Origin of the sequence: Bradyrhizobium sp. SPXBL-04 (assembly GCF_051853035.1) — a bacterium.
Lineage (GTDB): Bacteria > Pseudomonadota > Alphaproteobacteria > Rhizobiales > Xanthobacteraceae > Bradyrhizobium > Bradyrhizobium zhanjiangense.
The window spans coordinates 3,633,490-3,686,828 of record NZ_CP182472.1 but is presented as its reverse complement, the minus strand read 5'-3'; the positions used below and the strand labels follow the sequence as shown (position 1 = coordinate 3,686,828).

General features: G+C 64.3%; 64 protein-coding genes and 1 pseudogene (2 of these 65 only partly in view). 11 read left to right on the top strand and 54 right to left on the bottom strand.

The genetic code is table 11. From position 1 onward, the window contains the following. The 6 genes from ACNJX8_RS17355 to ACNJX8_RS17330 all read right to left on the bottom strand — a co-directional run. Nucleotides 1–548: the 5' portion of a dihydrodipicolinate synthase family protein gene (locus ACNJX8_RS17355; RefSeq protein WP_128941202.1), read on the bottom strand. It extends 406 nt beyond the left edge of the window; 548 of the gene's 954 nt are visible here — the first part of the coding sequence; the start codon lies at nt 546–548; its stop codon lies off the left edge, out of view. 28 nt (nt 549–576) lie between these two features. Continuing rightward, nucleotides 577–1,455: an SDR family oxidoreductase gene (locus ACNJX8_RS17350; RefSeq protein ID WP_439361438.1), complete on the bottom strand. Its 879-nt coding sequence runs from the start codon at nt 1,453–1,455 to the stop codon at nt 577–579. 183 nt (nt 1,456–1,638) lie between these two features. Then, on the bottom strand, nt 1,639–2,499 hold the full coding sequence (locus ACNJX8_RS17345; protein ID WP_439361437.1) for a MaoC/PaaZ C-terminal domain-containing protein: 861 nt from the start codon (nt 2,497–2,499) through the stop codon (nt 1,639–1,641). Nucleotides 2,500–2,698: 199 nt separating this feature from the next. Beyond that, a complete protein-coding gene (locus ACNJX8_RS17340) occupies nt 2,699–3,088 on the bottom strand; it encodes a Zn-ribbon domain-containing OB-fold protein (RefSeq protein ID WP_128941200.1) in 390 nt (129 codons plus the stop codon). Next, the gene (locus tag ACNJX8_RS17335) at nt 3,088–4,245 is read right to left on the bottom strand and encodes a thiolase domain-containing protein (protein WP_128941199.1); all 1,158 of its coding nucleotides are present in this window, start codon (nt 4,243–4,245) and stop codon (nt 3,088–3,090) included. Before ACNJX8_RS17335 ends, ACNJX8_RS17340 begins: the two co-directional genes overlap by 1 nt. A gap of 941 nt (nt 4,246–5,186) precedes the next feature. Continuing rightward, nucleotides 5,187–8,678 carry an indolepyruvate ferredoxin oxidoreductase family protein gene (locus ACNJX8_RS17330; protein WP_439361436.1) on the bottom strand — a complete coding sequence of 1,164 codons (3,492 nt, stop codon included), beginning with the start codon at nt 8,676–8,678 and terminating at the stop codon, nt 5,187–5,189. 280 nt (nt 8,679–8,958) lie between these two features. Between ACNJX8_RS17330 and ACNJX8_RS17325 the strand changes: the two genes are divergently transcribed. Next, entirely contained in the window at nt 8,959–10,185 is a 1,227-nt protein-coding gene (locus ACNJX8_RS17325) for a cytochrome c (RefSeq protein ID WP_439361435.1), read from the top strand. Between the two features lie 253 nt (nt 10,186–10,438). On the opposite strand, the gene ACNJX8_RS17320 is transcribed toward ACNJX8_RS17325, so the two are convergent. Further along, complete coding sequence (locus ACNJX8_RS17320; protein WP_128941195.1) at nt 10,439–11,083, bottom strand: trimeric intracellular cation channel family protein; 645 nt, start codon at nt 11,081–11,083, stop codon at nt 10,439–10,441. A gap of 160 nt (nt 11,084–11,243) precedes the next feature. Between ACNJX8_RS17320 and ACNJX8_RS17315 the strand changes: the two genes are divergently transcribed. Next, on the top strand, nt 11,244–11,633 hold the full coding sequence (locus ACNJX8_RS17315; protein ID WP_128933161.1) for a hypothetical protein: 390 nt from the start codon (nt 11,244–11,246) through the stop codon (nt 11,631–11,633). A 53-nt stretch (nt 11,634–11,686) separates the two neighbouring features. Here ACNJX8_RS17315 and ACNJX8_RS17310 read toward each other — a convergent pair whose 3' ends face one another. The 4 genes from ACNJX8_RS17310 to ACNJX8_RS17295 form a co-directional block, all read right to left on the bottom strand. Beyond that, complete coding sequence (locus tag ACNJX8_RS17310) at nt 11,687–13,048, bottom strand: IS30 family transposase (protein WP_439361434.1); 1,362 nt, start codon at nt 13,046–13,048, stop codon at nt 11,687–11,689. Between the two features lie 189 nt (nt 13,049–13,237). After that, entirely contained in the window at nt 13,238–14,047 is an 810-nt protein-coding gene (locus tag ACNJX8_RS17305) for an isocitrate lyase/PEP mutase family protein (protein ID WP_439361433.1), read from the bottom strand. A gap of 93 nt (nt 14,048–14,140) precedes the next feature. After that, nucleotides 14,141–14,491, bottom strand: coding sequence for an antibiotic biosynthesis monooxygenase family protein (locus ACNJX8_RS17300; RefSeq protein ID WP_128941193.1), 351 nt, complete (start codon nt 14,489–14,491; stop codon nt 14,141–14,143). A 28-nt stretch (nt 14,492–14,519) separates the two neighbouring features. Continuing rightward, on the bottom strand, nt 14,520–14,828 hold the full coding sequence (locus ACNJX8_RS17295; RefSeq protein ID WP_128941192.1) for an NIPSNAP family protein: 309 nt from the start codon (nt 14,826–14,828) through the stop codon (nt 14,520–14,522). A 161-nt stretch (nt 14,829–14,989) separates the two neighbouring features. Between ACNJX8_RS17295 and ACNJX8_RS17290 the strand changes: the two genes are divergently transcribed. The 3 genes from ACNJX8_RS17290 to ACNJX8_RS17280 all read left to right on the top strand — a co-directional run bounded on the left by ACNJX8_RS17290 (nt 14,990) and on the right by ACNJX8_RS17280 (nt 17,365). After that, entirely contained in the window at nt 14,990–15,688 is a 699-nt protein-coding gene (locus ACNJX8_RS17290; RefSeq protein WP_164939827.1) for an ArsR family transcriptional regulator, read from the top strand. Nucleotides 15,689–15,855: 167 nt separating this feature from the next. Next, nucleotides 15,856–16,863, top strand: coding sequence for an alpha/beta fold hydrolase (locus ACNJX8_RS17285; protein ID WP_439361432.1), 1,008 nt, complete (start codon nt 15,856–15,858; stop codon nt 16,861–16,863). Nucleotides 16,864–17,113: 250 nt separating this feature from the next. After that, nucleotides 17,114–17,365: a GCG_CRPN prefix-to-repeats domain-containing protein gene (locus ACNJX8_RS17280; RefSeq protein WP_091894698.1), complete on the top strand. Its 252-nt coding sequence runs from the start codon at nt 17,114–17,116 to the stop codon at nt 17,363–17,365. Nucleotides 17,366–17,526: 161 nt separating this feature from the next. Here the strand turns inward: ACNJX8_RS17280 and ACNJX8_RS17275 are convergent, their stop codons facing one another. Together ACNJX8_RS17275 and ACNJX8_RS17270 are read right to left on the bottom strand one after the other, a co-directional pair. After that, on the bottom strand, nt 17,527–17,811 hold the full coding sequence (locus ACNJX8_RS17275; RefSeq protein WP_439361431.1) for a twin-arginine translocation signal domain-containing protein: 285 nt from the start codon (nt 17,809–17,811) through the stop codon (nt 17,527–17,529). 114 nt (nt 17,812–17,925) lie between these two features. Next, nucleotides 17,926–18,240, bottom strand: a complete 315-nt coding sequence (locus ACNJX8_RS17270) for a hypothetical protein (RefSeq protein ID WP_249756525.1) — start codon at nt 18,238–18,240, stop codon at nt 17,926–17,928. Between the two features lie 129 nt (nt 18,241–18,369). Here ACNJX8_RS17270 and ACNJX8_RS17265 point away from each other — a divergent pair. Further along, nucleotides 18,370–19,025: pseudogene (locus ACNJX8_RS17265) on the top strand (glutathione S-transferase family protein). A gap of 155 nt (nt 19,026–19,180) precedes the next feature. Here ACNJX8_RS17265 and ACNJX8_RS17260 read toward each other — a convergent pair. Together ACNJX8_RS17260 and ACNJX8_RS17255 are read right to left on the bottom strand one after the other, a co-directional pair. Continuing rightward, complete coding sequence (locus tag ACNJX8_RS17260; RefSeq protein WP_128933154.1) at nt 19,181–19,528, bottom strand: hypothetical protein; 348 nt, start codon at nt 19,526–19,528, stop codon at nt 19,181–19,183. Between the two features lie 111 nt (nt 19,529–19,639). After that, a complete protein-coding gene (locus ACNJX8_RS17255) occupies nt 19,640–21,172 on the bottom strand; it encodes an acyl-CoA carboxylase subunit beta (protein ID WP_128933153.1) in 1,533 nt (510 codons plus the stop codon). A gap of 138 nt (nt 21,173–21,310) precedes the next feature. Between ACNJX8_RS17255 and ACNJX8_RS17250 the strand changes: the two genes are divergently transcribed. Beyond that, the gene (locus ACNJX8_RS17250) at nt 21,311–21,715 is read left to right on the top strand and encodes a DUF4260 domain-containing protein (protein WP_439361430.1); all 405 of its coding nucleotides are present in this window, start codon (nt 21,311–21,313) and stop codon (nt 21,713–21,715) included. Nucleotides 21,716–21,877: 162 nt separating this feature from the next. Next, nucleotides 21,878–22,474 (top strand): hypothetical protein, encoded by a 597-nt coding sequence (locus ACNJX8_RS17245; protein ID WP_249756527.1) that lies wholly within the window; start codon nt 21,878–21,880, stop codon nt 22,472–22,474. A 133-nt stretch (nt 22,475–22,607) separates the two neighbouring features. Here ACNJX8_RS17245 and ACNJX8_RS17240 read toward each other — a convergent pair whose 3' ends face one another. The 8 genes from ACNJX8_RS17240 to ACNJX8_RS17205 all read right to left on the bottom strand — a co-directional run bounded on the left by ACNJX8_RS17240 (nt 22,608) and on the right by ACNJX8_RS17205 (nt 31,090). Continuing rightward, complete coding sequence (locus ACNJX8_RS17240) at nt 22,608–23,195, bottom strand: carboxymuconolactone decarboxylase family protein (protein ID WP_439361429.1); 588 nt, start codon at nt 23,193–23,195, stop codon at nt 22,608–22,610. Between the two features lie 132 nt (nt 23,196–23,327). After that, nucleotides 23,328–24,146 (bottom strand): class D beta-lactamase, encoded by an 819-nt coding sequence (gene blaOXA, locus ACNJX8_RS17235; RefSeq protein WP_439361428.1) that lies wholly within the window; start codon nt 24,144–24,146, stop codon nt 23,328–23,330. A 71-nt stretch (nt 24,147–24,217) separates the two neighbouring features. Further along, nucleotides 24,218–24,478: an EscU/YscU/HrcU family type III secretion system export apparatus switch protein gene (locus ACNJX8_RS17230; RefSeq protein ID WP_439361427.1), complete on the bottom strand. Its 261-nt coding sequence runs from the start codon at nt 24,476–24,478 to the stop codon at nt 24,218–24,220. Then, nucleotides 24,475–26,094, bottom strand: a complete 1,620-nt coding sequence (gene fliK / locus ACNJX8_RS17225; protein ID WP_439361426.1) for a flagellar hook-length control protein FliK — start codon at nt 26,092–26,094, stop codon at nt 24,475–24,477. The genes ACNJX8_RS17230 and fliK overlap by 4 nt, the downstream gene beginning before the upstream one ends. Before the next feature lie 31 nt (nt 26,095–26,125). Beyond that, the gene (locus tag ACNJX8_RS17220) at nt 26,126–26,944 is read right to left on the bottom strand and encodes an ATP12 family chaperone protein (RefSeq protein ID WP_439361425.1); all 819 of its coding nucleotides are present in this window, start codon (nt 26,942–26,944) and stop codon (nt 26,126–26,128) included. Nucleotides 26,945–27,084: 140 nt separating this feature from the next. After that, entirely contained in the window at nt 27,085–28,299 is a 1,215-nt protein-coding gene (locus ACNJX8_RS17215) for an RluA family pseudouridine synthase (protein ID WP_128933145.1), read from the bottom strand. Between the two features lie 56 nt (nt 28,300–28,355). Beyond that, nucleotides 28,356–29,687 carry a replication-associated recombination protein A gene (locus ACNJX8_RS17210; protein ID WP_439361424.1) on the bottom strand — a complete coding sequence of 444 codons (1,332 nt, stop codon included), beginning with the start codon at nt 29,685–29,687 and terminating at the stop codon, nt 28,356–28,358. After that, nucleotides 29,684–31,090: a DegQ family serine endoprotease gene (locus tag ACNJX8_RS17205; protein ID WP_439361423.1), complete on the bottom strand. Its 1,407-nt coding sequence runs from the start codon at nt 31,088–31,090 to the stop codon at nt 29,684–29,686. The genes ACNJX8_RS17210 and ACNJX8_RS17205 overlap by 4 nt, the downstream gene beginning before the upstream one ends. A gap of 312 nt (nt 31,091–31,402) precedes the next feature. On the opposite strand from ACNJX8_RS17205, the gene ACNJX8_RS17200 reads away from it, so the two are divergent. Continuing rightward, nucleotides 31,403–33,016, top strand: coding sequence for an OprO/OprP family phosphate-selective porin (locus ACNJX8_RS17200; protein ID WP_439361422.1), 1,614 nt, complete (start codon nt 31,403–31,405; stop codon nt 33,014–33,016). Between the two features lie 222 nt (nt 33,017–33,238). Here the strand turns inward: ACNJX8_RS17200 and ACNJX8_RS17195 are convergent, their stop codons facing one another. After that, on the bottom strand, nt 33,239–33,616 hold the full coding sequence (locus tag ACNJX8_RS17195) for a winged helix-turn-helix transcriptional regulator (RefSeq protein ID WP_439361421.1): 378 nt from the start codon (nt 33,614–33,616) through the stop codon (nt 33,239–33,241). Nucleotides 33,617–33,738: 122 nt separating this feature from the next. On the opposite strand from ACNJX8_RS17195, the gene ACNJX8_RS17190 reads away from it, so the two are divergent. Beyond that, nucleotides 33,739–34,752, top strand: a complete 1,014-nt coding sequence (locus tag ACNJX8_RS17190; protein WP_439361420.1) for a zinc-binding alcohol dehydrogenase family protein — start codon at nt 33,739–33,741, stop codon at nt 34,750–34,752. Nucleotides 34,753–34,882: 130 nt separating this feature from the next. Here the strand turns inward: ACNJX8_RS17190 and ACNJX8_RS17185 are convergent, their stop codons facing one another. Further along, nucleotides 34,883–35,179 carry a DUF1330 domain-containing protein gene (locus tag ACNJX8_RS17185; protein WP_249756534.1) on the bottom strand — a complete coding sequence of 99 codons (297 nt, stop codon included), beginning with the start codon at nt 35,177–35,179 and terminating at the stop codon, nt 34,883–34,885. 8 nt (nt 35,180–35,187) lie between these two features. After that, entirely contained in the window at nt 35,188–35,976 is a 789-nt protein-coding gene (locus tag ACNJX8_RS17180) for an SDR family NAD(P)-dependent oxidoreductase (RefSeq protein ID WP_439361419.1), read from the bottom strand. Nucleotides 35,977–36,171: 195 nt separating this feature from the next. Here ACNJX8_RS17180 and ACNJX8_RS17175 point away from each other — a divergent pair, with 195 nt between their 5' ends. Beyond that, nucleotides 36,172–37,149 (top strand): Bug family tripartite tricarboxylate transporter substrate binding protein, encoded by a 978-nt coding sequence (locus tag ACNJX8_RS17175; RefSeq protein WP_439361418.1) that lies wholly within the window; start codon nt 36,172–36,174, stop codon nt 37,147–37,149. Between the two features lie 81 nt (nt 37,150–37,230). On the opposite strand, the gene rplQ is transcribed toward ACNJX8_RS17175, so the two are convergent. The 28 genes from rplQ to tuf form a co-directional block, all read right to left on the bottom strand. Then, the gene (gene rplQ, locus ACNJX8_RS17170; protein ID WP_439361417.1) at nt 37,231–37,647 is read right to left on the bottom strand and encodes a 50S ribosomal protein L17; all 417 of its coding nucleotides are present in this window, start codon (nt 37,645–37,647) and stop codon (nt 37,231–37,233) included. 120 nt (nt 37,648–37,767) lie between these two features. After that, nucleotides 37,768–38,799, bottom strand: coding sequence for a DNA-directed RNA polymerase subunit alpha (locus ACNJX8_RS17165; protein WP_091894736.1), 1,032 nt, complete (start codon nt 38,797–38,799; stop codon nt 37,768–37,770). Between the two features lie 112 nt (nt 38,800–38,911). Next, entirely contained in the window at nt 38,912–39,301 is a 390-nt protein-coding gene (gene rpsK / locus ACNJX8_RS17160) for a 30S ribosomal protein S11 (protein WP_007603045.1), read from the bottom strand. Nucleotides 39,302–39,424: 123 nt separating this feature from the next. Next, on the bottom strand, nt 39,425–39,793 hold the full coding sequence (gene rpsM, locus ACNJX8_RS17155) for a 30S ribosomal protein S13 (RefSeq protein WP_027574068.1): 369 nt from the start codon (nt 39,791–39,793) through the stop codon (nt 39,425–39,427). Nucleotides 39,794–39,978: 185 nt separating this feature from the next. Beyond that, nucleotides 39,979–40,836, bottom strand: coding sequence for an adenylate kinase (locus tag ACNJX8_RS17150; protein WP_439361416.1), 858 nt, complete (start codon nt 40,834–40,836; stop codon nt 39,979–39,981). A 275-nt stretch (nt 40,837–41,111) separates the two neighbouring features. Beyond that, nucleotides 41,112–42,443 carry a preprotein translocase subunit SecY gene (gene secY / locus ACNJX8_RS17145; protein WP_439361415.1) on the bottom strand — a complete coding sequence of 444 codons (1,332 nt, stop codon included), beginning with the start codon at nt 42,441–42,443 and terminating at the stop codon, nt 41,112–41,114. A gap of 149 nt (nt 42,444–42,592) precedes the next feature. Beyond that, the gene (gene rplO, locus ACNJX8_RS17140; protein WP_008549236.1) at nt 42,593–43,078 is read right to left on the bottom strand and encodes a 50S ribosomal protein L15; all 486 of its coding nucleotides are present in this window, start codon (nt 43,076–43,078) and stop codon (nt 42,593–42,595) included. A 75-nt stretch (nt 43,079–43,153) separates the two neighbouring features. Next, entirely contained in the window at nt 43,154–43,348 is a 195-nt protein-coding gene (gene rpmD / locus ACNJX8_RS17135) for a 50S ribosomal protein L30 (RefSeq protein WP_011088137.1), read from the bottom strand. A 25-nt stretch (nt 43,349–43,373) separates the two neighbouring features. Then, the gene (rpsE, locus tag ACNJX8_RS17130; RefSeq protein WP_014494507.1) at nt 43,374–43,970 is read right to left on the bottom strand and encodes a 30S ribosomal protein S5; all 597 of its coding nucleotides are present in this window, start codon (nt 43,968–43,970) and stop codon (nt 43,374–43,376) included. 47 nt (nt 43,971–44,017) lie between these two features. Beyond that, nucleotides 44,018–44,380 carry a 50S ribosomal protein L18 gene (gene rplR, locus ACNJX8_RS17125; RefSeq protein ID WP_080137236.1) on the bottom strand — a complete coding sequence of 121 codons (363 nt, stop codon included), beginning with the start codon at nt 44,378–44,380 and terminating at the stop codon, nt 44,018–44,020. A gap of 11 nt (nt 44,381–44,391) precedes the next feature. Continuing rightward, nucleotides 44,392–44,925 (bottom strand): 50S ribosomal protein L6, encoded by a 534-nt coding sequence (gene rplF, locus ACNJX8_RS17120; protein ID WP_128933135.1) that lies wholly within the window; start codon nt 44,923–44,925, stop codon nt 44,392–44,394. Between the two features lie 16 nt (nt 44,926–44,941). Next, nucleotides 44,942–45,340 carry a 30S ribosomal protein S8 gene (gene rpsH, locus ACNJX8_RS17115; RefSeq protein ID WP_008549240.1) on the bottom strand — a complete coding sequence of 133 codons (399 nt, stop codon included), beginning with the start codon at nt 45,338–45,340 and terminating at the stop codon, nt 44,942–44,944. A gap of 14 nt (nt 45,341–45,354) precedes the next feature. Beyond that, nucleotides 45,355–45,660, bottom strand: a complete 306-nt coding sequence (gene rpsN / locus ACNJX8_RS17110; RefSeq protein ID WP_091894744.1) for a 30S ribosomal protein S14 — start codon at nt 45,658–45,660, stop codon at nt 45,355–45,357. Between the two features lie 46 nt (nt 45,661–45,706). Then, nucleotides 45,707–46,264 (bottom strand): 50S ribosomal protein L5, encoded by a 558-nt coding sequence (gene rplE / locus ACNJX8_RS17105; RefSeq protein WP_036017455.1) that lies wholly within the window; start codon nt 46,262–46,264, stop codon nt 45,707–45,709. Next, nucleotides 46,257–46,571, bottom strand: coding sequence for a 50S ribosomal protein L24 (gene rplX, locus ACNJX8_RS17100; RefSeq protein ID WP_024342453.1), 315 nt, complete (start codon nt 46,569–46,571; stop codon nt 46,257–46,259). Before rplX ends, rplE begins: the two co-directional genes overlap by 8 nt. Next, nucleotides 46,571–46,939: a 50S ribosomal protein L14 gene (gene rplN, locus ACNJX8_RS17095; protein WP_008549246.1), complete on the bottom strand. Its 369-nt coding sequence runs from the start codon at nt 46,937–46,939 to the stop codon at nt 46,571–46,573. Before rplN ends, rplX begins: the two co-directional genes overlap by 1 nt. A gap of 84 nt (nt 46,940–47,023) precedes the next feature. Next, a complete protein-coding gene (gene rpsQ, locus ACNJX8_RS17090; protein ID WP_008549247.1) occupies nt 47,024–47,272 on the bottom strand; it encodes a 30S ribosomal protein S17 in 249 nt (82 codons plus the stop codon). A 13-nt stretch (nt 47,273–47,285) separates the two neighbouring features. After that, nucleotides 47,286–47,492 (bottom strand): 50S ribosomal protein L29, encoded by a 207-nt coding sequence (rpmC, locus tag ACNJX8_RS17085; RefSeq protein WP_011088144.1) that lies wholly within the window; start codon nt 47,490–47,492, stop codon nt 47,286–47,288. Nucleotides 47,493–47,497: 5 nt separating this feature from the next. Beyond that, entirely contained in the window at nt 47,498–47,911 is a 414-nt protein-coding gene (gene rplP / locus ACNJX8_RS17080; protein ID WP_008136349.1) for a 50S ribosomal protein L16, read from the bottom strand. Nucleotides 47,912–47,941: 30 nt separating this feature from the next. Beyond that, nucleotides 47,942–48,667, bottom strand: coding sequence for a 30S ribosomal protein S3 (rpsC, locus tag ACNJX8_RS17075; RefSeq protein ID WP_014494500.1), 726 nt, complete (start codon nt 48,665–48,667; stop codon nt 47,942–47,944). Nucleotides 48,668–48,684: 17 nt separating this feature from the next. Beyond that, the gene (gene rplV / locus ACNJX8_RS17070; protein WP_008549264.1) at nt 48,685–49,071 is read right to left on the bottom strand and encodes a 50S ribosomal protein L22; all 387 of its coding nucleotides are present in this window, start codon (nt 49,069–49,071) and stop codon (nt 48,685–48,687) included. Nucleotides 49,072–49,081: 10 nt separating this feature from the next. Beyond that, complete coding sequence (gene rpsS / locus ACNJX8_RS17065; RefSeq protein ID WP_008136357.1) at nt 49,082–49,360, bottom strand: 30S ribosomal protein S19; 279 nt, start codon at nt 49,358–49,360, stop codon at nt 49,082–49,084. Nucleotides 49,361–49,372: 12 nt separating this feature from the next. Further along, nucleotides 49,373–50,206 carry a 50S ribosomal protein L2 gene (gene rplB / locus ACNJX8_RS17060; protein WP_439361414.1) on the bottom strand — a complete coding sequence of 278 codons (834 nt, stop codon included), beginning with the start codon at nt 50,204–50,206 and terminating at the stop codon, nt 49,373–49,375. A gap of 12 nt (nt 50,207–50,218) precedes the next feature. Further along, nucleotides 50,219–50,521, bottom strand: a complete 303-nt coding sequence (locus ACNJX8_RS17055; protein ID WP_018647244.1) for a 50S ribosomal protein L23 — start codon at nt 50,519–50,521, stop codon at nt 50,219–50,221. Beyond that, entirely contained in the window at nt 50,518–51,138 is a 621-nt protein-coding gene (gene rplD, locus ACNJX8_RS17050) for a 50S ribosomal protein L4 (protein ID WP_091894751.1), read from the bottom strand. Before rplD ends, ACNJX8_RS17055 begins: the two co-directional genes overlap by 4 nt. A gap of 1 nt (nt 51,139) precedes the next feature. Beyond that, nucleotides 51,140–51,853: a 50S ribosomal protein L3 gene (gene rplC, locus ACNJX8_RS17045; RefSeq protein WP_025036993.1), complete on the bottom strand. Its 714-nt coding sequence runs from the start codon at nt 51,851–51,853 to the stop codon at nt 51,140–51,142. 98 nt (nt 51,854–51,951) lie between these two features. After that, on the bottom strand, nt 51,952–52,260 hold the full coding sequence (rpsJ, locus tag ACNJX8_RS17040) for a 30S ribosomal protein S10 (RefSeq protein ID WP_002712302.1): 309 nt from the start codon (nt 52,258–52,260) through the stop codon (nt 51,952–51,954). A 79-nt stretch (nt 52,261–52,339) separates the two neighbouring features. Then, nucleotides 52,340–53,339: the 3' portion of an elongation factor Tu gene (tuf, locus tag ACNJX8_RS17035; protein ID WP_027574053.1), read on the bottom strand. 191 nt of this gene lie beyond the right edge of the window; the window shows 1,000 of its 1,191 coding nt (coding positions 192–1,191); its start codon lies beyond the right edge, outside the window; its stop codon occupies nt 52,340–52,342.

Below are 53,339 nucleotides of genomic sequence, written 5' to 3'. Positions count from 1 at the left end.
AAATTGCGCAGGGTCGAGATCTTCTCCAGCCCTGGCCAGTCCTCGTGCTTGAGCATCACGCAGTTCGCATTGTCCGTGACGATCTTGCGGATCACGGCGGGCGTGAACACCACCGAGAGTGTCAGCGGATAGTCCTGAAGCACCCAGGGCACATCCGGGCCGATCGCTTCGGCGGCCTGCTTGAAATAGCCGACGATCTGGTCGTCGGTGCGGAGCGAGGGCGGCGGCGCGATCATGACGCCGGCCGCGCCCGCATCCATCGAGGCCTTCGCCAGCGAGCGCATGGTGGCAAAGCCCGGCGCGGAGACGCCGACGATCACCTGCATCTTCTTGGCGCGCTTGACGAAGCGCACCGCCACCTGCTCGGCCTCGGCGGCATCGAGCTTCGGCGCCTCGCCGAGGATTCCCAGCACCGTGACGCCGTCGCAGCCGACCTCCTCGTAGAAATCTGTCAGGCGGTCGATCGAGCGCTCGTCGATCCGGCCGTCGTCGTGGAACGGCGTCGGCGCGATTGCGAAGGTGCCCTTGGCGTCGGCGGTGAGTTTCATCGTCTTCCTTGTTTCTCTCTGTCGATGGCTAAAACCGCCGCGCCCCCATCTTGATCTGCTCCTCGGAGAAGAAGATCTCCTTGGCGTGATCGACGATGTCCTGGGCCTTCCAGCCCGTGTGCGGCGGTTTCCAGCCTTCCATTTCCATCATCCGCATTTCGCGCACGCCGCGGGGCCCGGACACGCCCAGCACCTTGCCGGTCTGGTCGCCCGACAAATCGCTGACCATGTATAGCACGGCCGGTGCGATGCCGTCCGGCCCCAGCGCCGCCGAGGGGTTCTCCTTATAGCGGGGCAGGTCTGCGGTCATGCGGGTCAGCGCGCCCGGGGCCAGCGTCCAGATCCGGATGTTGTACTTCCGCCCTTCGATCGCCAGCACGTTGGACAGGCCCCAGATGCCACCCTTGGCCGCGCCGTAATTGGTCTGGCCGAAATTGCCGATCAGGCCCGAGGTCGAGGAGGTGTTGACGATGACCCCGCCGCCGTTTTCCCGCATCCAGCGAAACACCGGCATAGTGCAACAGAAAGTGCCCTTCAGATGCACCTTGATGACCTTGTCCCAGTCGGCTTCAGACGCCTTGTGAAAGGTCTGGTCGCGCAGGATGCCGGCGTTGTTGACGAGGATGTCGGCGCGGCCAAAGTGCTTGATGGCGTCGTCGAACACCGACTGACCGCCCTCCATGGTGGAGATGTCGGCGCCGTTGGCGACCGCCTTGCCGCCCTCCGCCTTGATCGCATCGACCACAAGCTGCGCCATGGACTTGTCAGCGCCGGAGCCGTCGCGGCGACCGCCGAGGTCGTTGACGACGACGGACGCCCCTTCCCGCGCGAACAGCTTTGCATAGGCCTCACCGAGCCCCCCGCCCGCGCCGGTGATCAGCGCAACCTTGCCGTCGAGTAGTCCCATGGTGGCTTCTCCCTGTTTGCTTATTCTTCCACCTCGCCCCGCTTGCGGGGAGAGGTCGGATCGCCCTTGCGATCCGGATGAGGGGGTACAGGTCTCAATACCGTCCCTTCTCGTGGTGAGAGCCCCTCACTCCGCCCTCTCCCCGCAGAGCGGGGCGAGGGAGACGGCGGCCGTACCGTGTTGCTAACCCAGCACCGTCTTGCCGTTCTTGATCACGGTGACGCCGCGCGACTTCACCTTGGCTTCGAACGAGATCGTGTTGCCGTCCTTCCAGAGGTCCATGGTCACGGTCTCGCCGGGATAGACCGGCGAAGAGAACCGCGCGACGTGCTGGCGGAAGGCGGAAGCGTCGTAATCGGCATAGGTCTGCAGCACGCCGCGGCAGGTGATGCCGTAGGTGCACATGCCGTGCAGGATCGGGCGCGGGAAGCCGGCCTTCTTGGCGAACTCGGGATCCGAGTGCAGCGGGTTGCGGTCGCCGCAGAGGCGATAGACCAGCGCCTGGTCGGGACGCGTCGTGATGTCGATGGTCTTGTCGGGGCTGCGCGACGGAATCTTGTGCGGATCTGGCTGGGTCAGGTTCGGCCCGCCAAAGCCGCCATCGCCGCGGGCGAAGCGCGAGGCCACCAGAGTAGCCAGCTTCTCGCCCTTCTCGTTCTTCAGCACGGTCTGGTGACTGATCACGACGCCCTTGTCCTTGCCCTTGTCGTAGACCTCGAGCACGGAGGAATCGGCGGTGATGTGCGCGGCGACTGGCAGCGGCTGGTGGAAGGTGATGTCGCGCTCGCCGTCGACCACCATCACGCGGTTGAGGTTCATCTCGCCGGGGCCGGAGCCCCATGCTGCGACGGAAGCAAAGGTAGGCACCACCTTCAGCGGCCGCGGCGTCAGCGTGCCCTCGTTGACGAAGGCGAGCTCCTTCTCGTCCATGGGATCGGCGCCGAGGCCGATGCCGTAGGCGTAGAGCATGACTTCGCGATCGGTGTAGACATATTTCTGGCCGAGGTTTTTGAGGGCTTTGAGTTCTTCGTATCTGGCGGACATGTTGTTTGTCTTCCTCCGGAATTTCACCGGCGCTCATCAATGTGGCCTCTCCCCTTGTGGGAGAGGGCCACGAGGTGCCGGCCACATACGCATTTGGGTGAGGGGTTGCTTCCGCGTTGAAATCTCTCTCCGCGGAGACAGACCCCTCATCCGGCGCTTCGCGCCGCCTTCTCCCACAAGGGGAGAAGGAAGAAAGTAATCAAGCCGGCGTGAAGAACGGCAGCGGTGCGCCGTCGGTCGGCTTGAACACCACCTTCACCTTCTGGCCGATCTTCAGCGTCTCGAGATCGCAGTCGACGAAATTGGTCTGCACCGACGGCCCCTCCTTCAGCGTGACATAGCCGATGGCGTAAGGACCGGTCGGCGACTTCCGCATCAGGCTGTAGGTGTAGATCGTGCCCTCGCCCGATGCTTCCTCCCACACGGTCTTGTCGGAGTAGCAGAACGGACAGATCGAGCGCGGAAAGTAATGCGCTTCGCCGCAAGCGGTGCAGCGCTTGATCATGAATTTGCCTTCCTTGGCTGCGTTCCAGAACGCCGCGGTCTCCGGGTTCGTCACCGGGGCCGGATATTTTTTTGCATCTACCATCACACGCGCTCCAGAATGGCGGTCGAGGCGGCGTGGCGAACGCCCAGAAGGCCGCCGGTGCCGTGGGCGATGGCGAGATCGCAATTCTTGACCTGCACCTTCGGATGCGCCTCGCCGCGCAACTGCCTGACGGCCTCGATGATCTTGGTCATGCCGCCGCGGTTGACGGGATGGTTGCTGCAGAGGCCGCCGCCGTCGGTGTTGAACGGCAGCTTGCCGACGCCCGAGATCAGATTGCCGTCGGCAACGAACTTGCCGCCCTCGCCCTTCTTGCAGAAGCCGAGGTCTTCGAGCTGCATCAGCACCGTGATGGTGAAACTGTCGTAGATCGAGGCGTATTTGATGTCCTTCGGCGTGATGCCGGCCTCCTCGAACGCGCGCGGGCCGGACCAGACGCCCGCGGAGTACGTGAGGTCGAGATCCTTGCCGCCGCGCGGGCCCTTCATGGCTTCGCCATGGCCGATCAGGCGCACAAGCGGCTTCTTCAGGCTCTTCGCAATCTCCGGCGTTGTCACGATCAGCGCGCCGCCGCCGTCGGAGACGACGCAGCAATCCATGCGATGCAGGGGATCCGAGATCATCGGCGAGTTCAGGACGTCCTCGACGGTGACGACGTCCTTGAGCATCGCATGCGGATTGTATTGTGCGTGGTGCGAGGCCGCGACCTTGATCCAGGCGAGCTGCTCGCTTGTGGTGCCATAGTCGTGCATGTGGCGCATGGCACACATGCCATAGGCATTGTGCGTGGTCGCGCCGTAAGCGGACTCGAAATCGACCTCGGCGCCGGCCGCACGCGGCGGCATCACGCCCGTGCGCGGCTTGCCGGCCAGCGTGATCAGCGCGATCGAGCACTTGCCCGCGGCGATCGCCTCGGCCGCATGGCCGAGATGGATGATGTAGGAACAGCCGCCGGTCTCGGTGGAATCGACGTGACGAAGCTTCTTGGTGTTCAGGCCGAGATAGTCGACCATCGGCCAGGCGCCGCCTGGCGCATCACCCGCGCAGAAATAGCCGTCGACATCGTCCTTGCTGATCCCGGCGTCCTCGATCGCACCCTTGGCGACCTCGGCGTGGAGCTGCGCGGTGGATTTGTCCGGCGCATGCCGGGTCGGGTGTTCAAAAATCCCGGCAATGTAGGCCTTGCCCTTGATGGTCAAACTTCAGGTCTCCGCTCGCGTTTCTTTTTGGCTCTTTTTTCTGAACCGCACCGGCCTGATTGGCAAGCGCGGAAATATTCCGTCGGGCGAGAGGGCAGCGGGTGGGCGCAACTGGAGTCCAGCCGAAATCCCGGCCGCGGATAGGAAGCTAACCTGCCTGCCGCGTCGTCATTGCGAGGAGCCCTTGCGACGAAGCAATCCAGAGTCCCTCCGTGGAAGGATTCTGGATTGCTTCGCTGCGCTCGCAATGACGGAGTTCGCGGATAGCGACGTCGCTCTTTCCATTCGCAACTAAATCGCAGACACACGCCCGCATCCTCGCGGCGGGTTCGCCCGAGTTTTGCTCCCATCTTGCTCCCCCTCCAAACAGAGGGCGCAGGGAAGACCGGGTGCCGGCTGGGCACCCACGGTCCGCTGTGCGCGAAATGCGCGAAGAACAGATGCACAGCGGCATACAGGTGAAGCCAAACATCCGGCCTTCCCTGCGCAGTGGCTTTACGGCTTATGTCGCGCTCTCCCCGGGGAGCGATGCACTATTGCCCCCGTCGCCTTGCGAGTGATCGCAAAACTTGACGCACAGACCCCGGGCGCCAGGACCACACGATTTTGCCGTACGCGAGACCGCGCCCGTCGTGCACGCGAGACAATCCCCGTGCGACGCAGCCCGCGTCCACCGCCGCTCACCCCGCGTTTCGTGACGATCGCGATACGCCCCTCTGACTGGGATGAGGTGATCGATAGCTACGATAATTCCGAATTTCGGTAAAGTGGAATATTTTTCCGCTAGCGGATTGACCCATGGCATGAGTGTTTGCGCGACGGGCAACGCAAGGGGTGGTGCCGTAGGGTGGGCAGAGGCGCAACGCGCCGTGCCCACCATCTCGCCGAGATCAATCCTGAAGACGTGGGCACGCTTCGCTTTGCCCACCCTACAGGACTGCCTACTCGGCTGCGATCTGCCGTGGCGCCGGCGGTGGGTTTGCCAGGTCGGCGGCGAGCTGGGCGTAGCGGGCCTTGGCGTCGTTCACCGCCTTCTCCTTCACCGGGCCGTAGCCGCGGATACGGTCGGGCAGCGAGAGCAGTTCGACGGCGGTGTCGTGGGTGACCGGCGACAAAAGGCCGAGCACGGTTGAGACGTCCTTCTCGTAGCCGGCGATCAAATCGCGCTCGAGCTTGCGGTCGGCGCTGCGGCCGAAGATGTCGAACGGGGTGCCGCGCAGGAATTTGAATTTTGCCAGCACGCGGAAGACGTTCAGCATCCACGGGCCGAAGGCGCGCTTCTTCGGACGGCCCAGCGCGTCGACGCCGCTGCTGAGGATCGGCGGTGCCAGATTGAAGGTGAACTTGAAGTCGCCCTCGAACTGATCGCGGAGCTGCTGCTCGAAGGCGCCATTGCTGTAGAGGCGTGCGACTTCGTATTCGTCCTTGTAGGCCAGGAGCTTGGCGTAGTTCACCGCGACCGCGCGCGGCAGCGCATCGCCATAGCCGCCCTTCACCGCGGCATCGCGAACCTGGTCGACCAGCTTGCGATAACGCTTGGCGAGACGGTTGTTCTGGTAAGCGGTGAGATGCTTGGCGCGATGCTCGATGACCTCGTCCAGCGTCATCGCCTCCAGGGTCTTGGGCGCGACGACCTCGTTCGTCCCCTTCAGCATGTCGTCGAGGCGCTTGGGGTCGGCGACCGCGAGACGTCCAAGGCGGAAGGCCTCCTTGTTCATCTTGATCGAGACGCCATTGACTTCGATGGCTTGCTCAATCGACTCCGCCGACAGCGGGAACAGCCCCTTCTGATAGGCGTAGCCCATCATCATCATGTTGGTGGCGATGGCATCGCCGAGCAGCTGCTCGGCCGGTCTGGTGAAATCGAAGAATACGGAGTCCTTGTGCAGCGCCGTCTCCAGCACCGCGTTCAGCTTGCGGGTCTGGAAGTTGAAATCGCGGTTGAGGATGAAGTCGGCGGTGGGGATGACGTGGCTGTTGATGATGCCGTGCGTGCGGCTGGAGTCACAGAGTGAGATCGTATCCTTGGCAACCGCGACCACCTCGTCGGCTGCGAGCACGAGATCGGCCGTGCCGGTGACGATGCGCGAGCAGGTCACCTCGGCCGGATGATCTGATAGCCGCACATGGCTGAGCACCGCCCCGCCCTTCTGCGCCAGGCCCGACATGTCGAGGATCATCGAGGCCTTGCCCTCGATATGAGCGGCCATGCCGAGCAGCGCGCCGATGGTGAGTACACCGGTGCCGCCGACACCGCCGACCGCGATGTTGTAGGGCTTGTCGAGGGCCGGACGCGAGGCCGGCTCCGGCAGCTCGCCGATCTCGCTGAGCTCCATCGACGCGCGGTGGCGCGGCGCACCGCCGTCGATCGTGACGAAGGACGGGCAGAAGCCCTTCAGGCAGGAATAGTCCTTGTTGCAGGACGACTGGTTGATGGCGCGCTTGCGTCCGAACTCGGTCTCCAGCGGCTCGACCGAGATGCAGTTCGACTGCACCGAGCAGTCGCCGCAGCCTTCGCACACCGCCGGGTTGATCATGACCCGGCGCGCCGGATCTTCCATCAGGCCGCGCTTGCGGCGGCGACGCTTCTCGGCCGCGCAGGTCTGCACGAACACGATCGCAGACGTGCCCTTGTATTCGCGGCACATCTTCATGACGTTGTCGAGCTCGTCGCGGTGATACTTCTTCACGCCGGGGGCGATGGTGTCGGCCGGGTAAGCGTCGGGGTTTTCCGAGACCAGATAGAGCTCGCGGATGCCTTCGGCGTAGAGCTGCTGGGTGATCTGCTGCGGCGAGAGATCGCCGTCATGGCGCTGACCGCCGGTCATGGCAACGGCGTCGTTGTAGAGGATCTTGTAGGTGATGTTGGCCTTGGAGGCGATCGCCTGGCGGATGGCGAGAATGCCCGAATGGAAATAGGTGCCGTCACCGAGATTCGCGAAGATGTGGTTCTCGTTGGTGAACGGCGCGATGCCGACCCACGGCACGCCCTCGCCGCCCATATGCGTGAAGGTCTCGGTCGAGCGATCCATCCACAGCGCCATGAAGTGGCAGCCAATGCCGGCAAGCGCGCGGCTGCCTTCGGGGACTTTCGTCGAGGTGTTGTGGGGACAGCCGGAGCAGAAATAGGGGGTACGGGAGACAGGCGCGACCGCCTGCATCTGCGTGGCCTGGCGGCCGTTGAACCAGTCGGCCTTGACGCGGAGCATTTCCGCAATTTCAGGGTTGAGATTAAGTCGAAGCAGCCGCTCTGTGAGCGAGGTCGCAAGCGAGGCGACGCTGAGCTCGGCGGCGAAGGTCAAAAAACGCTTGTCGTGCTCGTCCATCTTGCCGACGATGCGCGGACGGACGTCGTCACGCCAGTTGAACAGCTCCTGCTTGACCTGATTCTCGACGATCTCTCGGCGTTCCTCGACGATGAAGATCTCTTCGAGCCCGATGGCGAACTGCCGTACGCCTTCCGGCTCCAGCGGCCAGGGCATGCCGATCTTGTAGAGGCGCAGGCCGATCTTGGCGGCGACCTCCTCGGTAATGCCGAGCTCGCGCAGCGCCTGCCGTACGTCCTCATAGCTCTTGCCCGATGCCATGATGCCGAAGCGGGCGTTCGGCGAATCCATGGTGATGCGGTTGACCCTGTTGGCGCGCGCAAAGGCAATCGCGGCAAAGCCCTTGTAGTCCTGCAGGCGGCGATCCTGCTCGAAACGGTCGTCGGGCCAGCGCAGATTGAGGCCGCCGGGCGGCAGCTCGAAATCGGAGGGGATGATGAAGGGCTTCATCTCGTCGGTGAGGTCGATCTCGGCGGTGGTCTCCACCGTCTCCGTGATCACCTTCATGCCGACCCAGCAGCCCGAGTAGCGCGACATCGCGATGCCGAGCAGACCCATCTCGATCATCTCGTGAATGCTCGAGGGATAGAGATACGGCATCAGCGCCGAGATGAAGGCATGGTCGGACTGATGCGGGACGGTGGAGGATTTTGCGCCGTGGTCGTCGCCGGCAAGACACAAGACGCCGCCGTTCTTGGCCGAGCCGGCAGCATTGCCGTGGCGGAACACGTCACCGCAGCGGTCGACGCCGGGGCCCTTGCCGTACCAGATGCCGACGACGCCATCATATTTGGCGCCGGGCGAGAGGTTGAGTTGCTGCGAGCCCCACACGGCGGTCGCCGCGAGGTCCTCGTTCACGCCGGGCTGGAACTTGACGTTGTACTGTTCGAGATGCTTTCGCGCCGCGAAGAGCTGCTGGTCATAACCGCCGAGCGGCGAGCCGCGATAGCCCGAGATGAAGCCCGCGGTGTTGAGGCCATTGGCGCGATCGCGCCGAATCTGGGCCATGGGCAGGCGCACCAGCGCCTGAATGCCGGTGGTGAAGACGTGTCCAGTTTGCTGGGTATATTTCTGATCGAGACTGATCGGACCCTGGTTGATGCCCATGCTGTCCTCTTCCACCCTTCTTGGCGTTTGGCCACTTAAGCCGTTGCCTGCCCGTCGTTTTTAGCTAGGGCGCGCCGACCACCTCCGCCACTTTATGTCGGATATTTAACGCTCCGCATCACAAATCTCGGCCAAACGAAGCGCCGGGTAAAAATCGCAATTTCGTGGCCTGAAACACGCTAGGCATTTTCAATTTGTGTCACCATACCCCCGCCGTCGCGAAATGAATTGATGCCCCGTCATGCCAGATGCGGGCGATTGGTGGCAGGAGAGGCTTTCGATGCGGACGATTCTGGTTGGCTCGGCTCTCGTGGGTTTGGCGTTGTGCAGTGCAGTTGGAAGCGCGGCCCGCGCCGCCGAGCCCTCGCCGGAGCTGATCGCCTACGGCAAGACGCTGGTCGAGGCCGGTGGCTGCGCCGGCTGTCACACCGCCGATCCGGCCAAGCCGTTCGCGGGCGGAAAGCGCATCGACACGCCCTTCGGTGCGATCTATGCGCCGAACCTCACACCTGACCGCGACACCGGGATCGGCGCCTGGACCGATGCCGACTTCACGCGCGCCGTGCGCTATGGCGTCGCGCCTGATGGTTCGAACTACTATCCGGCGTTTCCCTATCCCTATTTCACACGGATGACGAAGGACGACACGCTGGCGATCCGGGCTTATCTGGGAACGCTGGCGCCCCTAGCTAACCGCAACAAGCCGCCGGAGCTGCGCTGGCCGTTCGGCTATCGCGGCCTGATGCGGGTCTGGAACTATCTGTACTTCAAGCCCGGCCTGTTCGAGCCGGACCAGAGCCAGAGCGCCGCGTGGAACAGAGGCGGCTATCTCGTTACCGGTCTTGGTCATTGCGGCGCCTGCCATACGCCGAAGAACTATTTTGGCGTGGACAAGCAGGCGCAGGCGCTATCCGGCAGCGAGATCGGCGGCTGGTATGCACCAAGGCTCGACGGCGCCGCGCGCACCGGGCTGAAGTCGTGGAGCGCCGACGATATCACCGAATATCTGCAAAGCGGCCGCAACGCCAAGAGCCATGCCGGCGGACCGATGGCGGAGGTGGTCGTCAACTCGACCTCGAAGATGAGCAAGGCCGATGTGCAAGCGATCGCGGTCTATCTGAAGAGCCTGCCGCCGGCGCGGCGCGAGACCATCGTGACGCCGCCCGATGATGCCGAGATGAAGGCCGGTCAGGCGGTCTACGCAAAGCTCTGCGTCGCCTGCCATGAGGCCGACGGTACAGGCAGCCCGCGGATCTATCCGCCGCTGCCCGGCAACGCGCTGCTGCAATCGATCAATCCGTCCTCCACCTTGCGCATCATCCTCGACGGCGCCCACACCGTGACGACGCCGCGCGCACCCAACACCGGCGAGATGCCGGCCTATGCCAAGCAATTGTCCGACGGCGAGATCGCCGCGGTGACGAACTACATGCGCAATTCCTGGGGCAATGCGGGCCCGCTGGTGACGCCGTCGCAGGTGGCGAAGGCGAGGAAGGCGGAGCCGTAGATTCGCGCTGTCGCCTCCCCTCCGTCATTGCGAGCGCAGCGAAGCAATCCAGAGTCTTTCCGCGGAGGTATTCTGGATTGCTTCGCGGAGCCTGTCATCGGGCCGCGCTTCGCGCGGACCCGTTGGCTCGCAATGACGAGGTGGATGGACCTGTCCGTATGCCGACCAGCTTGACTCGCGAAAACTCCCCCTCACCCGCCGCGCTTCGCGCGTCGGCCTCTCCCCGCAAGCGGGGCAAGGCGAAGAGAGCGCGCTATCTCTTTTCATCTCCCGTGAACACGAATTTCGGCATCTCCCAGCTGTAGCGCACCGCGAGCAGACGGAAGCTGAGGCCGAGCACGAAGGTCAAGATCGTCCAGAGCTCGGCATTGAGATTGAGACCGAAGGCGGTGGCGTAGAACAGCCCGGTCACGACCGAGACGCTGGCGTAGAGCTCGGATCGGAACAAGAGCGGCACGTCGTTGCAGAGCACGTCGCGCAACACGCCGCCGGCGCAGCCAGTCACCATGCCCGAGACGATCACGATCGGCAGCGAGGCATCCATCTGCCAGCCGACGTTGCAGCCGATCATGGTGAAGACGACGAGGCCGATGGCATCGAGCACGATGAAGGCGAGATGCAGCCGATGCACCAGCCGCGCGATCAGGATCGTCAGCAGCGCTGCCCCGCCCGGCAGCGCGAGGTAGATCGGGTTGGCGACCCACACCAGCGGATAGTGCCCGAGAAACAGGTCGCGCAGCGTGCCGCCGCCAAGCGCGGTTACGCAGGCGAGAAGACAAACGCCGACATAGTCCATGCTGCGCCGACCGGCGGCCAGTGCGGCCGTCATGCCCTCCGCCGTCAAGGCGACGAACGCCAGAAGATGCAGCACGCTGTCGGTCGGCGGCAGGCTCCACATGGATTTGTTCCCCGGTCCGCCATGGAACTTCGTCCACGGTTCCCTGGACAGGTTCCTGATTCCCTTGGCGGGAGCAACATGCGACGAAAGCATAAAGCGCCGGGAACAGAATCTCGCATCTACGGGTTGTCCCGCGGCAATAACCCGAGGAGACCTATCGATGGCTGACGACCGTTTTCCCAACGATCCGTACCGCCCGAACCTCGCCGACGATGAGTATCTTCGCGCGGCGCGCCGGGACGCCGACCTTCAGGCCGATCCCGAACTTGGCGAAGGCCCCGCCTCCAGTGGCAAAGTTGCGCTGTTTGCCGTTGCGATTGCGCTAGTGCTGGGTGCCGTGTTCTACGGCCTGAACAATACCAGCACGACCAACCAGGCCAGCAACACACCGGCCTCGCAAACCGCGCAGACGCAGCCGACCAATCCGGCCTCGCCTCCCGGTATGCGCGACGTAACGCCGCGCAACAACGCCGGGCCGGGCGTGACCACGGGTGCGGCACCGAGCAAGCCGGCCCCGGATACGCAGACGCCGTCTGACGGCGCGAAGTAAAAGTAACACGATAGCTGTCGTCGCCCGGCTTGACCGGGCGACCCAGGGCGGATTCAACCGCTCGTCGCAACACTCCGTGTATCGCTCACCCGTAACAATTGGTCGAGAGTTTCGGCGGGTGTTTTCCAGCCGAGCGTCTTTCTGGGCCTGGTATTGAGTGCGAGAGCCACGGCCTCGAGGTCCTCGGCATTGTGCATGCTGAGATCGGTCCCTTTTGGAAAGTACTGACGCAGCAACCCATTCGTGTTCTCGTTGGTGCCGCGCTGCCATGGGCTATGAGGGTCGCAGAAGTAGACCTGTACGCCTGCATCGATCCTCAGACGTGCATGCTGTGCCAGCTCGGCTCCTTGATCCCAAGTCAGTGACCGACGCAGTTGCTCTGGCATGGTGACGATTGCGCGGGTGATGGCATCGCGCACGGCCTCAGCGCCATGTCCGGCGAGTGCTTTCTTCACCCCAGCTTCCTGTTCCTGGCCCGTCATGCGCGGTAGATGCAGCAGAATGGTAAAACGGGTCGTGCGCTCCACCAGAGTGCCGATCGCGGAGCTTCCAAGGCCCATAATGAGGTCACCTTCCCAGTGGCCCGGCACAGCTCGATCGGCGGCCTCCGCCGGACGCTGACTGATCATGATCTCGGAAGGAATAAAGCTTCGGCCTTTACGCGCGCGCGCCCTTGGCATCCGCAACGCCCGCCCGGTGCGCAAGCAGGCCGTCAGTTCGCGACGCAAAGCCCCTCGTCCCTGCACATAAAGCGCCTGATAGATCGCCTCGTGACTGATGCGCATCGTCTCATCCTCGGGGAAGTCGAGCCGAAGTCGCCGCGAAATCTGTTCCGGGCTCCATGCCGTCGCCCAGCGCCGGTTTTGCCGATGTACAGCCCGGCGCCCCTTCCACACCACCTTCGGGCCAGGGAGGGGCTTCCCGTCCGGCTTGGCGATCATACCGGCAAGCCGGTCTTGCACATAATCCCGCAGGGCCGGATTGATTGCCAACTTCGCCAATTTGGGTCGTCGGGCGGATCGATCAGCGCGCCATTGTGCCGTGGTCGCGCGGTACTCTGCAGCGCCGTGGCGACGCGCCACATTGCGTCGGAGCTCACGAGAGATCGTGCATGGCGGCCGATCGAGCTGGCGAGCTATGGCTCGCACCCCATGCCCCTGCGCGCGCAAGATGGCGATCTCCTCACGCTCGGCGAACGAGAGGTAGCGCCCTGATGAGGGTTTTGACGACCGCGACAAATGTGTTGGCGGCATACCGCCCGCCCTCCGGAACCAGCGCACTCCGACCGCCGGCGACACCCCGGCCTCAATCGAAGCATCCTCGCTCGATCGCCCCGAGGCAATCGCGCCCCAGAACGGTCTGTAATGCTCTCGCAGGGCCTTCTGAGCACGACCCACCCGCACACAGCTCTCCATCGCAACCTCCTTGCTGGAGTGTTGCGACGAGCGGTTGAATCCGCCCAGTACTCCGAGATAGTCGTGGCTAAATCGAGAAGCCGCGGCGTACTGGATACCCCGCCCCCGGTGCGCAATTGCGCACGGGGGCATGACAGCGAGAGGATGCGAGAGCGGCGGGACCCCAGATCCCGCCGCTTTTCGTTTGGGTCAGCTGAACATCTTGTTGAGCTCGCCGCCAGAATAGCCGTTGCCGAGCTCGGTGAAGGTTCCCTGCTCCGCCATTTCCTTCGCCGCCCGCATGAAACCGCCCCAGGCGGCGCGGGCGAGCGAGCCACCGACGCTGATGCGGCGCACGCCGAGATCGGCGGCCTCCTGCAACGACAGGCCGGCGCCGCCGATCAGGAGATTGAACGGTTTTGGATGCACCGCCTTCACCACCGCCGCAATGTCCTCGCGGCTCTTCAGGCCCGGCGCATAGAGGCAATCGGCGCCGGCGTCCGCATAAGCGGTGAGCCGGTCGATGACCAGTTTGAGGTCGGTCACACCCCACAAATACGCCTCGCAGCGGCCGACCAGCAGCGTGCCGCTGTCGCCGATCGCCTTGCGCGAGGCCTTGATCCGCTCGACCGCGAGCGCGCGGTCGTAGAGCGGCTTGGCCTTGTCGCCGGTGGAATCCTCGATCGACAGGCCGGCAACGCCGGTGCGCACGCAGCGCTCGACATTGTCGGCGACCTTGTCGGGCTCGACGGCAAAGCCGCCCTCGAAATCCGCGTTGACGGGGATGTCGACGGCGGAGCTCAATGCTGCCAGATGCTGACAGACGTCCTCGACGCTGACGTGATTATCGGCCTTGCCGATGGTCCAGGCAAAGCCCGCGCTCGATGACGCAATCGCCTTGAAGCCGAGATGCTGCAATGCTTTGGCGCTGCCGACATCGACCGGATTGGGCAGGATGAAGCAGCCGCTCTCGTGCATCTTCCTGAAGGTTGCGCGCTTGTCAGCGGTTGTCACATGCATGTTTCTCTCCCTTATTGGCCGCGAAGACATAGGCGCGCATTCAAGGCAGCGCTAGTAGCGCGCCCGGGCAGCGCTAGTGCATGCCCTGCAGCGCTAGTGCGCGTCGTGCACCGCGCGGCTGTCCTTCGGCGCCTGCTCCCGATCGTTCATGCCATAGTCACGGATGACGCTGGCGATGCGCAAATGATAATCGGCGAATATCTTCGCCCTGCCTTTGGCCTGGGTGCGGCGATGCTCCATCGTGTTGCGCCAGGCCTCGACGGCTGCCTCATCCCGCCAGAACGACACCGACAGGATCTTGCCCTTCTCGGTCAGGCTCTCGAAACGCTCGACCGAGATGAAACCGTCGATGGTTTGCAGGAGCGGCTTCAGGTCGGCCGCGAGGTCGAAATAATCCTGGCGGTGTTCCGGCTTCGGCCAGACTTCGAAGATCACGGCGATCATGGGCTTCTCCTGCTAACGATGTCGTGGCCTACAATACCACTTTGCGCAGGAACGTGCGCTCCTCCGCGAGAATGAACTTGTTCTCCTCTGCGAAATGGAAGTTCGCCATGCCTTCGGCGTCCTGCCGCAGCCGCGCACGATAGGCCTCATAGGCGGCCAGGCTCTCGAAGGTGATCAGCGCGAAGGCGATGTTGTTGGTGCCCTCATGCGGCATGAAATAGCCGATCAGCTCGCCACCGCATTTCGGGATGATGGTGAGCCAGCGTTTCGAGTATTCCTCGAACTGCGCGCGCTTGAAGGGATCGAGCTGGTAGCGGATGAAGACGGTGACGGACATGATGGGCTCTCCTGTCGTTTCTCCGTCATTGCGAGCGCAGCGAAGCAATCCAGGAATCCCTCCGCGGAAACATCTCTGGATTGCTTCGCTGCGCTCGCAATGACGACGCGGTGAGAGACTACGCCCTTGCCCTACCGCAATGCTTCGGCTACCATCGAAGCATGAAATCAGGGCCTGACATCGCCATGGTCGCTTCGCTGGTCGGCGATCCCGCCCGCGCCAACATGCTGACCGCGCTGATGAACGGCCGCGCGCTCACTGCCAGCGAATTGGCGCAGGAGGCCGGCATCACGCCGCAGACTGCGAGCTCGCACCTGTCGAAGCTCGAGGCCGGCGGCCTCGTCGAACCGGAGAAGCAGGGCCGGCACCGCTACTACCGCCTCACCGACGACGACGTCGCCGGCGTGCTCGAAGGCCTGGCGGGGCTTGCCGCGCGGACCGGCCACATGCGCGTGCGCACCGGGCCGAAAGATCCGGCGCTGCGGCGTGCGCGGATCTGCTATGATCATCTCGCCGGCGATCTCGGCGTGCAGATGCTCGACACCATGCGCGCGCGACAGCTGATCAGGCAGAAGAAGCAGGAGATCGAGCTGACGGCCGAGGGCGAGCGCTTCCTCGCCAAGCATTTGCAGATCTCGCCCGACATGCTCACCCATCCGCGCCGCCCGGTGTGCAAGGCCTGTCTCGACTGGAGCGAGCGGCGGCATCATCTCGCCGGCACGCTGGGGGCCGCCATGATGCAGCGCTTCGCCGAACTCAAATGGGCCGCGCGCGACGCCACGCCCGGCAGCCGCGTCGTGAATTTCACCCGCACCGGCGAGAAACAATTCGCCGCGCTGTTCGGGAATGGGAAGGACTGATCACGCAAGCTGCGTGACGGCACACAATCCCGTGTGAACTCCCCCTCTCGTCATGGCCGGGCTTGACCCGGCAAGCCACGTCTTTATTGCGGCTGGCACGTGGATGCGCCGGGACAAGTTCGCGAAGACGCGCTTCGCGCTTTTGCCCGGGCACACCGGAGACCTCAATGAACCGCATCTTCGCGGCCGCACTCGCTGCAGCCCTCTTCAGCATCCCGTTTGCATCCCGCGCCGCCGACACCGCGCCGCGCGAGCCCTATGGCATCGCGCTCGAAGGCTTTGCCTATCCCTATGCCGTGCACCTCTTGCCGCTCGTCAATGACAGCGAGCAGCTCAGCATGGCCTATATGGACGTGTCCCCCGCACGGCCGAACGGCCGCACCGTCGTGCTGCTGCACGGGCGCAATTTCCCGTCGAGCTACTGGGGCCCCGTAATCAAGATGCTGAGCGAGGCGGGTTATCGCGTCGTCGTGCCGGACCAGATCGGCTTCGGCAAATCATCCAAGCCGGACGGCGAGCTTCACTTCGACACGCTGGCGCGCAACACGATTGCGCTGCTCGATCAGCTCAAGATCGACAAGACCGAGATCATCGCCCACTCCCTCGGCGGCATGCTGGGCGTGCGCATCGCCCGCGCCTATCCGGATCGTATCGCCCATCTGGTGCTCACCGCGCCGATCGGACTGGAGGACTACCGCCTCTACGTGCCGCCGACGCCAACCGAGAAGATGATCGAGACTGAGGACAAGCTCACGGCGGACGGCTATCGCAAGCAACTCCAGACCAATTACGCAATCAAGCTGCCGCCGGAGGCGATCACGCCGTTCATCGATGCCCGTTTCAACATCAAGGGCAGCCCCGACTATCCGCGGTGGCTGCGCGCCTTCGTCAGCTCCGGCCAGATGATCTATCGCGAACCGGTGGCGCACGAGATCCCGCTCATCACGCTGCCCACGCTGTTCGTGATGGGTGCCGACGATCACAACGCGCCGGGTCGGCTGAGCGCGCCGGAGGCGTTGCGCGCCAAGATGGGACAGAACGCCGAACTCGCCAAAGCGCTTGCCGCGAAGATGCCGAATGCGCGGGCCGAGGTGATCCCGGACACCGGCCATCTCGTCTTCCTGGAGGCGCCGGAGAAGTATCGGGAGCTGGTGCTGGGCTTTCTTGGCCAGTAAAGCGTTTTCGAGCGAAGTGGACACCGGTTCGCGTAAAGAAAACGCGTCAAGCAAAGAGTCTAGCGCCATCGCTGTCGCCTGAAGCCGTATGCGAAGGAGCGTTCATGCCGCATTCAGGTCATGATTGGCAGGTTTGGATCGCGACGTGTCGGCACGCATAGGTTTAGCGTGTCGAATCGTGTCTTTTGATTCATTGTGCGCGCAAGCGCCGTCCCCCTAAGCCTGCCCCAAGGACCAGAAGGAAGATCAAATGAAATATCTGTTCGCCGCCGTCATGCTCGCCAGCGCGGTCGTCGGCTTCAGCGAGGCGGCCAGCGCCGCCGGCGGCTGCGGCCCCGGCTGGTATCGCGGCCCCTATGGCGGCTGCCGTCCGATGCGCGGCCCGGTCGTGGTGCGCCCCGGCCCCGTGGTGGTCGCCCCGGCGCCGGTCGTCGTGGTGCCCCGCGCGCGCGTGTGCCCCTACGGCTTCCGCTGGTACGCCGGCCGCTGCCGTCCGTTCTGATCCTTTCGCCTTGCAAAATGGCCGCGCGGGACAACCTGCGCGGCCATTTTCGTTTGGATCGCCGCTGCCGACTTTCGTCCGCCGTGGAATCGGAGCGGCTCCAGAATCGAAACGGGGGCCGCCAGCGGCGATCCCCGTCCAATTCGCGAATTGTCGCGAGCTTACCAGTAATGACGGCGATGCCAGCGCCGGCGACGCCAACCCCAGTGCCGGCGGCGCCAGCCCCAATGCCGGCCGCGCCCACGCCAGTGCACCTGCTCAGGCTTCGCCTGCGCGGCTTCCTCGCTGGTGGTGACTGCGGGATGAGCATCGGAACTGCCCTGCGGCATGCGGGTGGGATCAGCGGCCCGTTGCGGTGACAGCGGCGCGGCCTGCGCGGTCGCAGCGAAGGCGGCGGCTCCCGCCGTCACCCCCAATGCAAGTTTCAAAAAGTTCCGGCGCTCCATGGCTTCTTCCTCTTGATCATCGTGCCTGTGATGCAGAAGAAGTGTCGTGGTCACGACATGAACCAAAGCTGAATCAGGTGATCAGATTAATTGGAGAATTCGTAGCCCTCCGCCCTACGTCGCGAACTCCTGCGCCAGCACCAACGTCTCGCGCGTGCGCGTCACATCGGGCCAGTCGCGGTTGAAGTCGGCGGTCAGGCGCTTGAGCGCATCACCCTTCAGCATCGCGGCGAGCTTCGTCTCGTCATCGAACTGATACATGGCCTGGTGCAGCGAGGGATTGTCCAGGCTCCAGTACCGCCAGGCCTTGGCTACGCCAAACGCCTTCACCGCGTCGGGCAGATGTTCCGTCTCGTACCATCTGTCGAAGGCGGCGCGCTTGCTCGCGTCGGCGACGATGGCGCGGACGACGAAGAAGGCTGATGGCATCGGGTTTCCTCCCATTGTTTGGGGCAAGACTAGCCGCTTCATGGGCCGGCGACAAAAACAGTTGGCACCGGTGTCGGAACGTGCGCCCTTCGCGCGTCCTTGATCTGAACCAGGACACGGAGACACCAAATGGCCGACCTCACCCTGACCACCTTCGATTGGGTTCCCGAGATGCCCAGAGGTTTCGTGCGCGACCTCCGTGTGCGCTGGGCGCTCGAAGAAGCCGCCTTGCCCTATCGCGTCGCAAGCGTGCCATTCGACGACCGCGGCCCCGCGCATCTCGCGCACCAGCCCTTCGGCCAGGTGCCGTGGCTGACCGACGGCGACCTCTCGATCTTCGAGAGCGGCGCGATCCTGCTGCATCTCGGCGAGCGCAGCGACAAGCTGATGCCGTCAGATCCGCGCGGCCGCGTCGAGGCGCGAAATGGGTGTTCGCCGCGCTCAATTCGGTGGAGATGGCGAGTCTGCCCTGGGCGATGCTGAAGTTCATGGGCAATGCGGACGACACGCCGGCATGGAAATTCCTGGACGGGTTCCTTGAGGTTCGCCTCAAGCATCTCGAACTGGTGCTGGCCCGCCGCGAATGGCTGGCGGGGTCCTTCTCCGTCGCCGACATCCTGATGTCGGACGTGCTGCGCCCCGTCGACCGCTTCGAGGGACTGGCGAACCACCCGGCCTGCCGTGCTTACCTCGCCCGGGCCACGGCCCGCCCAGCCTTTGCGAAGGCCCGTGCGGACCAGATGGCGCATTTTGCTTCGGCGGATAAGGCGCGCGGGATCTCGTAGGGCGGGTTAGCCTTGCGGCTGCGCGAAGCGCAGTCCGCTGGGCGTAACCCACCAATTCTGTCGCCGCGGAGAGAAAAGAGGTGGGTTACGCCGCGCAGATGCGCTTTGCGCATCTGCAGGGCTAACCCACCCTTACGCACCGTGGATGCGGCGCGTCACACCAGCTTCATCGGCGCATCCGCGACGACGCGCAGGTCGATGCTGCCAATCAGCGCCGAACGACGCGCCTCCGCGGCACTGATGGCCTCGTCCGTCTGCCGCAACGTGCTGACATTCGAGCCCAGCGACACGATCCCGCCCAGCACCAGCGCGATCGACCCAAGCGCGGCGGTCTGGCCGGTCCCGAACAGGCCGAGGATCGTGATCAAGAGCAGCGTCGCACCGCCGCCGATCGCGATCTTGGATGCCAGGATGTACTTCCGGCAGCGCTCGGCGATCTCGGCGAGCGCTTCGATCCGATCCTCGATATCTGAGATTTCGTCGCTCGGATCGTCTTCGATCATTGGATCAAGGATACCAAATCAGAAGAAACCAGTTGCCCACATGAGCGAAGCGACATGCGGGACCTGAGGAAGAACCCGGATGTCGCTACGCTCATCCGGGCGACACCTTTCTCACAACGGCAAATTGTCGTGCTTCTTCGCCGGCATTTCCGTCTTCTTGTCCTTCAGCATCGCCAGTGCCCTCGCGATGCGCTTCCGCGTCGAGTGCGGCATGATGACGTCGTCGATGTAGCCGCGCTCGGCGGCGATGAAGGGGGACAGGAAGCGGTCTTCGTATTCCTTCGTTCGCGCCGCGATCTTGTCGGGGTCGCCGATGTCGGAGCGGAAGATGATCTCGACCGCGCCCTTGGCGCCCATCACCGCGATCTGGGCGGTCGGCCAGGCATAGTTCATGTCGGCGCCGATCTCCTTGGAGGCCATGACGTCGAAGGCGCCGCCATAGGCCTTGCGGGTGATGATGGTCACCAGCGGCACCGTGCATTGCGAGTACGCGAACAAGAGCTTCGCGCCATGCTTGATCAGGCCGCCGTATTCCTGCGCGGTGCCCGGCAGGAAGCCCGGCACGTCGACGAAGGTGACGATCGGGATGTTGAAGGCGTCGCAGAAGCGGACGAAGCGCGCCGCCTTGCGCGAGGCGTCGCTGTCGAGCACGCCGGCCAGCACCATCGGCTGGTTGGCGACGAAGCCGACGGTGCGCCCCGCGATGCGGCCAAAGCCGGTGACGATGTTCTTGGCGAAGGCCTCCGCGATCTCGAAGAAATCGCCCTCGTCCACGACCTTCAGGATCAATTCCTTCATGTCGTAGGGCTTGTTCGGATTGTCGGGGACCAGCGTGTCCAACGACATGTCGACCCGGCCGATGTCGTCGAAGCTCGGCCATTCCGGCACGCCGTCGGTGTTGTTGGACGGCAGGAAGTCGATCAGACGGCGCATCTGCAGCAGCGTCTCGACGTCGTTCTCGAACGCACCGTCGGCGATCGAGGAGCGCGTGGCGTGCACCGAGGCGCCGCCGAGCTCTTCGGCGGTGACGACCTCGTTGGTGACGGTCTTCACCACGTCGGGGCCGGTGACGAACATGTAGCTGGTGTTCTTCACCATGAAGATGAAGTCGGTCATCGCCGGCGAATAGACGTCGCCGCCGGCGCAGGGGCCCATGATGACTGATATCTGCGGGATCACGCCCGAGGCGAGCACGTTGCGGCGGAACACGTAGGAATAGCCGGCGAGCGCGGCGACGCCCTCCTGGATGCGGGCGCCGCCGGCATCGTAGAGACCGATGATGGGCGCCCGCGCCTTCATCGCCATGTCCTGGAGCTTTGTAATTTTTAGCGCGTGCGTTTCCGAGAGAGAACCGCCGAACACGGTGAAATCCTTGGCGAAGACGAAGGTCTTGCGGCCGTTGACGGTGCCCCAGCCGGTGACGACGCCATCGCCCGGCACCTTGGTCTTCTCCATGCCGAACTCGGTGGAGCGATGCTCGACGAACATGTCGAATTCCTCGAACGATCCCTTGTCGAGCAAGAGCTCGATGCGCTCGCGCGCCGTCAGCTTGCCGCGGGCGTGCTGCGCCTCGATGCGCTTCTCCCCGCCGCCGAGCTTGGCACCGGCACGACGATCTTCAAGGGCGTCCAGGATGTGTTTCATTTGCTCCCGCCAGTTCTTAAGTGATGCGGGGTTCTAACACGGCATTTTGCGGGCCGGAAAGCGCCTTTCGACCTCGCAGGGCTGCCCTGTCCGGGCTGAAAGCGTGAGGGATTACAAAGTTTTGCCTGGGAGGCGAGCATGGACGAAGGAACGGCCGAGACTGGTGCGGCGACGGGCGGTGTCAACATCCTGCTGCGGCTGGAGGGCCTCACCCTGTTCGCTGGCATGGTGATGCTCTACTGGGCGTGGGACGGCTCTTGGCTAGTGTTTGCCCTGCTGTTCTTCGTGCCCGATCTGAGCTTCCTGGCATACCTGTCCGACGCCAAATTCGGCGCGATGGTCTACAACGCCGCCCACAGCTACATGGCGCCGGTGGCGCTGCTGACGCTGGGCTTCGGCCTCGCCTCGCCCCTCACTTTGTCCATCGCCTTGATCTGGCTCGCCCATATCGGCATCGACCGGGCGCTCGGCTATGGCCTGAAATATTCCGCGGGGTTCGGCTTCACCCATCTGGGGCGGATCGGGCAGCAGAAGAACGCCTGACCCGCGCGCGTCCTGCAAATTTGGTGGTCCGGCCCAGTTGACCAGGCCAGCCGATTCAGGCTTGCTTCAAGCTCACGATCAGGCGCCGAATGTTGCGTGAGCCCAGTCGGTACGGCGGCGGTCATTACGCCTCGGCTCGAGCATCACGCAAGCATCACTGAGATGTCCGCGACGGTCGTCCCCCTGCCGCCGAACTCATCGTCGGAAACCATCGACTTCCTGCGGCGCATGGCCAGCATGGTGTCGGGACGGAACGGCGAGATGCTGCTGCGTGCCGCAAGCCTGATCGTATCTCTGGCACAGCGGGCGATGTCGGCCGAGCGGCTCTATCACGAGCAGCAGGTCGAAAGCACGCGCAACACCGAGCTGCGCGAGGCCGCGGAGCTTGCTCGCGATGCCATGGTGAGCCAGATCGCAGCGCTGCGGGCACAGCTCGCCGAGGTCACCGCAGCGAGCGCGGCCCAGCGAGCCGCATTCGATGCCGAGCGCGGCAAGCTGCTTGGCCTTATGCAAGATGCCGAGAGTCATATCGGCAAGCTCAGCACGGAGCTCGACACGCTGCGCGCCTCTGTCGACAGTTTCAACGAGACCGTGGTCTCCGTGCCGATCGAGGTGCTGCGGCTGGCGCGGACGCAGTTCGAGTATCTCTCGAACGGCTTTGCTAGACGCGGCGACGTGATCTCGCAGGCGATGAGCGAGATCGGCGGCTTTGCGATCGACCAGGCGCTGACGGGGAAGAAAACGGCCGATCCCGCCTGAGAGCTGCCCACCCTACGCCCCCGTCATTGCGAGCGCAGCGAAGCAATCCAGAATCTTCCCGCTGAGGGACTCTGGATTGCTTCGCTACGCTCGCAATGACGCGTGGAGAGAGCTGCGCTCGCAATAACGAGCCCTACGGCTCACCCGGCCTAAACGGTTCCTGCTTGTCCGGCGGCACGGTCTCCTCCGCCATGGCAAGCAGCATCGCCACCATCACGTAATTGCCGGCGACTGCGGTGAGGTCGACGATCTGCTGGTCGTTGAACACCTTCTTCGCGCGCACGTAAGTCTCGTCGGTGACCTTCTTGGTGGTGGTGAGCTCGGTGACGAAATCGTAGACCACCGCCTCGTCATCGGCCATCTTCGAGGGCCGCTTGTTGGCCTTCAGCTCTGCGATGATGTCGGCCGACAGGCCCGCCTTCGCCGCCAGCGGCGCGTGTGCGTACCATTCCACCTGCGAGCGCCACTGCCGCCCGATGATCAGGATCGCGAACTCGTTGAGCTTGACCGGGACCGAGGTCTCCCAGCGCAGGTAGTGGAACAGGTCGAACAGGCGCTGGCCGAGCACGGGACTGCGGATCATCGGATTGTAGGGCCCGCCGATGCCGACGCTCGACACCTTCATGATCTGTTCGCCGAGCGGCTTCTGCCTGGCGTCCAGCTGATCCATGGTGAGCTGCGGAAAGCGTGGCTCCTTGCTGGTGGCGGGGCCGGCATACATCGTGGCGCCGAGCTAGCCGGCAGCTGCCGCAAGCGTGAGCGACGACAGCCAGAGCGGCGTTGAGTTCATTGTTATCCTCCCGGTTTTTCCTTGGCGGGAGGATGCTAGTTGAGCGGCGCCAGCGCGGTAGCGCTAGATCGCGCCAATCTCGGCAAGGCAGGCTTGCGTCAGCGGCATGCGCTCACTGATGAGACGCGGTTCGCGGCAATCCATGTTGAGCGCGAACACAGTGTGCGCCTCGCCCTTCTCGACCCAGCCGACCATCCAGCCCAGCGACGGCTCGCCGCGTTCGGCGCCCAAGAGGCCCGACTTGGCGCGGATGATGCTATCGCCGACCTTGGTCACCGGCAGGATGTCGCAGACGAGATCCTGGCTGCGCTTGCTGATCGGCAGCGCACGGCGCCGCAGCCGGTCGGCGAAGTCGACCTGCTCGACCGGATCGATGCGCAAATTGCCGGTGAGCCAGAATTGATCGATGCCGCCACCGATGTCGCGGTTGCCGTAGTCGAACTCGTCGACATATTTCTGCATGCGCTCCTGGCCGATGCGGCGCGCGATCTCCTGATAGACCGGCACCGCGCTGACTGCGATCGCACTGCGTAGTGTGTGATCCTTGTTCCAAGCCTCGATCGGCCGCTTCACGCCGTCCCAGGGAAACACGTCCTTGTCGGGGTCAGCGACAACGCCGGTCTCGAGCGCAATCAACGAGTTCGGAATTTTGAAGGTCGAGGCCGGCAGCTTCCCCTCGCCCGAGCGCTCCTTGTCGCTAGCGACGATCAGATAGTCCTCTACCTTGTAGCCGACGAAGGTGCCTGATGTGCCGAGATCGGTGAAGCGTTTGGCCAAGCTGTCGCGGATTTCGTTGCGCGGCGGGGCGACATGAGCGAGCGCGCGTGACGGCAGGGTGGCGGCTGCGGCGAGCAGGCCGAGGGTGGAACGACGGGTGATCAAGGGTGGTATCCGCTAATCGATGAAAGTGGCCGCAACCATGCAGCCCCCACGTGGTGAAACGATGACAGCGGTCAGCGCTCCCGCGACAGCCGCAGCACGAACACCAGCACTTCGGCGACGGCCTTGTAGAGGTCCGGCGGGATCTCCTCGCCGAGCTCGACCTTGGAGAGTGCGCCGGCCAAAACCTCGCTCTCCTCGATCGGAATGTCATGGGCCTTGGCGATCTCGACGATCTTTTCGCCGATCGTGCCCTTGCCCTTGGCGACGACAACCGGGGCGTTGGTGCCCTTCTCATAATGCAGGGCAATCGCGAGCTTGGATGGGTCGCTCATGTGGCGCGATCCAGGAAATGGCCGGCGCGAGCCGGCGCGGCCTGCGGCGGGGTGCCGTCGCGCACGATGATATCACCAGGCTTGAGCTCGGCTCTGGACAATGCCTGGCTGAGCTCACCGACGCCGGCGCGGAGCTGCTGTGCCGTCGCCGGCCGCTCCGCCCACATCCGCACGAAGGTCTTGTCGCCACTCAGCGTGATCAGCGCGTGCACCGGGCCGGCCGGCTCGACATTGAGCGAGAAGCGCGCGCGCCAGGCACGCGTGGCGGGATCGGCGGATTCATTGCTGCCATCGCGCGAGATCTCGAACTGCGCCATCGCGGTGCCCTGCGGGGTTGCGAAGGGAATCTCGAAATTCCATTGCGGCACGGCCGGGTCGATGCGGTGGCCGCTGGCGTCGGTGCGATCGGGGAGCGAGGCAACTTGCAACAGCGTCTGCCGCGCGATCGCGGCATCGGTATCGTCGAGCAGGCGATGCACCGTGGTGGCCAGCGGCGTATCGGGCGCGAGCGATGGCGAAGCGATGGATTGGGGCGCTGGCAGCGCGCCACGGAACGGCGGTGGCGTGGTCGCGTGGGTGGCCGCCTCGAAGATGTGGCCATCCGGCACGGCCTTGTTGGAGCCGGGCATGTTGCCGATCATTCGCGGCAGGTTTTGCGTCATCTCCTGCAAGAGGCTGGCAGTAAGGCCTGGGGACATGGTCCTGGGCATCGCCGCCTGTGCAGCGCCGCCAGCGATGTCGGCGAGCCCCGCAGCCGTGGGATTGGCGCTGCGTGGCGGTTGCAGCGGTTGGGCGATTTCGGGTTCGGTTGACGGCAATGCGGCCTGCGTGGCCTCGCCTGCTGCCTGGGCCGGGGCGGCAACGACCTGCGGTGTCGCCGTGGCGCCAGTCGGAATCATGGCGCCCTGGGTCGGCGGCGCGGCCGTCTCAATCGTGGTCAGCGTCTGTCGCAACACCAGCAGCGCCGCTTTCAAATCCGGCACTGCACCGGATGACGGGGGCGCGCCGGCGGCCAGCGAAGCCTCGAGGAACAGCCCCGATTTCTGGAAGGCGGATTCAATATCGCCGCCATCGAGCCCGGCGTTGAGCGGCGTCTGCTGCGCCAGCACGTCCAGCACGGCCTGCTTCAGCCCCGCCGGCAAATCGCTGCTGGTGACGACCGCTGCGAGATTGGCAAACAGCGGCGCCTGGCTGCCTTGCCTGGTCACGGCCTCGGCGGACGCCACGGTGACGGCGACTTGCTCCAGCGGAGTCAACGTATTGCGCGCCGCGCTCGCGGACGGCGCGAGCGGCGGGCTCTCCACCAGCGAGGCCGCAGCTGGCGTCAGCGTAATCTGATCGGACGCCGCCCCGCCTGTCCCGCCGACGACCGCGAGCCGGGTGGTGCCGTCGTTTTGCGACACCGCGAGCTGGAGATTCTGCCCCGGTGTCAGCGCCACTTCCGACATCACGTCCATCGAGAGGTTCGCGATCGCGATCCGCACCAGATTGTCGGCGAGCACGCTGACCACTTTGGCGTCGACGACGCTGCCGGCCTGCACGAGATCGGGCGTCGTCGCATCAGCCACAGAGCTGGCGGCACTGACAGGAACGATCGAGCTTATCGGCGTCGGCATCTTGAGGCAGCCCAGGGAATGCCATCCCACCCTAAGGCGCCGTCGTAAACCTCTCGTTAAGACCTTCGGCCGCTTGCGGCTTCACCGCGGCCAAGACCGCCACGGCGGCCTCGAAATCCCGCAGGCGCGTGGCCCGGCGAGCGGCCGCTTCCTCGTCCACGCCCCATTGGTCGATGTTCCAGTCCTCATCGACATGGGCGGCGGCCCAGACCTGGCCAGCATCACGCACGCCATGGGCCAGCGCCAGCGCGAGCAGCGCCGAGCCGGTCAGGGTGGTCACCACATGGAGCGCGGCGACCGACCAGGCATCTCTTGGCAGCGCGGCGCGGGCTGCCTTCAGCGCCTCGTCCGGCTGCTTCACATGCATGATGCCCTCGGACAGGATGAAATGCGCGCCCAGCGACTCCGCGGCCCAGAACAGCACGGGGTCCCAATGCGCGGCCTCGCGGGCGACCAGCCCTTCGGGGTGGCCGGCGCGATAGAACAACAGGTCGGTCTCGAAGTATTTTGCGAGATCGTCGCTGACGAGATCAACCCGGTCGATCACACCCTCGACCACGCTGTTGGCGATCCGCGTCAGCGGCATGGTCACGGGATCGATCGTCTCGCCCTGCGCAGCCCATTCGGCAGCAACCGCATCGGCGAGGTCGCGCGAGGGGATCACCACCTGACGCCCGGTGGGCGTGCGGATCGGCTTGCCGTCGAGGGTGATGGCGAAGCCGCCCTCGGCCTCGCCCGCGCCGGCCTCCTTGTAGAAGCGCTTGCGCGGGGACGTGCGCGCGGAGGCGCGCGCCGATTCCCGCGGATCCGGCGGGGGTTGCCCTGCAGCCTCTTCGAACAATTCGCGCATGTTGAGTCTTCGGTCCCGGTCGCTGAATGCTAAGCTTTCAAGATAAGAGCGGCGGCCGATAAAGCGAGCGGCTGGCATAAGGGAACTTGCGGGCATTGCAACCCTGCTCGCCGGGCTTTGGCTGGCCGCGGCGCCTAGCCCTACTCCTCCGGCGCGTTCTCGATCGGATCAAACCGGCTTGCATCCAGCCCGAGCAGATTCCACGATTGCTGCATATGTGGCGGCAGCGGCGCGGTGGCGTCGATCACGCCGCCGCGTGGATGCGGGATGACGATCCGGCGTGCCAGGAGATGCAGCCGGTTTTGCAAGCCGCCCGGCAGCTCCCAGTTCTCGATGTTGAAATATTTGGGATCGCCAATGATGGGATGGCCGATATGGGCCATATGGGCACGGAGTTGATGGGTGCGGCCCGTCACGGGCTTCAGCGACACCCAGGTCAGCTTGTTGCCGGCGGTCTCGACCATCGCATAGTACGTCACCGCGTGGCTGGCGCCCTCGTCGCCATGCTGGGCGATGCGCATGATGGTATCGTCCTCGCCCTCCTCCTTCGCGAGGAAGGTCGAGATGCGGCCCTGCTTCGGTTTCGGCAGGCCCGGCACCAGCGCCCAATAGACCTTTCGCGCCGAGCGCGACCGGAACGCGCCGGTCAAATGCGAGGCGGCAAAGCGCGTCTTGGCGATCAGGAGACAGCCCGACGTCTCCCTGTCGATACGGTGCACGAGGCGCGGCTTCTGGCCCTTGGAATCGCGCATCACCTCCAGCATCTGGTCGATGTGCCGCGTCATGCCCGAGCCGCCCTGCACGGCAAGGCCGGCGGGCTTGTTGAGGACGAGCACGTCGTCGTCCTCCCAAATCGTCATCTCCTTCAGCGCGGCAAGCGTCTTCTGCGCGGCTTCCGACAGAGGGCCGGCCGTCTTCGGCGTGTCGAGCTTGAGCGGCGGAATGCGGACGCTCTGCCCCTCCTCCAGGCGATCCTTGCTGTCGACGCGCTTGCCGTCGACACGCAGCTCGCCTTTGCGCACGACACGCTGGATGTGGGAGAACGACAGACCGGGAAAGCGCGCTTCGAGAAAACGGTCGACGCGCATGTTGTTCTCGTCGGCCGTCACGGTGACGGTCTGCACCTTGGTCGGCAGCAATGCCTCGACGGGCTTTGCTGGCGTGGGCTTTTCTATTGCGGCCTTGGGCGCACGCCGCTCGGCGCGCTCGCCCGCAAAGCGCGGCGGCTTGGCACCGGGCTTACCGCCAGGACGCGGTCCGGCCTTCTTCGCGCTGCGCGCCTTGAACGGGCGCGCCTCCTTGCGCTGATCACGCGAACGGGGCTCTTGGTTGGTTCTCTTGATGCGGCGGCTCATGGCTGCCTGCCTAGCCCAAAAGTGCCGTTTCGTCACGACGAAATGGCGATTTGGCCTCAGCCGCCCCGCTCCTTGCGCAGCTTGGCCCAGTAATCCAGCCGCTTCCTGATCTCGCGCTCGAAACCGCGCTCGGGCGGGTCGTAAAAGGTCTGGCGGCCGAGGGCTTCCGGGAAATAGTCCTGGCCTGAAAAGGCATCCGGCGCGTCGTGGTCGTATTCGTAGCCGGAGCCGTAGCCTTCGGACTTCATCAGCTTGGTCGGGGAATTGAGGATGTGCTTGGGCGGCAGCAGCGAGCCGGCCTGCTTTGCCACCTGCATCGCCGTGCCGAAGGCGGTATAGACCGCGTTCGATTTCGGCGCGGTGGCGAGATAGACCACGGCCTGCGCGATGGCGAGCTCGCCCTCTGGGTGACCCAGAAAGTCGAAAGCATCCTTGGCGGCGTTGGCGATGACCAGGGCCTGCGGATCGGCAAGACCGATGTCCTCGACCGCCATACGCACGACGCGGCGGGCCAGGAACAACGGATCCTCGCCGGCATCGAGCATGCGCGCGAGGTAATACAGCGCGGCATCGGGATCGGAGCCGCGCACCGACTTATGCAGCGCCGAGATCAGGTTGTAATGGCCGTCGGCCGACTTGTCGTAGATCGGGGCGCGGCGTTGCAAAATCTCCTGCAACTGCGCGGCGTTGAAGATCTCGTCCTTGCGCGCGGCGCGCCAGACTTCCTCGGCGAGCGTCAACGAGGCGCGGCCGTCGCCATCGGCCATGCGCACCAGCACCGCGCGCGCCTCGGCATCGAGCGGCAGCTTGCGGCCTTCGACCTCCTCGGCATGCGCGAACAGCTTTTCGATCGCGGCCGCGTCGAGCGAGCGAAACACCAGCACACGCGCGCGCGACAGAAGCGCCGCGTTGAGCTCGAACGACGGATTCTCGGTGGTGGCGCCGACCATGACCACCGTGCCGTCTTCCATCACGGGCAGAAACGAATCCTGCTGGGCGCGATTGAAGCGATGCACCTCATCGACGAACAGCAGCGTGCCCTTACCCATCTCCCGGCGGGCCCGCGCGGCATCGAACGCCTTCTTCAAATCGGCGACGCCGGAGAACACCGCGGAAATCTGCTCGAAATGCAGATCGGTCGCATCCGCCAACAGCCGCGCCACCGTGGTCTTGCCGGTGCCGGGCGGCCCCCAGAAGATGAGTGAGCCGAGCGTGCGCGTTTCCAGCATGCGCGTCAGCGCACCGTCGGAACCGAGGATGTGGTCCTGGCCGACGACCTCCGACAAGGCGCGCGGACGCAGCCGATCCGGCAGCGGATGCGGAGCATCATGATCGAGCCCCGCCGCGGCGAAGAGGGTTGGCGTCTCCTGTGGTCGCTTCGGACTCATCCGCCCAGCGTGACGTTGATCTGCTGGCCGCCGCGCACCAGCGTGATGCGCCAGATTCGGGGCCGTTCACCCGCGGCCTTCTCGAGGTCGCCGGTCTTGCTGATCTTCTGGTTGTTGACCGCCAGGATGATGTCGCCCTTCTGGAAGCCGACACTTGCGGCCGCGGTATCGCCGCCGATATCGGTGATCACGACGCCGTCGGTGTCGGCATCCAGATGCAGCTCGTCGGCGACGGCCGGCGTGATGGTCGAGACCTTCGCGCCCTGGAACGGCGAGCGCGCGGTGACGACGAGCTCGTTGCGGCCGGTGTCCGGCGCGGTCTCCAGTGCCACCGTCAACTTGACCGGCTTGCTGCCGCGCTGCACGTCGATCTGCGCGGTGCCGCCGAGCGGACGGGTCGCGAAGCGGTAATCGAAGGCGTTGGGATCATCCACGGTCTGGCCGTCGATCCCGGTGATGAGGTCGGAGGATTTCAGGCCGGCCTTCGCCGCGGGGCCATTCGGCACCACGCTTGCGACCAGCGCACCGGTCGGCGAGCGCAGGCCGAGACTCTCGGCGATCTCGGGCGTCACCGCCTGCAACCTCGCCCCCAGCCACGGCCGCTTCACCGCCTTGCCGCCGCTCTTGGCGGAAGCGACTACGACGCGCACCATGTTGGCGGGAATGGCAAAGCCGATTCCTTGCGAGCCGCCGGAGCGCGAATAGATCGCGGTGTTGATGCCGGCGAGCCTGCCGCTCATGTCGACCAGGGCGCCGCCGGAATTGCCGGGATTGATCGCCGCATCGGTCTGGATGAAGAACTGGTAGTCGGTGATGCCGACCTGCGTCCGCGCCAGCGCCGAGATGATGCCGTGGGTCACGGTCTGGCCGACGCCGAAGGGATTGCCGATGGCGAGCACGACGTCGCCGACCAGCAATTCGTCGGAATTGGTGAAGTCGAGGGTCGGGAATTTCTCCTTGGTGTCCTTCAGGCGAAGCACGGCGAGATCGGTGCGGGAATCCTTCAGCAGGATCTCGGCCTCGAACTCGCGCTTGTCCGACAATGACACTTTCACCTGGTCCGCGCCCTCGATGACATGGACGTTGGTGACGACGAGGCCGGAGGCATCGACGATGACGCCGGAGCCGAGCGAACGCTGCATCTGCTCGGGCTGCTGGCCCGGCACGCCGAAGAAGCGACGGAAGATCGGATCGTCGAGCAGTGGATTGCCGTTCTGCACCACCTTGGCGGCATAGACGTTGACGACGGCCGGCTGCACACGCTGCACGATCGGTGCATAGGACAGCCGCAACTCGGCCGGCGACGACGGGACCCGGCGGTCCTGCGCAGCAGTCGGATTGAAATGGGCTGAAAACGCTATGCACAAGGCCGTGGCGACGGCGGTCCAGGTCGATCGAAACATTCCTACCTCTTGGAAAAGACGCCGGAATATAGGCGCGTTCGCCCGCCAATAGAAGGGCGCCAGGCGGCAATATTCAGCCCCTTTCCAGTGTGTCCGAGATGCAAGCACAGCGTGCGAATCGGCAATTTGCCAGAGCGGTGGATTGGCATGATGCTCGTCATCCAGCATTGTGGTGTCGAGCGGATTCGGTTGCGGCGAATTGGCATCAGTGGGAACCGCGCAACCGGGCGCAGCGTCGCGGGGCAGTCATCGATCATACCTAGGCTCTCCCGTTGCGACTTGGGGAAGTTCGTCAAACGATGGAGTCATGACGTGAGCAGGACAAGAATTGCAGCCACGGCGATTGGACTCGCCGGCGCGCTGGCGGCCTCGCAGGCCCAGGCCCAATCGGCAAGCAGCAGCGAGCAGGAGATCGCGCTGCTGAAACAGCAATTGAAGATGCTGGAGCAGAAGCTCGACAAGCTCCAGAGTCAGACCGCAGCGAACACGGCGGCCACGGCGAAAGCCAGAGCCGAAGCGAAGGCTGAAGCCAAGGCCGAGGCGCGCTCGGAGGCAAAGGCCGCGGTTGCCAACGCCAATGCGGCGATCCCGGTCAAGGGACCGGCGCCGGCCTCCAGCGTCGTCGTGACGATGCCGAACAACCGGCCAACCATCTGCACCGCCGACCAGGCGAACTGCGTCGCCATCACCAGCCGCCTGCATTGGGATGTCGGCGGCTATGACTATCGTCCCGACACCGCGGCGACCGTGCCGCAGAAGCTCGACAGCGGCCAGAACGTTCGCCGCGCGCGCATCGGCGTCACCGGCAAGTTCTTCAACGACTGGAACTTCGCGCTGGTCTACGACTTCGGCGGCTCATCCGACGGATTTGGCGGCGCCGCGCCGGGATCCCTTCCGGGCGGTGGCGTCTCCGGCGTCGAGAATGCCTATCTCAGCTATACCGGCCTAAAGCCGTTCGGCGGACGAATGGCGATCGAGGCCGGCATCATGGACCTGCCCTACACCATGGACGAAGCCACGAGCTCCAACGACATCATGTTCATGGAGCGCGCCTCGCCCGGCGTGATTGCAACCAATATCGCCGCCGGTGACTTCCGCTCGGCAGCCGGTGCGCGCTGGTTCAACGACCAGCTCTGGATCGGCGGCTATGTCACGGGACCGTCGACCGGTGCGATCCACTCCGCCTCGAGCGCGGCGCCAGCCGGCACCAGCGAGCAATATGGCGCCGTGGCGCGCGTGGCCGGCAATCCGATCAGCGGCAAGGACTACTCGGTGCATATCGGCGCCGACGCGCAATGGCTGATCCAGCCGCCGCGCAACCTGATCGCCAACACGCAGACGGTCACGCTCAGCGATCGCCCGGAATTGCGTCTCGACCCGACCACGCTGATCTCCACCGGCGCCATCGCCAATGCCTCGGGCGCGCAGGTCTACAGCGTCGAGGCGGCGGCGACCTACGGACCCTTCATCGTCCAGGGCGAGTACTTCTGGTACAATGTCGATCGCACGGCCAACACCGGCGTGCCGCTGGTTGGTGCACCGAGCCTGAAATTCCAGGGCGGCTACGCCCAGGCCGGCTACGTGCTGACGGGCGAAGGCCGGACCTACAATGCTGCGAACGCCGCCTATAGCGGTGTCAAGCCGGCGCATCCGTTCTCGCTCGACGGTGGCGGCTGGGGCGCGTGGGAGATCGCGGGACGCTTCTCGACGATCGATCTCAACAATCAGTTGGGAGCAGCGACCGGCATCGCCGGCGGCCGGCAGACCGTCTATACGCTCGCGCTGAACTGGTACGTCAACGGCAACGTCCGCTTCATGCTCGACTATCTGCACGGAACGGTGTCGCGGCAGGCCTCGCCGATCTCGACCGCCGATGTCGGGTCGAAGTTCGACGCAGTGGCGATGCGCACGCAGTTTGCATTCTAGGCTCTACACCTCTCCCATTGGGCCCCATTGGGAGAGGTCGCGCCCAACGGATCGCGCCAAAGGCGCGCCCGATGACAGGCTCCGGCGCAGGTAAGGCGTTACGCTCGATCGAGGATGCGGCGCCCCTCACCCGAATTGCACTGGACGATGCTTGCGCATCGCCAGATGCAATTCGAACTCTCCCCGCTGGGGAGAGAAAAAAGGCCGGCGTCTTTCATCCCATCACGCCGCGCGCTTGGGCTTCTTCGCGGCCACCGGCGCGGGCGCGCAGGACAGCCGCTGTTGGTGGTTCTCGCCCCAGGCCTTCAGGATATCGATTACGGGCCTGAGGCTCTCGCCGAGCTCGGAGAGGCAATACTCAACGCGCGGCGGCACCTCGGCATAGACCTTGCGGATGACGAGCTTGTCCTCCTCCAGCGCGCGCAGCTGTTTGGTCAGCATGCGCTGGGTGATGCCCGGCATCCGGCGGCGCAATTCGCCGAAGCGCTGGGTGCCGCTCTGGAGGTGGTAGAGGATCACGCCCTTCCATTTGCCGTCGATCAGATCCAGCGTCGCCTCGACCGAGCAGCCGGGGCGCTGGGCAAAATTGCGCCGTTTCATGCGTGTTTTTCCAATAGTATCCAAACAGGGACTATATCCCCGAATTTACAGTACTTGCCAAATCGGGGCCAGAGCGACAGTTAGGATGGCGGGCGAACAAAGCCATCTGATGGAGACAAGCCATGAAGGCCGTCGGCTACAAGAAATCGCTTCCGATCGAGGACGCGGATTCACTGATCGATTTCGAGACCGCAAAACCCGAGCCCGGAGGGCGCGACATCCGCGTCGCGGTGAAAGCGATCTCGGCCAATCCGGTCGATTACAAGGTGCGCAAGCGTGCCGCCCCGCCCGAGGGCGAGATGAAGATCCTCGGCTATGACGCGGCCGGCGTGGTCGATGCCGTCGGCCCCGACGTCACGCTGTTCAAGCCGGGCGACGAGGTGTTTTACGCAGGCTCGATCCTGCGCCAGGGCACCAACTCGGAATACCACCTGGTCGACGAGCGCATCGTCGGCAGCAAGCCGAAGAGCCTCTCGTTCGCGCAAGCGGCCGCCCTTCCCCTCACCTCCATCACCGCCTGGGAGCTGCTGTTCGACCGGCTGGGCGCGGTCCCCGGCAAGAGCGTCGATCCGCGCACGCTGCTGATCATCGGCGGCGCCGGCGGCGTCGGCTCGATCCTGATCCAGCTCGCGCGTCGTCTCACCGGGCTGACCGTGCTCGCGACCGCGACGCGGCCGGAGTCGCAAAAATGGTGCCTCGATCTCGGCGCGCATGCGGTGATCGACCACGGTAAGCCGATGAAGGAGCAGATCGAGAAGCTCAAGTTGCCCCCGGTCGCGCTGGTCGCGAGCCTCACCTTCACCGACCAGCACTACAAGGCGATCGCGGAGGTCATGGCACCGCAGGGCAAGTTCGGCCTGATCGACGATCCGCCGGAATTCGCCATGAGCACATTCAAGGGCAAGGCGATCTCGGTGCACTGGGAATCGATGTTCACGCGCTCGTCATTCCAGACGCCTGATATGATCGCGCAGCATCGCCTGCTCAATGACGTCGCCGACCTCATCGACAAGGGCGTGTTGCGCACCACTCTCGACCAGACCTTTGGCACGATCAATGCGGCCAACCTCAAGCGCGCCCACGCGCTGCTCGAGAGCGGCAAGTCGCGCGACAAGATCGTGCTGGAGGGGTGGTAGCAGCTACAATGTCGGTGCGTAGGGTGGGTTAGCCCTGCGACTGCGCGAAGCGCGGTTCGCAGGGCGTAACCCACCTCTTCTATCTCTGCGGAAACACACAGCGGTGGGTTACGCCTTCGGCTAACCCACCCTACGTTTCCCTCGCCCCCTCGACGAACAGCAGCCGCCGCTCCAGCGCCGTCTGCCGCAGCTTCAGCGCCTCGGCATATTCCGGCGAGGCGTACCATTCCTTCAGCCTCGCCATCGACGGGAATTCGACGATGATGATGGCCTTCGGCGGAAGATTGCCTTCGGCGAGTTCGGCCTTGCCGCCGCGGACGAGATAACGCCCGCCGTATTGCGCGATCGTTTTCGCGGCGAGCGTACGATAGGCTTCAAATCCATCGGGATCGCGCATCTCGACTTCGGAAATCACATAGGCTGTCATGCACGGCCTCAAGCGATGGTGTTGACGATACCACCTTCCGCGCGCAGCGCCGCACCGTTGGTCGCGGACGCCTCTTTCGACGCAATGTAGACCACCATGTTGGCGATCTCCTCCACGCTGGCGAAGCGCTGGATCAGCGAGCTCGGACGATGCTGCTTGACGAAATTGGCAGCGGCTTCGTCCACCGATTGGCCGTTCTGCTTCGCCAGATCCTTCACGAACGTCTCGACGCCCTCCGACATGGTCGGGCCCGGCAGCACGGAATTGACGGTGACGCCGGTGCCGCGGGTGAGCTGCGCGAGCCCGCGCGCAACCGAGAGCTGGGCCGTCTTGGTCATGCCGTAATGAATCATCTCGACGGGAATGTTGAGTCCGGACTCCGAGGAGATGAAGACGATGCGGCCCCAGTTGCGCTTCAGCATGCCCTTCATGTACGCGCGCGACAGCCGCACGCCGCTCATTACGTTGACCTCGAAGAAGCGCGTCCAGTCCTCGTCGGGAATCTCGAAAAACTCCTTCGGTTCGAAGATGCCGGCATTGTTGATGAGGATGTCGATTTCGGGAAGCGCCGCCACGAGCGCCTTGCAGCCTTCCGCCGTCGAGACGTCGGCGGCGATGCCGCGGGCCTTGGCGGCGGTCCCTTCCAGCTTGCGGACGGCCGCATCGACCTTGTCCCGGCCGCGACCGTTGATCACGACGCTGGCGCCCGAAGCGGCGAGGCCCTTGGCGATGGCGTGGCCGATGCCGGCGGTCGAGCCGGTCACCAGTGCAGTTTTTCCCGAAAGGTCGATGTTCATGTAGTATCTCCATCAGAACGATGACGGGGATATCGGACGTGGCGGATTGGGCCGCAATTGGCGCTCACCAATCAGTGACGATCACGAGCTGTTCCGGCAGCGACATGGCGCCTCGTATGCCCCTGTCGCGGCTGGAACGATTATTGCTAGCCTGACCAAGCTCTTTTGCTCATGTGGACACGGAAGGACCTTGCGATGAAAATAACGGCCCTCATTGTTGCGCTCGGGTTGCTGGGTCTGATCAGCGGCAATTCGCTCGCGCAGGCCCAAGCGGTCTATCCGGAAAAACCGTTGCAATTGATCGTGCCCTTCCCGCCCGGCGGCGCCTCCGACGTGGTCGCGCGCATCATCGGCGGCGAACTGGAGACGCGGCTCGGCAAGCCCGTGATCATCATGAACCGTCCCGGCGGCGGCACCACGATCGCGGCCAAGGAAGTCGCGCGCTCGGCGCCTGACGGATACACCCTGTTCTTCAGCTCGAATTCGAGCTTCACGCTGCCCGCGGCCGTCAAGGAAAGCGTGCCTTACGACGCAGCCAAGGATTTCGAGCCGCTCGGCCAGGTCGGCAAGATCACGCTGGCGCTGGTCACTTACAAGGACAACCCGATCAAAGACGTGGCTGCGCTCGTCACCGAGGCGAAGGCCAATCCCGACAAGCTGTCGCTGGCGTCGTTCGGCGTTGCGACCGTCTCGCATTTCGCCGGCGAGCTGTTCAAATCGGCCGCCGGAATCAAGATGGTCCACCTGCCCTACAAGGGCAGTGCGCCGGCGATGAACGACCTTATCGGCAAGCACATTCAGTACCACGTCGACACAGTGATCGCCGTGAAGCCGCAGATCGAGGCAGGCACCGTCAAAGTGCTCGCCGTGTTCTCGGCCAAGCGGACGCCGTTCCTGCCTGACGTGCCGACGCTCGCCGAGCTCGGCTATGGCAACATCGACTTCGCCTCATGGGGCGCGGTGGTCGCACCCAAGGGGCTGCCGCCGGCCGTTCGTGACAAGCTGACGGCAACGCTGGAGGATACGATCAACAGCCCATCCGTGGCCGAACGCTTCGCCAAGGTCGGGTTCGAGCCCGGCTTTGCGCGCTACAGCGATTGGGCGGGAGCCATCGGCAAGGAGACCGCTGAAATGAAGGACATCGCGCAAAAGGCGGGGATCAAGGAGGAATAGTCCTTCCGACGCGCCCCATTCCTCGAAACAAAAACGGCGCCCAGGAGGGCGCCGTTTTCAATCCGTATCTGCCGATCCGGCTTACGCCGCCTCGGCTTCCTTCTCCTGCACCGTACCCGAATCCTGGCCCTTGGCGTCGACGTCGCGATCAACGAACTCGATCACGGCCATCGCGGCGTTGTCGCCGTAGCGGAAGCCGGCCTTGATGATGCGGGTGTAGCCGCCCTGGCGGTCCTTGTAGCGGGTCGCGAGCGTGTCGAACAGCTTCTTGACCATGTCGACGTCGCGCAGCTCCGCGATCGCCTGGCGGCGCAGCGACAGGCCGCCCTTCTTGCCGAGGGTGACGAGCTTCTCGACGATCGGGCGAAGCTCCTTGGCCTTGGGCAGCGTGGTGACGATCTGCTCGTGCTTGATCAGTGCGGCCGCCATGTTGGCGAACATCGCCTTGCGGTGCTCGGCGGTGCGGTTGAGCTTCCGATGAACCTTGCCGTGACGCATGTGTGTAGTCCTTACTTTAAAACTGCCGCGACGGTTCGTCGGACATGTTGCTCAGGTGGGCTGCCTGCGTTCGCCCATGAAAATAACGGCCGGAGAGCCCGGCCGTCACGGTGAAGTCGATCAGTAGTGATCTTCGAAGCGCTTGGCGAGCTCGTCGATGTTCTCCGGCGGCCAGCCCGGCACTTCCATGCCGAGGTGCAGACCCATCTGGGCCAGCACTTCCTTGATCTCGTTCAGCGACTTGCGGCCGAAGTTCGGGGTGCGGAGCATTTCGGCTTCCGACTTCTGCACGAGGTCGCCGATATAGACGATGTTGTCGTTCTTCAAGCAGTTGGCCGAACGCACCGACAGCTCGAGCTCGTCCACCTTCTTGAGGAAGGCCGGGTTGAAGGCGAGGTCCGGGATGATCTCCTGGGCGACTTCCTTGCGCGGCTCTTCGAAATTGACGAACACGTTGAGCTGATCCTGCAGGATGCGCGCGGCGTAGGCCACCGAGTCATCCGGCGAGATCGCGCCGTTGGTCTCGATCGTCATGGTCAGCTTGTCGTAGTCGAGGATCTGGCCCTCGCGGGTGTTCTCGACCTTGTAGGAGACCTTGCGGACCGGCGAGTAGAGGCTGTCGACCGGGATCAGACCGATCGGCGCATCCTCGGGGCGGTTGCGCTCGGCGGGCACGTAGCCCTTGCCGGTCGAGACCGTGAACTCCATGCGGATCTCCGCACCCTCGTCGAGGGTGCAGATCTGCAGGTCCGGGTTGAGCACGGTGACGTCGCCGACGGTCTGGATGTCGCCGGCGGTGACGACGCCCGGGCCCTGCTTCTTCACGACCATGCGCTTGGGGCCTTCGCCCTGCATCTTGATCGAGATGTCCTTGATGTTGAGCACGATGTCGGTGACGTCCTCACGGACGCCCGCGATCGAGGAGAACTCGTGCAGCACGCCGTCGATATGCACCGACTGCACTGCCGCGCCCTGAAGCGAGGAGAGCAGGATGCGGCGCAGGGCGTTGCCGAGGGTCTGGCCGAAGCCGCGCTCGAGCGGCTCGGCGACGATGGTCGCGAAACGCGAGGGATCGCTGCCGGGGGACACCTGGAGCTTGTTCGGCCGAATCAGTTCTTGCCAATTTTTCTGGATCGTCACTGTTTCACCCATACAGGCCAGCCAATTTGACAGTTCAAATACTGGCGTTGGAGAAAGGCCGCAGAGCATTCCCGCGGCTTCTTAGAAAAGTCATCGCGGGCGCCGATGCGCCCGCAACCTCGTATCAAACGCGCCGACGCTTGCGGGGACGGCAACCGTTGTGCGGGATCGTGGTCACGTCGCGGATCGAGGTGACGGTGAAGCCCGCGGCCTGAAGTGCGCGGAGCGCCGACTCACGGCCCGAGCCGGGGCCGGCGACTTCGACTTCCAGCGTGCGCATGCCGTGCTCTTGCGCCTTCTTCGAGACGTCTTCCGCGGCAACCTGCGCGGCGTACGGGGTCGACTTGCGCGAGCCCTTGAAGCCCATCGTGCCGGCGGAGGACCAGGCAATGGTGTTGCCCTGTGCGTCGGTGATGGTGATGGTCGTGTTGTTGAACGACGAGTTCACGTGCGCGACGCCGGAGGCGATGTTCTTGCGCTCACGACGACGAACGCGGGTGGCTTCCTTGCCCATTGAGTACCTTTCCTGGAGATCTCAAACGCCGCCGTAATGCCAGCGGCTACACCTGTGGAACGAAAGGCGCGCGGCGAACGGGTCATCCCCTGTTCGCCGCACGCCGCGACTGAGTTCGAAAACTTACTTCTTCTTGCCGGCGATGGCCTTGGCCGGGCCCTTGCGCGTGCGCGCGTTGGTGTGGGTGCGCTGACCGCGCACCGGCAGACCGCGACGATGACGCAGGCCGCGATAGCAGCCGAGGTCCATCAGACGCTTGATGTTGATACCGACCTCACGACGCAGATCGCCCTCGACGAGATAGTCGCGGTCGATCACTTCGCGGATCTGGAGCACTTCGGCGTCGCTGAGCTGATTGACGCGACGATCCTCGGGGATCTTCACCTTCTCCATGATGTCACCGGCGATCTTCGGGCCGATGCCATGGATGTACTGGAGCGCGATCAGCACGCGCTTGTTGGTGGGAATGTTCACGCCGGCAATACGGGCCACGGCCTTCTCTCCTGTCGCCGATCCTCGTCAGGATCGGGCTTTAAGTGCTTGCTTTCTCGGGCAGGTGTTCACAAACGCGAACACGACGCCCACCCCCGGTCTTCCTGGGGCCCGGCATCGTCTGAAACTATCCGACTTGGATGCGGGGCTTATTAAGGGATTCCAGGGGCTTTCGTCAACCGCTGCTAGCGTTTGGCTCGCTTTTTCGTGACCTTTTTTGCGGCCTTTTTGGCACCCTTTTTGAGAGCCTTCTTGACGGTCTTTTTGGCTGCCTTCTTTGCCGTCTTCTTGGTTGCCTTCCCTGTGCCCTTCACGGCTTTCTTGACGGCCTTTTTGGGGGATTTGGCGGCCTTTTTGGTCGTTTTCGCCGGTTTTACGGCCGCCTTCCTCCCCGCCTTGGCCTTCTTGGCCGGAGCCGCCTTGGCCGCACTTCTGGCATGGGTCTTGGGCTCGACCGCCCCGAGCGCTAGGAGCAGGCGGTGGATGGCACGGGTGACCTCGTCGATGGCCATCATGCCGTCGATGGTCGAGAGCTTCCGCCGCTCGGAATAGTAGTGAATCAGCGGTTCCGTCTGGCTGCGGTAGCTGGCGAGGCGCTTGGTCAGGACCTCCGGGGTGTCGTCGACCCGGACCTCCTCCCCGCGCTCGCGCATCTGGGCGACGCGGGTCTCGACGCGGTTCAAGAGCGCGCTTTCATTGACACGCAGCTCGATCACCGCATCAAGCTTGAGATGCTTGTGCTTGAGCAGTTCGTCCAGCGCCACGGCCTGCGGCACTGTGCGCGGGAAACCGTCGAGGATGAAACCGTTCTTGGCGTCCGGCTGATCGATTCGGTCGGAGATGATTCCGACCACGATCTCGTCGGGCACGAGGTCGCCGCCGGCCATGATCTCCTTGGCCTTCAGCCCGACCGGCGTTCCGGCCGCTACGGCCGCGCGCAGCATCTCGCCGGTCGAGAGCTGGACGATGCCATAGCGCTGCACCAAGAGCTGCGCCTGGGTCCCCTTGCCCGACCCCGGCGGTCCCAGAAGTATAATTCTCATCGGCGTACGCCCCCCGGATTGGTGAGCGATACGTCGCGCACCTGTGTTTGAAGATATCAAGGACAGTGCAAACCATAATCGGCGCCGCACCGCCACCCATATCATAGGGGAGCGGATGGGCTGACGCCAAGAAGGGCTTTGAAATCTGTGATTGAGCCGCAGTGAGAGCAGCTCTGCCGATGCGGCCGATGGCTGGCTGGTGCCGTGCAGGCGCCGCGCGTTGCTGGCACGGCGAATCGGCGGCGCAATCGCGCCGCCTTCAGGGGACGCCGCGCTTAGCGGCGGCGGCCGCGCAGTTTCGACTTGCGGATCAGGCCTTCGTACTGATGCGCCAGCAGATAGCCCTGCACCTGCGCCACCGTGTCCATGGTGACGCTGACGACGATCAGCAGCGAGGTGCCGCCGAAGTAGAACGGCACCGAGGCGTAGGAGATCAGGATCTCCGGGATCAAGCAGACGATCGCCAGATAAATCGCACCTAACACGGTGATACGCGACAGCACGTAGTCGATGTATTCGGCGGTGCGCTCGCCGGGGCGAATGCCCGGAATGAAGCCGCCATGCTTCTTCAGATTGTCCGCGGTCTCGGTCGGGTTGAACACGATCGCGGTGTAGAAGAACGCGAAGAACACGATCAGCGCCAGATACATGATCAGGAACAGCGGACGGCCGTGGCCGAGCTGGGTGGTGATCCACTGGAACCATTCCGGCCCGCTGCCGGCGTTGAAGTTCGCAACGGTGGTCGGCAGCAGCAGCAGCGAGGATGCGAAGATCGGCGGGATCACGCCCGAGGTGTTGAGCTTGAGCGGCAGATGCGAGGACTGGCCCTCGAACATCTTGTTGCCGACCTGGCGCTTCGGATACTGGATCAGCAGGCGGCGCTGCGCGCGCTCCATGAACACGATGAAGGCAATCACGGCGACTGCCATGATGATGACGACCAGGATCAGACCGGTCGACATCGCACCCTGACGGCCGAGTTCGAGCATGTTGGCGAGCGCGGCGGGCAGCTCGGCGACGATGCCGGCGAGAATGATCAGCGAGATGCCGTTGCCGATGCCGCGCGAGGTGATCTGCTCGCCCAGCCACATCAGGAACATGGTGCCGCCGGTCAGCGTGATCGCCGTCGACAGGCGGAAGAACATGCCGGGATCACTGACGACGTTGCCGGCGCCCTCGAGGCCCACCGCGATACCGTAGGACTGGAACGCGGCCAGGATGACGGTGAGATAACGCGTGTACTGGTTCAGCGTCTTGCGGCCAGCCTCGCCTTCCTTCTTCAGCGCCTCGAGCTGCGGCGAGACGGTGGTCAGGAGCTGGATGATGATCGAAGCCGAGATGTACGGCATGATGTTCAGCGCGAAGATCGCCATGCGGTGGATGCCGCCGCCGGCGAACATGTTGAACATGCCGAGGATGCCGCCCGCCTGGGACCGGAACACCTGTTCCCAGATGTTGGGATCGATGCCGGGCAGCGGGATGTAGGTGCCGAGCCGATAAACGAGTAGCGCACCCAGGGTGAACCAGATGCGCTTCTTCAGTTCGAAGGCCTTGGCAAACGCGCCGAAATTGAGATTGGCTGCCAGTTGTTCCGCTGCAGAGACCATCTTGGACTTTCTCCCGCCGCCTGTTGCGCCGTCATGCCCGCGGCCGGGCTACTTTAGCGGACGCCGGACATTATCTGGGGCTCGGCTTCGATAAGTCCATCGTCCCGCATGCGTAAAGGCCCGCGAGGCGCGGGCCGATGACGCAGTTGTTACGCCGCCTCGCCTTCTTCCTTCGCAGGGGCGAGGATCTTCACCGAACCGCCGGCCTTCTCGACCGCCGCGATCGCGGTCTTGGAGGCGCCGTGCACTTCAATGTTGAGCTTGGACTTGAGCTCGCCGCGGCCGAGCAGCCGCAGACCGGCCTTGGCGCGGCGCAGCACGCCGCCCTTCACCAGGGCCTCGACGTTCACGACGCTGCCGGCGTCGATCTTCTTGGCATCGACCGCTTCCTGGAGCCGGTCGAGATTGATCTCGGCGAACTCGACGCGGAAGATGTTGTTGAAGCCGCGCTTGGGCAGACGGCGATGCATCGGCATCTGGCCGCCTTCGAAACCCTTGATGCGCACGCCCGAACGCGCGGTCTGGCCCTTGCCGCCGCGGCCGGACTGCTTGCCCTTGCCCGAACCGATGCCGCGGCCGACGCGCATACGCTTCTTGCGCGAGCCGGCGTTGTCGGCGATATCGCTGAGCTTCATCGCCCTTCTCCTTGTGTCTTGCGCACGATCTTCACCGAAACCGGGTGCCCGCTTTTCGGAATCCTGCGCCGCTTCTTACTTCTCGTCGACGATGCGGACGAGATGGTGAACCTTCTCGATCATGCCGCGGACCGCCGGGGTATCCGGCAGTTCGCTGGTGCGGCCGATCTTGTTGAGCTTGAGCCCGATCAGCGTCGAGCGCTGCGAGTGATGGCGGCGGATCGCGCTGCCAGTCTGCTCGAGCTTGATCGTCTTTGCGGCCTTGGCCATGGGAGTCTACTCCGAAAAGCTTCCGTTAGTCGGCAGCCGCCTCGGCGTCACCGCCGATACGACGGGACTGGAGGGTGGACACCTTGATGTTGCGGCGGGCAGCGACCGAGCGCGGCGAATCCTGATGCTTCAGCGCGTCGAAGGTCGCGCGAACCATGTTGTACGGGTTCGACGAGCCGATCGACTTCGCCACCACGTCCTGGACGCCGAGCGTCTCGAACACGGCGCGCATCGGGCCGCCGGCGATGATGCCGGTACCGGCCGGGGCGGCACGCAGGTAGACACGGCCCGCGCCATGACGGCCGGCGATGTCGTGATGGAGCGTGCGGCCCTCGCGCAGCGACACGCGGGTCAGGTTGCGCTTGGCGGATTCGGTCGCCTTGCGGATCGCCTCAGGCACTTCGCGCGCCTTGCCGTGACCGAAGCCGGCGCGGCCCTTCTGATCGCCGATCACGACCAGCGCTGCGAAACCGAAGCGCTTGCCGCCCTTGACGACCTTGGCCACGCGGTTGATGTGGACGAGCTTGTCGACGAACTCGCTGTCGCGCTCCTCGCGCTCCCTGCGTTCACGTCCGCCGCCGCGTTGATCGCGTCCACCACGTTGTTCGCGTTCAGCTGCCATGGTTTTTCCAATCCTTCAGAGGCTTACGCCCCAATCCTCAAATTCTGTTAGAAGCTCAGCCCGCTCTCACGCGCGGCGTCGGCGAGAGCCTTGACGCGCCCGTGATAGAGATAGCCGCCGCGATCGAACACGACTTCCTTGACGCCCTTCTCCACCGCGCGCTCGGCGAGCAGCTTGCCGACCGCCTTCGCCGCATCGATGTCGGCGCCGGTCTTGCCGCCGTCGCGCATCGACTTCTCGAGCGAAGAGGCAGAGGCCAGCGTCTCGCCCTTGAGGTCATCGATGACCTGGGCGTAGATGTGCTTGGACGAGCGGAACACCGATAGGCGCGGACGGCCGCCACCGGAGCGGCGCAGCTTCAGCCGCACACTCCGCTTGCGCCGGGCATTCGTAACCTTGGCTTTCGACATGACCGGCTCCGTTACTTCTTCTTGCCTTCCTTGCGGAAGATGAATTCGCCAACATACTTCACGCCCTTGCCCTTATAGGGCTCCGGCGGGCGATAGGCGCGGATCTCGGCCGCAACCTGGCCGACGCGCTGGATGTCGCTGCCCGACACGGTGATTTCGGTGGGCTTCGGCACGGCGATCGTGATGCCTTCCGGGATCGGATAGATCACGTCATGGCTGTAGCCGAGCGCCAGCTGGAGGTTCTTGCCCTGCATCGCAGCGCGGTAACCGACGCCGGTGATCTCGAGCTTCTTCTCGAAGCCCTTGGTGACACCTTCGACCAGATTAGCGACCTGGGCGCGAGCGGTGCCGTACAGGGCCCGCGCGCGGTTGGTCTCTGCCCGCGGCTTGACCTTGATCTGGCCGCTCTCGAGCTTCACCTCGACGTCGTCATGGACGACGAACTGAAGCTGGCCCTTCGGCCCCTTCATCTTGACGGTCTGGCCGTCGACGGTCGCGGTAACACCCGACGGAACCGCCACAGGCTTTTTGCCAACACGTGACATGGATGAAAAATCCTTCTCAGAACACCGTGAAGAGGACTTCACCGCCCACATTCGCGTCGCGCGCGCTGTGGTCGGCCATGATCCCCTTCGGCGTCGACAACACCGAAATGCCGAGCCCGTTGTTGACCCGCGGCAGAGCCTTCACCGAGGCGTAAACGCGACGCCCGGGCTTGGAAACACGTTCGATCTCGCGGATGACGGGCTCGCCGTCGAAATACTTCAGCTCGATCTCGATCTCGCTGCGGCCCGAGGGATGCTCGAGCGTGGCGTAACCGCGGATGTAGCCCTCGGACTTCAGGACCTCGAGCACGTTCTCGCGCATCTTCGAGCCGGGCGTGGAGACCTTGGTCTTGGAGCGCATCTGCGCGTTGCGGATGCGGGTGATCAGATCGCTGATTGGATCGTGCGTAGACATCTAAACGACCCTCCTTACCAGCTCGACTTCACGAGGCCCGGGACCATGCCCCTGGAGCCAAGGTCGCGCAGCGCGATACGGGACAGCTTGTTCTTGCGATAGTTCGAACGCGGGCGGCCCGACAGCTCGCAACGCATGCGGATGCGGGTCGCCGACGAGTTGCGCGGCATTTCCGCCAGCTTCAACGTCGCAGCGAAGCGCTCTTCCATCGGCAGCTTCTTGTCGGCGATGATCGCCTTCAACCGCTCGCGCTTGGCGGCGGCGTTCTTCACCATCCGCTTGCGCCGGTTGTTCTTCTCGACTGAACTCTTCTTTGCCATGCTTGGCTCCTGGGTATCCGCGTTTGAGAGGCTCTAGGTCAGCGTCTCACTGCCGGAACGGGAAATTGAAAGCGGTCAACAAGGCCCTCGCCTCTTCGTCGGTCTTGGCCGTGGTGCAGACGGTGATGTCCATACCGCGGGCTTCCGCGACCTTGTCGAAGTCGATCTCGGGGAAAATGATGTGCTCCTTGATACCGAGCGAATAGTTGCCACGACCGTCGAAGCTCTTCGGGTTCAGGCCGCGGAAGTCGCGGACGCGCGGCAGCGCGACATTCACCAGGCGATCGATGAACTCGTACATGCGGGCCTTGCGCAGCGTGACCTTGCAGCCGATCGGCTGGTTCTCACGCAGCTTGAAGGTCGCGATCGCGATGCGCGAATAGGTCACGATCGCCTTCTGGCCGGCGATCTGGGTCAATTCGGCAGCGGCGGTCTCGGCCTTCTTGCGGTCGTTGACGGAATCGCCAACGCCCATGTTCAGCACGACCTTGTCCAGACGCGGAACCTGCATGACGTTCTCGTAACCGAACTTCTCGGTCAGAGCCGTGCGGATCTTCGCATCATATTCCGCGCGCAGGCGCGGCGTGTAAGCGGCCTCAGCCATCGATCTCAGCTCCCGAGCTCTTGGCGATGCGGACCTTCTTGCCGTCCGCCAGAATCTTGAATCCGATGCGGGTCGGCTTTCCGTCCTTGCCGACATACGCGATATTGGACAGTTGGATCGGCGCCTCTTTCGAGATGATGCCGCCCTCCTGGGCCTGCGTCTGCTTCTGGTGACGCTTGACCATGTTGATGCCGCGCACGAGCGCGGTGCCGGCGTCGGGGCGCACCTCGAACACCTCGCCGGTGCGACCCTTGTCGCGACCGGTCAGCACGACGACCTTGTCGCCCTTGCGGATCTTCGCAGCCATCACAGCACCTCCGGCGCGAGCGAAATGATCTTCATGTGGTTCTTGGCGCGCAGTTCGCGCGGCACGGGCCCGAAGATACGGGTGCCGACCGGCTCGGCCTGGTTGTTGATCAGGACGGCGGCGTTGCGGTCGAAGCGGATGACCGAACCGTCGGCGCGGCGGATGTCCTTGCGGACGCGCACCACGACGGCCTTCATCACGTCGCCCTTCTTCACCTTGCCCCGCGGGATAGCTTCCTTGATCGAGACGACGATGATGTCGCCGATCGTCGCGTAGCGGCGCTTGGAGCCTCCCAGCACCTTGATACACATGACACGGCGTGCGCCAGAATTGTCGGCCACGTCGAGGTTGGTCTGCATCTGAATCATTGATGCACCTCGTCCTCTTTCTCTTTGCGCCAGCCCAGCCGGCGCTCAACATTTCCCTGAAATCAGTCGGCTAAAGCCAACAGATCAGGCGCTTTTCTTGTGCTCGCCCCGGATCACGACCCAGCGCTTCAACTTCGAAATCGGCTTCGATTCCTCGATCCACACCACGTCGCCCGGCTTGAACTGGTTGCTCTCGTCGTGCGCGTGATAATTCTTCGAACGGCGGATCGTCTTCTTGTAGATCGGGTGCGTGAAACGGCGATCGACGCGCACCACGATGGTCTTGGCTTGCTTGTCGCTGACGACCACGCCCTGCAAAGTACGTTTCGGCATCTTCGTAAGCCTCTTACTTCTTCTTGGCGCGCGTCTGCGCGGCGACGGTCTTGATCCGGGCGATGTCACGGCGGGCCTCGCGCAGGCGCGAGGTGTTCTCGAGCTGCCCGGTGGCGCGCTGGAAGCGCAGGTTGAAGCGCTCCTTCTTCAGGTTCAGGATGGCATCATCCTGCTGGTCGGGGCTCATCGCGCGGATGTCTTCGATCTTCATCTGGGCCATGGCCATTACTCCGCAATGCGCTCGACGAAGCGCGTCTTGATCGGCAGCTTGGCGGCCGCCAGGGTCAGCGCTTCACGCGCCGTCTGGGTGTTGACGCCGTCGATCTCGAACAGCACCCGGCCCGGCTTGACGCGCGCGACCCACAATTCCGGCGACCCCTTGCCGGAGCCCATGCGGACTTCGGCCGGCTTCTTCGACACCGGAACGTCGGGGAACACGCGGATCCAGACGCGGCCGGCGCGCTTCATGTGGCGGGTCAGCGCGCGGCGGGCGGCTTCGATCTGGCGCGCGGTGACGCGCTCAGGTTCGGTCGCCTTCAGGCCGAACTGGCCGAACGCCAACGTCGCGCCCGAAGACGCAACGCCGTGGATGCGGCCCTTATGCGCCTTCCGGAACTTCGTTTTCTTAGGTTGCATCATGGCTTTAAGCCCTCAAATTCTTGGTGCAGATCAGGCTGCAGCCGTATCGCGGCGCTGACGGCCACCACGATCACCACTGCCGCCCGTCTCGCCCTCGGCCATTCTCTTGTCCTGGGCCATCGGATCGTGCTCGAGGATCTCACCCTTGAAGATCCAGACCTTGACGCCGCAGGTGCCGAAGGTCGTGAACGCGGTCGCAACACCGTAGTCGATGTCGGCGCGCAGCGTGTGCAGCGGCACGCGACCTTCGCGGTACCACTCCATGCGCGCGATTTCCGCGCCGCCCAGGCGTCCCGAGCAGTTGATGCGGATGCCTTCCGCGCCGAGACGCATCGCCGACTGCACGGCGCGCTTCATGGCACGGCGGAACGCCACGCGGCGCTCGAGCTGCTGCGCGATCGACTCGGCCACCAGCGTCGCATCGAGCTCCGGCTTGCGGATCTCAACGATGTTGATGACGACGTCGGACGAGGTGATGTCCGCGACCTTCTTGCGCAGCTTGTCGATGTCGGCGCCCTTCTTGCCGATCACCACGCCCGGACGGGCCGAATGGATGGTGACGCGGCACTTCTTGTGCGGACGTTCGATCACGATGCGGGCGACGGCCGCCTGCTTGAGCTCCTTGTGCAGGATCTCGCGGATCTTGACGTCCTCGTGCAGCAGCTTGCCGTATTCCTGCTTGCCGGCGAACCAGCGGGAATCCCAGGTCCGGTTGATGCCAAGACGCAGACCGATCGGATTGATCTTTTGACCCATCGTGTTCTCCTGCGCCCTTAAGCGGCTGCTTCGGCTTCGACCTGACGAACGATGATCGTCAGCTGCGAAAATGGTTTGTAGACACGGCCCGAGCGGCCGCGGCCGCGGGCGGCGAAGCGCTTCATCACGAGGCCGTTGCCGACGAAGGCCTGCGCCACGACGAGATCATCGACGTCGAGATCGTGGTTGTTCTCGGCATTGGCGATAGCCGATTCCAGGCACTTCTTCACGTCGACCGCGATCCGCTTGCGCGAAAACTGCAGGTCGGCGAGCGCGGCAGACGCCTTCCGGCCGCGAATGAGCTGGGCGACCAGGTTGAGCTTCTGCGGGCTCACCCGCAGCATCCGGGCGACCGCCTTGGCCTCATTGTCGGCGAGGCTCCGTTCGCGCTTAGGTTTGCTCATCGTTTAATCCTCAAGCCTTCTTGGCTTTCTTGTCGCCGGAGTGGCCATGGAAGGTCCGGGTCGGCGAGAACTCGCCGAACTTGTGACCGACCATTTCCTCGTTGACGGCCACCGGCACGTGCTTCTGACCGTTGTAGACGCCGAAGGTCAGGCCGACGAACTGCGGCAGGATCGTCGAGCGACGGCTCCAGATCTTGATGACGTCGTGACGGCCGGACGCGCGCGCGGCATCTGCCTTCTTGAGCAGAGAACCCTCGACGAACGGGCCTTTCCAGACTGAACGAACCATGTCCGGCGTTCCTTACTTCTTCCGCTTGTGGCGGCTTAGGAGAATGAATTTGTTGGTCGACTTGTTGGTGCGGGTCTTCTTGCCCTTGGTCGGCTTGCCCCACGGGGTGACCGGGTGGCGACCGCCCGAGGTACGACCTTCACCACCGCCGTGCGGATGGTCGATCGGGTTCATCGCAACACCGCGGTTGTGCGGGCGACGGCCCATCCAACGCTTGCGGCCGGCCTTGCCGATCGAGGTGTTCATGTGATCCGGGTTCGACACCGCGCCGATCGTGCCGCGGCACCGGCCGTGGACCAGACGCTGCTCGCCCGAGTTCAGGCGGATGATGACGTACTCCTGGTCACGACCCACGAGCTGGGCGTAGGTGCCCGCGGAACGGGCGAGCTGGCCGCCCTTCCCGATCTTGACCTCGATGTTGTGGATGATCGTGCCGACCGGCATGTTGCCGAGCGGCATGACGTTGCCCGGCTTCACGTCGACATAGTTGCCGGCGATGATGGTGTCACCCACGGCCAGGCGCTGCGGCGCCAGGATGTAGGCCTGCTCGCCGTCCTGATACTTGATCAGGGCGATGAAGCCGGTGCGGTTGGGATCATACTCCAGCCGCTCGACGGTCGCGGGGACATCGACCTTCTCGCGCTTGAAGTCGACGGTGCGCAGCGTCTGCTTGTGACCGCCGCCGCGGAAGCGCACGGTGATGCGGCCGGTGTTGTTGCGACCGCCCGAGGACTTCTTGCCCTCGGTGAGCGCCTTCAGCGGCTTGCCCTTGTACAGGGCCGAACGATCGACCATGACCAGCTGGCGCTGGCCCGGCGTCGTGGGATTGAATGTCTTCAGTGCCATCGTCGTACGACCTTACAGACCGGTGGTGACGTCGATCCGGTGGCCCTCTTCGAGGGTCACGATCGCGCGCTTGGTGTTCGACTGCGAACCGAGATTACCGCGGAAGGCCTTGACCTTGCCCTTGCGGACCAGCGTGTTGACGCTCTTGACCTTGACGTCGAACAGCTTCTCGATCGCTTCCTTGATCTGCGGCTTGGTTGCCTTCGCGGCCACCTTGAACAGCACCTTGTTGTGCTCCGAAGCGATCGTCGCCTTTTCGGTCACGACCGGCGACAGGATCACGTCGTAGTGGCGAGGCTCGATGTTCTTCGTCATTTGAAGCGCGCCTCCAGCGCATCGATGGCGGCCTTGGTCAGAACGAGCTTCTGACGGCGCAGGATGTCATAGACGTTGATGCCCTGGATCGGCAGCACGTCCATGTTCGGGATGTTGCGGGCCGCCGCGGCAAAGCCGTTGTTGAGCTCCGCGCCATCGATGATCAGCGCGTTGGTGAGCCCCAGGCCCGAGAAGTGACCGAGCAGCGCCTTGGTCTTGGCGGTTTCCAGCGCGGCCTTCTCGATCACGACGAGATCGCCGTCCTTGGCCTTGGCCGAGAGCGCATGCTTCAGCGCCAGCGCGCGGACCTTCTTCGGCAGGTCGGTGGCGTGCGAGCGCACCACCGGACCGAAGGCACGGCCACCGCCGCGGAACTGCGGCACGCGGGCCGAGCCGTGACGAGCACCGCCGGTGCCCTTCTGCTTGTACATCTTCTTGCCGGTGCGCCAGATCTCGGCGCGGCCCTTGGCCTTATGCGTGCCGGCCTGGCGCTTGTTGAGCTGCCACTGCACGCAGCGCGCGATGATGTCCTCGCGCGGCTCGAGGCCGAAAATGGCGTCGGACAGCTGGACCGAGCCGGCTTCCTTACCTTCGAGGGTGGTGACCTTCAATTCCATCTCACGCCTCCTGCGCAGCCGGAGCGGCTTCCGCGTCGCCAGCAACCTTGAACTTGCCGGGCTTCGGAGCTTCCTTCGGCAGCGGCTTCTTGACGGCGTCGCGCACGCGGATCCAGCCGCCCTTGGAGCCGGGAACGGCGCCTTCGACGAGGATCAGGCCGCGCTCGACATCGGTCTGGACGACACGAAGATTGAGCGTGGTGATGCGATCGACACCCATATGGCCGGGCATCTTCTTGTTCTTCCAGGTCTTGCCGGGGTCCTGACGGCCACCGGTCGAACCGATCGAGCGGTGCGAGATCGACACACCGTGCGTGGCGCGCAGACCGCCGAAGTTCCAGCGCTTCATACCGCCGGCAAAGCCCTTACCGACCGAGGTGCCGGTGACGTCGACGAACTGGCCGACGACGAAGTGATCGGCCTGGATCTCGGCGCCGACGGGGATCATGGCATCCGCGGTGACGCGGAATTCCTCGACCCGGCGCTTCGGCTCGACCTTGGCGACGGCGAACTGGCCGCGCTCGGCCTTGGGCATGTAAACGGTCTTGCGGCTGCCAGAACCGAGCTGGAGCGCGACGTAACCATTCTTCTCTTCGGTGCGGTGGCCTACGACCTGGCAATTGCCGAGCTTCAGCACGGTCACGGGGATATGTTCGCCGGCCTCCGTGAAGACCCGCGTCATCCCGACCTTTTGTGCGATCACTCCGGAGCGCATCGGCTTGCTTCCTGTTCTTTCTGTCCTTGCGGACTAGCTAATCTTCGTTGTGAGCAAGACCCGGTCCGAAAACCGTTGCCCACTTTTCGGGGTCTTGCTCAGAGCTTGATCTCGACGTCGACACCGGCGGCCAGATCGAGCTTCATCAAAGCATCGACGGTCTGCGGGGTCGGATCGACGATGTCGAGCAGGCGCTTGTGAGTGCGCATCTCGAACTGTTCGCGGCTCTTCTTGTCGACGTGGGGCGAACGGTTGACGGTGAACTTCTCGATGCGGGTGGGCAGCGGAATGGGTCCGCGGACCTGCGCGCCGGTGCGCTTCGCCGTGTTCACGATCTCACGGGTCGACGTATCGAGGATACGATGGTCGAACGCCTTGAGACGGATACGAATGTTTTGGCCGTTCATTGCCGTGCTTTCTTTAGTGGGTGGCGAGTAGCGAGTAGCGAATGTCACCATTCGCTACTCGCCGTCCCTATTCTCGTAATTACTCGATGATCGAGGCGACGACGCCGGCGCCGACGGTGCGGCCGCCTTCGCGGATCGCGAAGCGGAGCTTCTCTTCCATCGCGATCGGCACGATCAGGTGCACTTCCATCGCGATGTTGTCGCCCGGCATCACCATCTCGGTGCCTTCCGGCAGGTGCACGACACCGGTCACGTCGGTGGTGCGGAAGTAGAACTGCGGACGGTAGTTGGTGAAGAACGGGGTGTGGCGACCGCCCTCTTCCTTGGTGAGGATGTAGGCCTCGGCCTTGAACTTGGTGTGCGGCTTGACCGAACCCGGCTTGGCCAGAACCTGACCGCGCTCGACGTCCTCACGCTTGGTACCGCGGAGCAGCGCGCCGATGTTGTCGCCGGCCTGGCCCTGATCGAGCAGCTTGCGGAACATTTCGACGCCGGTGACGGTGGTCTTCTGGGTCGCACGCAGACCGACGATCTCAATTTCCTCGCCGACCTTGACGACGCCGCGCTCGACACGCCCGGTCACGACGGTGCCGCGGCCCGAGATCGAGAACACGTCTTCAACCGGCATCAGGAACGGCTGGTCGATCGGACGCTCCGGCTGCGGGATGTACTCGTCGACGTTGCGCATCAGCTCGAGGATGGCATCGTGGCCGAGCTTCTTGTCCGAATCTTCGAGAGCGGCGAGCGCCGAACCCTTGATGATCGGGATCTTGTCGCCGGGGAATTCGTACTTCGAGAGCAGCTCGCGGACTTCGAGCTCGACGAGCTCGAGCAGCTCCGGATCGTCGACCATGTCGCACTTGTTGAGGAACACGACCAGCGCGGGCACGCCGACCTGGCGGGCGAGCAGGATGTGCTCGCGGGTCTGCGGCATCGGGCCGTCAGCGGCCGACACGACCAGGATCGCACCGTCCATCTGCGCGGCGCCGGTGATCATGTTCTTGACGTAGTCGGCGTGGCCGGGGCAGTCGACGTGGGCGTAGTGGCGGTTCGTGGTCTCGTACTCGACGTGGGCGGTC

Coding starts and splice junctions, on each gene's coding strand:
- rpsJ (WP_002712302.1), bottom strand. CDS start 52,260: ATGAACGGCCAAAACATTCGTATCCGTCTCAAGGCGTTCGACCATCGT.
- ACNJX8_RS17285 (WP_439361432.1), top strand. CDS start 15,856: ATGAACCGCATCTTCGCGGCCGCACTCGCTGCAGCCCTCTTCAGCATC.
- fliK (WP_439361426.1), bottom strand. CDS start 26,094: ATGCCGACGCCGATAAGCTCGATCGTTCCTGTCAGTGCCGCCAGCTCT.
- ACNJX8_RS17175 (WP_439361418.1), top strand. CDS start 36,172: ATGAAAATAACGGCCCTCATTGTTGCGCTCGGGTTGCTGGGTCTGATC.
- ACNJX8_RS17315 (WP_128933161.1), top strand. CDS start 11,244: ATGGCTGACGACCGTTTTCCCAACGATCCGTACCGCCCGAACCTCGCC.
- rplV (WP_008549264.1), bottom strand. CDS start 49,071: ATGAGCAAACCTAAGCGCGAACGGAGCCTCGCCGACAATGAGGCCAAG.
- rpsS (WP_008136357.1), bottom strand. CDS start 49,360: ATGGTTCGTTCAGTCTGGAAAGGCCCGTTCGTCGAGGGTTCTCTGCTC.
- rplB (WP_439361414.1), bottom strand. CDS start 50,206: ATGGCACTGAAGACATTCAATCCCACGACGCCGGGCCAGCGCCAGCTG.
- ACNJX8_RS17210 (WP_439361424.1), bottom strand. CDS start 29,687: ATGAGTCCGAAGCGACCACAGGAGACGCCAACCCTCTTCGCCGCGGCG.
- rplO (WP_008549236.1), bottom strand. CDS start 43,078: ATGAAGCTCAGCGATATCGCCGACAACGCCGGCTCGCGCAAGAAGCGT.
- rplP (WP_008136349.1), bottom strand. CDS start 47,911: ATGATGCAACCTAAGAAAACGAAGTTCCGGAAGGCGCATAAGGGCCGC.
- ACNJX8_RS17280 (WP_091894698.1), top strand. CDS start 17,114: ATGAAATATCTGTTCGCCGCCGTCATGCTCGCCAGCGCGGTCGTCGGC.
- ACNJX8_RS17330 (WP_439361436.1), bottom strand. CDS start 8,678: ATGGGCATCAACCAGGGTCCGATCAGTCTCGATCAGAAATATACCCAG.
- ACNJX8_RS17150 (WP_439361416.1), bottom strand. CDS start 40,836: ATGAGAATTATACTTCTGGGACCGCCGGGGTCGGGCAAGGGGACCCAG.
- rpsH (WP_008549240.1), bottom strand. CDS start 45,340: ATGTCTACGCACGATCCAATCAGCGATCTGATCACCCGCATCCGCAAC.
- rpsQ (WP_008549247.1), bottom strand. CDS start 47,272: ATGCCGAAACGTACTTTGCAGGGCGTGGTCGTCAGCGACAAGCAAGCC.
- ACNJX8_RS17245 (WP_249756527.1), top strand. CDS start 21,878: ATGTCCGCGACGGTCGTCCCCCTGCCGCCGAACTCATCGTCGGAAACC.
- rpmD (WP_011088137.1), bottom strand. CDS start 43,348: ATGGCCAAGGCCGCAAAGACGATCAAGCTCGAGCAGACTGGCAGCGCG.
- ACNJX8_RS17055 (WP_018647244.1), bottom strand. CDS start 50,521: ATGACGAAGAACATCGAGCCTCGCCACTACGACGTGATCCTGTCGCCG.
- rpmC (WP_011088144.1), bottom strand. CDS start 47,492: ATGGCCCAGATGAAGATCGAAGACATCCGCGCGATGAGCCCCGACCAG.
- rplR (WP_080137236.1), bottom strand. CDS start 44,380: ATGTCGAAAGCCAAGGTTACGAATGCCCGGCGCAAGCGGAGTGTGCGG.
- ACNJX8_RS17310 (WP_439361434.1), bottom strand. CDS start 13,048: ATGGAGAGCTGTGTGCGGGTGGGTCGTGCTCAGAAGGCCCTGCGAGAG.
- ACNJX8_RS17345 (WP_439361437.1), bottom strand. CDS start 2,499: ATGTCCGCCAGATACGAAGAACTCAAAGCCCTCAAAAACCTCGGCCAG.
- ACNJX8_RS17240 (WP_439361429.1), bottom strand. CDS start 23,195: ATGTATGCCGGCCCCGCCACCAGCAAGGAGCCACGCTTTCCGCAGCTC.
- ACNJX8_RS17190 (WP_439361420.1), top strand. CDS start 33,739: ATGAAGGCCGTCGGCTACAAGAAATCGCTTCCGATCGAGGACGCGGAT.
- ACNJX8_RS17270 (WP_249756525.1), bottom strand. CDS start 18,240: ATGCCATCAGCCTTCTTCGTCGTCCGCGCCATCGTCGCCGACGCGAGC.
- rplC (WP_025036993.1), bottom strand. CDS start 51,853: ATGCGCTCCGGAGTGATCGCACAAAAGGTCGGGATGACGCGGGTCTTC.
- ACNJX8_RS17215 (WP_128933145.1), bottom strand. CDS start 28,299: ATGAGCCGCCGCATCAAGAGAACCAACCAAGAGCCCCGTTCGCGTGAT.
- rpsE (WP_014494507.1), bottom strand. CDS start 43,970: ATGGCAGCTGAACGCGAACAACGTGGTGGACGCGATCAACGCGGCGGC.
- ACNJX8_RS17195 (WP_439361421.1), bottom strand. CDS start 33,616: ATGAAACGGCGCAATTTTGCCCAGCGCCCCGGCTGCTCGGTCGAGGCG.
- rplN (WP_008549246.1), bottom strand. CDS start 46,939: ATGATTCAGATGCAGACCAACCTCGACGTGGCCGACAATTCTGGCGCA.
- rplX (WP_024342453.1), bottom strand. CDS start 46,571: ATGGCTGCGAAGATCCGCAAGGGCGACAAGGTCGTCGTGCTGACCGGT.
- ACNJX8_RS17320 (WP_128941195.1), bottom strand. CDS start 11,083: ATGTGGAGCCTGCCGCCGACCGACAGCGTGCTGCATCTTCTGGCGTTC.
- ACNJX8_RS17230 (WP_439361427.1), bottom strand. CDS start 24,478: ATGAGCGACCCATCCAAGCTCGCGATTGCCCTGCATTATGAGAAGGGC.
- rplQ (WP_439361417.1), bottom strand. CDS start 37,647: ATGCGTCACGGCAAGGTTCATCGGAAGCTCAACCGCACCGCCGAGCAC.
- ACNJX8_RS17290 (WP_164939827.1), top strand. CDS start 14,990: ATGAAATCAGGGCCTGACATCGCCATGGTCGCTTCGCTGGTCGGCGAT.
- rplD (WP_091894751.1), bottom strand. CDS start 51,138: ATGGAATTGAAGGTCACCACCCTCGAAGGTAAGGAAGCCGGCTCGGTC.
- secY (WP_439361415.1), bottom strand. CDS start 42,443: ATGGTCTCTGCAGCGGAACAACTGGCAGCCAATCTCAATTTCGGCGCG.
- ACNJX8_RS17180 (WP_439361419.1), bottom strand. CDS start 35,976: ATGAACATCGACCTTTCGGGAAAAACTGCACTGGTGACCGGCTCGACC.
- rplE (WP_036017455.1), bottom strand. CDS start 46,264: ATGGCTGAGGCCGCTTACACGCCGCGCCTGCGCGCGGAATATGATGCG.
- ACNJX8_RS17260 (WP_128933154.1), bottom strand. CDS start 19,528: ATGATCGAAGACGATCCGAGCGACGAAATCTCAGATATCGAGGATCGG.
- ACNJX8_RS17295 (WP_128941192.1), bottom strand. CDS start 14,828: ATGTCCGTCACCGTCTTCATCCGCTACCAGCTCGATCCCTTCAAGCGC.
- ACNJX8_RS17350 (WP_439361438.1), bottom strand. CDS start 1,455: ATGGGACTACTCGACGGCAAGGTTGCGCTGATCACCGGCGCGGGCGGG.
- ACNJX8_RS17165 (WP_091894736.1), bottom strand. CDS start 38,799: ATGGGTGAAACAGTGACGATCCAGAAAAATTGGCAAGAACTGATTCGG.
- rplF (WP_128933135.1), bottom strand. CDS start 44,925: ATGTCACGTGTTGGCAAAAAGCCTGTGGCGGTTCCGTCGGGTGTTACC.
- ACNJX8_RS17300 (WP_128941193.1), bottom strand. CDS start 14,491: ATGATCGCCGTGATCTTCGAAGTCTGGCCGAAGCCGGAACACCGCCAG.
- ACNJX8_RS17250 (WP_439361430.1), top strand. CDS start 21,311: ATGGACGAAGGAACGGCCGAGACTGGTGCGGCGACGGGCGGTGTCAAC.
- ACNJX8_RS17305 (WP_439361433.1), bottom strand. CDS start 14,047: ATGCATGTGACAACCGCTGACAAGCGCGCAACCTTCAGGAAGATGCAC.
- rpsK (WP_007603045.1), bottom strand. CDS start 39,301: ATGGGCAAGGAAGCCACCCGCGTTCGTCGTCGTGAGCGCAAGAACATC.
- rpsN (WP_091894744.1), bottom strand. CDS start 45,660: ATGGCAAAGAAGAGTTCAGTCGAGAAGAACAACCGGCGCAAGCGGATG.
- ACNJX8_RS17275 (WP_439361431.1), bottom strand. CDS start 17,811: ATGGAGCGCCGGAACTTTTTGAAACTTGCATTGGGGGTGACGGCGGGA.
- rpsC (WP_014494500.1), bottom strand. CDS start 48,667: ATGGGTCAAAAGATCAATCCGATCGGTCTGCGTCTTGGCATCAACCGG.
- ACNJX8_RS17255 (WP_128933153.1), bottom strand. CDS start 21,172: ATGAAACACATCCTGGACGCCCTTGAAGATCGTCGTGCCGGTGCCAAG.
- ACNJX8_RS17340 (WP_128941200.1), bottom strand. CDS start 3,088: ATGGTAGATGCAAAAAAATATCCGGCCCCGGTGACGAACCCGGAGACC.
- ACNJX8_RS17220 (WP_439361425.1), bottom strand. CDS start 26,944: ATGCGCGAATTGTTCGAAGAGGCTGCAGGGCAACCCCCGCCGGATCCG.
- ACNJX8_RS17185 (WP_249756534.1), bottom strand. CDS start 35,179: ATGACAGCCTATGTGATTTCCGAAGTCGAGATGCGCGATCCCGATGGA.
- ACNJX8_RS17205 (WP_439361423.1), bottom strand. CDS start 31,090: ATGTTTCGATCGACCTGGACCGCCGTCGCCACGGCCTTGTGCATAGCG.
- ACNJX8_RS17325 (WP_439361435.1), top strand. CDS start 8,959: ATGCGGACGATTCTGGTTGGCTCGGCTCTCGTGGGTTTGGCGTTGTGC.